Annotated in this window: 37 protein-coding genes; 24 read left to right on the forward strand and 13 right to left on the reverse strand. The window is 69.3% G+C overall.

Features of this window, described 5'->3' with window-relative positions:
• Positions 1–40: 40 nt before the first annotated feature.
• Both VLK61_RS07190 and VLK61_RS07195 read left to right on the forward strand, forming a co-directional pair.
• Complete coding sequence (locus tag VLK61_RS07190) at positions 41–1021, forward strand: ABC transporter ATP-binding protein (RefSeq protein ID WP_325419650.1); 981 nt, start codon at positions 41–43, stop codon at positions 1019–1021.
• Positions 1018–1992 carry an ABC transporter ATP-binding protein gene (locus tag VLK61_RS07195; protein ID WP_325419651.1) on the forward strand — a complete coding sequence of 325 codons (975 nt, stop codon included), beginning with the start codon at positions 1018–1020 and terminating at the stop codon, positions 1990–1992. The genes VLK61_RS07190 and VLK61_RS07195 overlap by 4 nt, the downstream gene beginning before the upstream one ends.
• Here the strand turns inward: VLK61_RS07195 and VLK61_RS07200 are convergent, their stop codons facing one another.
• Genes VLK61_RS07200 through VLK61_RS07215 form a run of 4 tightly spaced genes read right to left on the reverse strand, consistent with a single transcriptional unit; the run spans position 1993 to position 7026 of the window.
• A complete protein-coding gene (locus tag VLK61_RS07200) occupies positions 1993–2955 on the reverse strand; it encodes a Bug family tripartite tricarboxylate transporter substrate binding protein (protein WP_325419653.1) in 963 nt (320 codons plus the stop codon). It lies immediately after the preceding gene.
• A gap of 44 nt (positions 2956–2999) precedes the next feature.
• Entirely contained in the window at positions 3000–4238 is a 1239-nt protein-coding gene (locus VLK61_RS07205; RefSeq protein WP_325419655.1) for a CaiB/BaiF CoA transferase family protein, read from the reverse strand.
• Between the two features lie 58 nt (positions 4239–4296).
• Positions 4297–5436 (reverse strand): FAS1-like dehydratase domain-containing protein, encoded by a 1140-nt coding sequence (locus VLK61_RS07210; RefSeq protein WP_325419657.1) that lies wholly within the window; start codon positions 5434–5436, stop codon positions 4297–4299.
• Between the two features lie 18 nt (positions 5437–5454).
• On the reverse strand, positions 5455–7026 hold the full coding sequence (locus VLK61_RS07215; RefSeq protein WP_325419659.1) for an acyl-CoA synthetase: 1572 nt from the start codon (positions 7024–7026) through the stop codon (positions 5455–5457).
• A gap of 177 nt (positions 7027–7203) precedes the next feature.
• On the opposite strand from VLK61_RS07215, the gene VLK61_RS07220 reads away from it, so the two are divergent.
• The gene (locus tag VLK61_RS07220; protein WP_325419661.1) at positions 7204–8004 is read left to right on the forward strand and encodes an IclR family transcriptional regulator; all 801 of its coding nucleotides are present in this window, start codon (positions 7204–7206) and stop codon (positions 8002–8004) included.
• Between the two features lie 5 nt (positions 8005–8009).
• On the forward strand, positions 8010–8447 hold the full coding sequence (locus tag VLK61_RS07225) for a PaaI family thioesterase (protein ID WP_325419663.1): 438 nt from the start codon (positions 8010–8012) through the stop codon (positions 8445–8447).
• A 13-nt stretch (positions 8448–8460) separates the two neighbouring features.
• On the opposite strand, the gene VLK61_RS07230 is transcribed toward VLK61_RS07225, so the two are convergent.
• The 5 genes from VLK61_RS07230 to VLK61_RS07250 form a co-directional block, all read right to left on the reverse strand.
• Positions 8461–9294: a protein-L-isoaspartate O-methyltransferase family protein gene (locus VLK61_RS07230; protein WP_325419665.1), complete on the reverse strand. Its 834-nt coding sequence runs from the start codon at positions 9292–9294 to the stop codon at positions 8461–8463.
• A 15-nt stretch (positions 9295–9309) separates the two neighbouring features.
• A complete protein-coding gene (locus tag VLK61_RS07235) occupies positions 9310–10428 on the reverse strand; it encodes a succinylglutamate desuccinylase/aspartoacylase family protein (RefSeq protein ID WP_325419667.1) in 1119 nt (372 codons plus the stop codon).
• 55 nt (positions 10429–10483) lie between these two features.
• Entirely contained in the window at positions 10484–11212 is a 729-nt protein-coding gene (locus VLK61_RS07240) for a hypothetical protein (protein WP_325419669.1), read from the reverse strand.
• Positions 11213–11239: 27 nt separating this feature from the next.
• Positions 11240–12532: an HD-GYP domain-containing protein gene (locus tag VLK61_RS07245; RefSeq protein ID WP_325419671.1), complete on the reverse strand. Its 1293-nt coding sequence runs from the start codon at positions 12530–12532 to the stop codon at positions 11240–11242.
• A gap of 150 nt (positions 12533–12682) precedes the next feature.
• Positions 12683–15058: a TonB-dependent receptor gene (locus tag VLK61_RS07250; RefSeq protein WP_325419673.1), complete on the reverse strand. Its 2376-nt coding sequence runs from the start codon at positions 15056–15058 to the stop codon at positions 12683–12685.
• Positions 15059–15385: 327 nt separating this feature from the next.
• On the opposite strand from VLK61_RS07250, the gene VLK61_RS07255 reads away from it, so the two are divergent.
• The 15 genes from VLK61_RS07255 (at position 15386) to VLK61_RS07325 (ending at position 30638) form a co-directional block, all read left to right on the forward strand.
• Positions 15386–16618 carry an MFS transporter gene (locus VLK61_RS07255; RefSeq protein ID WP_325419675.1) on the forward strand — a complete coding sequence of 411 codons (1233 nt, stop codon included), beginning with the start codon at positions 15386–15388 and terminating at the stop codon, positions 16616–16618.
• 11 nt (positions 16619–16629) lie between these two features.
• Positions 16630–17073: a VOC family protein gene (locus VLK61_RS07260; protein WP_325419677.1), complete on the forward strand. Its 444-nt coding sequence runs from the start codon at positions 16630–16632 to the stop codon at positions 17071–17073.
• The gene (hisD, locus tag VLK61_RS07265; RefSeq protein ID WP_325419679.1) at positions 17070–18344 is read left to right on the forward strand and encodes a histidinol dehydrogenase; all 1275 of its coding nucleotides are present in this window, start codon (positions 17070–17072) and stop codon (positions 18342–18344) included. The genes VLK61_RS07260 and hisD overlap by 4 nt, the downstream gene beginning before the upstream one ends.
• Positions 18345–18450: 106 nt before the next feature.
• Entirely contained in the window at positions 18451–19431 is a 981-nt protein-coding gene (locus VLK61_RS07270) for a fumarylacetoacetate hydrolase family protein (protein ID WP_325419680.1), read from the forward strand.
• Positions 19428–21287 carry a phytoene desaturase family protein gene (locus tag VLK61_RS07275; RefSeq protein WP_325419682.1) on the forward strand — a complete coding sequence of 620 codons (1860 nt, stop codon included), beginning with the start codon at positions 19428–19430 and terminating at the stop codon, positions 21285–21287. Before VLK61_RS07270 ends, VLK61_RS07275 begins: the two co-directional genes overlap by 4 nt.
• A complete protein-coding gene (locus VLK61_RS07280) occupies positions 21284–22240 on the forward strand; it encodes an NAD-dependent epimerase/dehydratase family protein (protein ID WP_325419684.1) in 957 nt (318 codons plus the stop codon). The genes VLK61_RS07275 and VLK61_RS07280 overlap by 4 nt, the downstream gene beginning before the upstream one ends.
• Positions 22237–23169 (forward strand): VOC family protein, encoded by a 933-nt coding sequence (locus VLK61_RS07285; RefSeq protein WP_325419686.1) that lies wholly within the window; start codon positions 22237–22239, stop codon positions 23167–23169. Before VLK61_RS07280 ends, VLK61_RS07285 begins: the two co-directional genes overlap by 4 nt.
• Positions 23170–23179: 10 nt before the next feature.
• Positions 23180–23542, forward strand: coding sequence for a Rieske (2Fe-2S) protein (locus VLK61_RS07290; RefSeq protein ID WP_325419688.1), 363 nt, complete (start codon positions 23180–23182; stop codon positions 23540–23542).
• Positions 23543–23551: 9 nt separating this feature from the next.
• Positions 23552–24709 carry a prolyl oligopeptidase family serine peptidase gene (locus tag VLK61_RS07295; RefSeq protein WP_325419690.1) on the forward strand — a complete coding sequence of 386 codons (1158 nt, stop codon included), beginning with the start codon at positions 23552–23554 and terminating at the stop codon, positions 24707–24709.
• Between the two features lie 24 nt (positions 24710–24733).
• Positions 24734–25867 carry an FAD-dependent oxidoreductase gene (locus VLK61_RS07300; protein ID WP_325419692.1) on the forward strand — a complete coding sequence of 378 codons (1134 nt, stop codon included), beginning with the start codon at positions 24734–24736 and terminating at the stop codon, positions 25865–25867.
• Positions 25868–25921: 54 nt separating this feature from the next.
• Positions 25922–26887, forward strand: a complete 966-nt coding sequence (locus VLK61_RS07305) for a tripartite tricarboxylate transporter substrate-binding protein (RefSeq protein WP_325419694.1) — start codon at positions 25922–25924, stop codon at positions 26885–26887.
• Between the two features lie 17 nt (positions 26888–26904).
• The gene (locus VLK61_RS07310; RefSeq protein ID WP_325419696.1) at positions 26905–27642 is read left to right on the forward strand and encodes an SDR family NAD(P)-dependent oxidoreductase; all 738 of its coding nucleotides are present in this window, start codon (positions 26905–26907) and stop codon (positions 27640–27642) included.
• A 19-nt stretch (positions 27643–27661) separates the two neighbouring features.
• Positions 27662–28474, forward strand: a complete 813-nt coding sequence (locus VLK61_RS07315) for an SDR family NAD(P)-dependent oxidoreductase (protein ID WP_325419698.1) — start codon at positions 27662–27664, stop codon at positions 28472–28474.
• A 98-nt stretch (positions 28475–28572) separates the two neighbouring features.
• Positions 28573–29370: an intradiol ring-cleavage dioxygenase gene (locus VLK61_RS07320; RefSeq protein ID WP_325419700.1), complete on the forward strand. Its 798-nt coding sequence runs from the start codon at positions 28573–28575 to the stop codon at positions 29368–29370.
• A gap of 77 nt (positions 29371–29447) precedes the next feature.
• Positions 29448–30638, forward strand: a complete 1191-nt coding sequence (locus tag VLK61_RS07325) for an acyltransferase family protein (RefSeq protein WP_325419702.1) — start codon at positions 29448–29450, stop codon at positions 30636–30638.
• A 37-nt stretch (positions 30639–30675) separates the two neighbouring features.
• Here VLK61_RS07325 and VLK61_RS07330 read toward each other — a convergent pair whose 3' ends face one another.
• Entirely contained in the window at positions 30676–33567 is a 2892-nt protein-coding gene (locus VLK61_RS07330) for a diguanylate cyclase (RefSeq protein ID WP_325419703.1), read from the reverse strand.
• Between the two features lie 27 nt (positions 33568–33594).
• Complete coding sequence (locus tag VLK61_RS07335) at positions 33595–34512, reverse strand: LysR family transcriptional regulator (RefSeq protein ID WP_325419705.1); 918 nt, start codon at positions 34510–34512, stop codon at positions 33595–33597.
• Between the two features lie 106 nt (positions 34513–34618).
• Between VLK61_RS07335 and VLK61_RS07340 the strand changes: the two genes are divergently transcribed.
• Genes VLK61_RS07340 through VLK61_RS07350 form a run of 3 tightly spaced genes read left to right on the forward strand, consistent with a single transcriptional unit; the run spans position 34619 to position 36781 of the window.
• Complete coding sequence (locus VLK61_RS07340; protein ID WP_325419707.1) at positions 34619–35656, forward strand: SMP-30/gluconolactonase/LRE family protein; 1038 nt, start codon at positions 34619–34621, stop codon at positions 35654–35656.
• 13 nt (positions 35657–35669) lie between these two features.
• The gene (locus VLK61_RS07345) at positions 35670–36005 is read left to right on the forward strand and encodes an antibiotic biosynthesis monooxygenase family protein (protein WP_325419708.1); all 336 of its coding nucleotides are present in this window, start codon (positions 35670–35672) and stop codon (positions 36003–36005) included.
• Between the two features lie 17 nt (positions 36006–36022).
• Positions 36023–36781 (forward strand): SDR family NAD(P)-dependent oxidoreductase, encoded by a 759-nt coding sequence (locus VLK61_RS07350; RefSeq protein ID WP_325419709.1) that lies wholly within the window; start codon positions 36023–36025, stop codon positions 36779–36781.
• A 30-nt stretch (positions 36782–36811) separates the two neighbouring features.
• Here VLK61_RS07350 and VLK61_RS07355 read toward each other — a convergent pair whose 3' ends face one another.
• A complete protein-coding gene (locus tag VLK61_RS07355) occupies positions 36812–37573 on the reverse strand; it encodes an ABC transporter permease (RefSeq protein WP_325419710.1) in 762 nt (253 codons plus the stop codon).
• Positions 37570–38499 carry an ABC transporter ATP-binding protein gene (locus VLK61_RS07360; RefSeq protein WP_325419716.1) on the reverse strand — a complete coding sequence of 310 codons (930 nt, stop codon included), beginning with the start codon at positions 38497–38499 and terminating at the stop codon, positions 37570–37572. Before VLK61_RS07360 ends, VLK61_RS07355 begins: the two co-directional genes overlap by 4 nt.
• A 155-nt stretch (positions 38500–38654) precedes the next feature.
• Between VLK61_RS07360 and VLK61_RS07365 the strand changes: the two genes are divergently transcribed.
• Both VLK61_RS07365 and VLK61_RS07370 read left to right on the forward strand, forming a co-directional pair.
• Positions 38655–38855 (forward strand): hypothetical protein, encoded by a 201-nt coding sequence (locus VLK61_RS07365; protein WP_325419712.1) that lies wholly within the window; start codon positions 38655–38657, stop codon positions 38853–38855.
• 1 nt (position 38856) lies between these two features.
• Positions 38857–41357, forward strand: a 2501-nt coding sequence (locus VLK61_RS07370) for a cation-translocating P-type ATPase (RefSeq protein WP_325419714.1), incomplete at its 3' end; no start/stop codon positions are given.

Raw genomic sequence — 41357 nt, forward strand, 5'->3', positions numbered from 1 at the left:
ACGGGCTGCGTGACGCGCTCGACCCCAGGCGCGTGCTCTGATGGCCCTGCTCGACATCCAGGGTCTGAAGACCCATTTCAAGACCGACGACGGCTGGTTGCATGCGGTCGACGGCGTCGACATCTCGGTGAATGCCGGCGAAACGGTGTGCGTGGTCGGCGAATCGGGCTGCGGCAAGTCGGTCACCGCGATGTCGGTGCTGAAGCTGCTGCCAATGCCACCCGGCCGCATCGTCGAGGGCAAGGTGCTGTGGCAGGGCCGCGACCTGGTGCCCTTGTCGGCCGAGGAGATGCGCCGCATCCGCATGAAGGAAATCGCCATCGTCTTCCAGGAGCCGATGACCTCGCTGAACCCGGTCTACACGGTGGGTGAGCAGATCGGCGAAGGCCTGCGCCTGCATGAAAACCTGAGCAAGAAGGACGCGAAGGAGCGCGCCGTGCAGATGCTGCGCAAGGTGCACATTCCAACACCGGAGCGGCGCGTCAACGACTACCCGCACCAGTTCTCCGGCGGCATGCGCCAGCGCGTGATGATCGCGATGGCGCTGTCCTGCTCGCCGAAGCTGCTGATCGCCGATGAGCCGACCACGGCGCTGGACGTGACGATCCAGGCGCAGATCCTCGACCTGCTGTCCGAGCTGAAGGCCGAGATGGGCATGGCAGTGATGCTGATCACCCATGCGATGGGCGTGGTCGCCGAAGTGGCACAGCGCGTGGTCGTGATGTATGCCGGCAAGGTGGTCGAAGAAGCGCCGGTGCGGGAGCTGTTCGCGCACCCGCGCCATCCGTATTCGCAGGGGCTGATCCGCTCGATCCCGCGCATCGACCTCGGCGCCACCTTGAAGCCGCGGCTGGAAGCGATTCCGGGCAGCGTGCCGAAACTGATCGCGCCGAAACCCGGCTGCCGCTTTGCCGGTCGCTGCAAATACGTGCAAGCCAAGTGCCGGGATGCCGATCCGCCCTTGCGCGAGGTTGCGCCGGGTCACAAGGTCGCCTGCATTCTGGATGTGGTGCCCGCATGAGCGAACCCTTGCTGAAGGTCGAGAACCTGGTCAAGCATTTCGCGCTGCCGGGCGGCTTCCTGAAGAAGTCCACCGAGCGCCTGCGCGCGGTGGACGGCGTCAGCTTCACGGTCAGCGCCGGCGAAACCCTGGGCGTGGTCGGCGAGTCCGGCTGCGGCAAGAGCACCACCGGCCGCTGCATCCTGCGGCTGATCGAGCCCACCTCGGGCCAGGTGTGGTTCGAAGGCCGCGACGTCACGGCCCTCGGCAAGGAAGATCTGCGCGCACTGGCCCGCGACATGCAGATCATCTTCCAGGACCCGTTCGCCTCGCTGAACCCGCGCATGACGGTGGGTGCCATCGTCGGCGAAGGCCTGGTGATCCACAAGCTGGCCAAAGGCAATGCCGACATCGAAGCGCGGGTTGCCCAGCTGCTGGAGACGGTAGGACTCAACGCCGATCACATGCGACGTTATCCGCATGAATTCTCCGGCGGCCAGCGCCAGCGCATCGGCATCGCGCGGGCGCTGGCGGTGAGCCCCAAGCTGCTGGTCTGCGACGAGGCGGTGTCAGCGCTGGACGTGTCGATCCAGGCCCAGGTCATCAACCTGCTGCAAGACTTGCAGGCGCAGTTCGGCCTGACCTACATCTTCATCGCGCACGACCTGTCGGTGGTCGAGCACATCGCCAATCGCGTCGCGGTGATGTACCTCGGCCGCATCGTCGAGCTGGCCAGCGCGCACGACCTCTACACCACGCCGCGCCACCCCTACACCGAAGCGCTGCTGTCAGCGGTGCCCATCCCCGACCCGACGCTCAAGCGCCAGCGCATCCGCCTGGTCGGCGACGTGCCCAGCCCCATCCGCCCGCCACCCGGCTGCCACTTCCACACCCGCTGCCCGATCGCGCAGAAGGGCCTGTGCGATGTGCAGCGGCCGGAGTTGAAGCAGACCACCGAGGGGCATTGGGTGTCCTGCCATCTCAGGAGTTGATCAGTCAGCCTTGATGCCGGCCTTCTGGATCAGCGGGCCCCACTTCTGGCGCTCGCTCCTGGCGAACTCGGCGAGCTTCGCCGGTGACCCACTCGCCGGCTCATGGCCGAGTTCCAGCAGGCGCTGCTTGACCTCCGGCTGCGCCAGGATCTTCGCCAGCTCGGCGTTGAGCTTGCGCACGACTGCAGCCGGGGTACCGCGCGGCGCATAGAGCCCGTTCCAGGCCACGACCTGGAAGCCGGCGACGCCCTGGGCCGACACGGGCTTGACGCCGGGCAGCAGGTCGGTCGCCTCGAGCGAGGTCACGCCCAGCGCCTTCAGCTTGCCGCTGGCGATGAACGGGCGGGAGGCACTCACCGTGTCGATGGTCACCGGCACCTGGCCGCCGATGACTTCCGTCATCGACGAGGCGGAGCCCTTGTAGCGGATGCCGAGCATGGTGGTCCCCGTCTGTTGCTTCAGCAGCTCGAGCACCAGCAGGGCCGTCGTGCTGGGCAGCGCGACGTCGACCGCATCGGGCTTCGCCTTGGCCGCGGCCAGCAGGTCCGCCAGGCTGTTGAACGGCGATGAGGGGTTGGCCAGCAGCACCATCGGAAAGCTGCTCACCAGCATGACCGGCTCGAAGTCCTTCTCCGGCTCGAAAGGCATCGTGGGGTAGAGGAACTGGTTCAGCACATGGGTGCCGTTGGTGCCCATGAGCAGCGTGTAGCCGTCGGCGGCTGCACGCGCGGCTTCCGCCGTGCCGATGTTCCCGCCCGCGCCGGCCTTGTTCTCGACGACGAAGGTCTGCCCCATGGCCTTGGCCAGGTGTTCAGCGAGGTAGCGGGTGGCGACGTCGGTGCCCTGCCCCGGTTGATAGGGCACGATGATGCGCACCGGCTTGCTGGGGTAGGCCTGTGCCGCCGCGGGCTGCGCGATGAGGAGGGCCGCGGCGAAGGCCGCGACCAGGGTCAGAATCTTCATGCATGTCTCCTGCTTGTTTTGGGGAAAGGGTGGCGTGTCGGCGCCTAGGTGACAGGCTTGCGGGGCAGCACGCCGGACTCGCGCAAGGCCGCGATGCGTTGTTCGCTCAGGCCGGCTTCCAGGAGCACCTCGTCCGTGTGTTGCCCGAAGGTGGGCGGTGAGCCGGCGGCTTGTCCCGGCGTGCGCGACAGCTTCGTCGGCACGCCCACGCCCTGGTAGCCCTGCCGTTCGACATGCATGCGGCGGTGCGCCACATGCGGCTGCGCAAAGGCCTGCGGCACCGTGTTCACCGGCCCCGCGGGAACGCCCTGGCGCATCAACGCGTGGCACACCTCGTGCCGCAGCAGCGGGGCCAGCGCAGCCTCGATCTCGGCACGCAGCAGGTCGCGGTGCTGCAGCCTGCGGCTGTTCGTCGCAAAGCGCTCATCGGCCAGCAGCCCAGCCAGGCCGATGTGCTCGCAGAAGCGCCGGAACTGCCGGTCGTTGACGATGCCCAGGAAGATCATGCCGTCGCGACAGGCGAACTTGTCGTACGGCGCGATGTTGGGGTGGGCGCTGCCCAGCAGCTCAGGTGTGCGGCCCGAATGCATCCAGTTCGCCGCCTGCGGGACCAGCAGGCTCAGCGCGGTATCGAACAAGGTGGCTTCGACGCGTTGACCCAGGCCCGTGCGTTCACGGTCGAACAAGGCCAGCAGGATGCCGCTGAGCGCGGTATAGCCCGTGAGGTGATCGACCACCGGCACGCCGATGCGGGTGGGCCCCGAGTCCGTATCGCCATTGATGCTCATCAGGCCGCTCATGGCCTGCACGATGGCGTCGTAGCCCGGCAGGCCGCCCAAGGGGCCGTCAGAGCCGAAACCCGAGATCGAACAGCAGACGAGCCGCGGGAACCTGCGCTTGAGCACCGTGTCGTAGTCGAGCCCCCAGCGCGCCATCGTGCCGGGGATGAAGTTCTCCACCAGCACATCGGCGTTCTCCAGCAGCGCCAGCAGCGTCGCTTGACCGTCGAGATGGGACAGGTCGAGCGCGATGGCCCGCTTGCCCCGGTTGACGGCGGTGTAATACGCCGCGTCGCCGGCGTCGTTGAAGGGCGGTCCGAGGGTGCGGGTCTCGTCGCCGCCCGGCGGCTCGACCTTGATCACGTCGGCCCCCTGGTCGGCCAGCATCTGCGTGCACAGGGGTCCCGCCAGCACCCGGGACAGGTCGATCACCCGGACGCCCACCAGGGCACCCCGGGCCGCTACTTTCGCCGCGGGTGCTGCCGCGTGGCATGGGTCAGACATCGTCACGCTGAGTCACTCCGCAAGAAGACGCTGCGATCCATCATCGGGCGGCCGCCACTCAGGCCCGCGACGGCAGTTCCACCACGCCCGTGCCCAGCACCGACAGTTCGTCGTCCTGGTTGCGCGCTTCCTGTTCGATCTCGACCAGGTACTGCCCGTTCTCGACGAACTTGCGCTTGACCAGGCCCTTGATGAATAGCATGTCGCCTTCCGGGTTGTGGCGGCGGATCTTGCAACTGGCCTTGCGCAGGAAGCCGTCGTCACCCATCCAGTTGGTCAGGTGATGCGTGAGCCATGAAGTGCGTTCGGGACCGTAGTCGTAGGCGCCCGGTGCGCCGACTTCGAGCGCGAAGTCCTCTTCCCAATGCACGCGCTCGGGACAGTCGGGAATGCCGAAGCGGTTCTTGATGCCGGTGCCGGGATGCTCGTCGTGCAGCTTCCACGCCAGCTTGTTCGCGCGGATGTACAGACCGCCCCAGCCCTGCGCATAGGCGATGAAGCCGGTCACGGTCATCGGGCCTTTGAACATGGTCGGCAGGGCCTCGCCTTCCTTCACGTCCTCCCAGTAGCGCGGCGTGGCGCCGCGGATCGGCTCGTCGCGGTACAGCTGGTAGGCGGACGCGAGCTCCTCGTCGGTGTAGCGGCGCGGCTCGCGGGCACGCACTTCCTTGTACTTCGTGCCTTGCTCGCGGGCATGGTCACGCTCAGTGCGGAAACACCAGCTGTCGGCTTCCGACACCAGGTCGCCCGACTGGTTGTAGAACTTGACGTTGTAGATCTGCTGCACGGCGCGGCCGGCGAAGCGCGTCTGATGCTCGACCAGGTCCTTCAGGTAGGCCTCAGTGGAGATGACGTCGTTTCGCTGGACGGTCTTGTGCCAGGTCCAGTCCGCGCCCGACCACATCGCGTGCACGCCGGGCAGGCCGCCGACATAGCCGGAGACGATGCGGCTGGTCGAGAACAGGAAGCTGGGCAGCGCGATGAGGCCGCCGTGCTTCGTTTTCGCGGCGTACTCGGGGTCGCACCACAGCGGGTTGTCGTCGCCGATGCCGTGGGCGTAGTGGCGGATGTTGTCGCGCGTGGCCTCGTAGCACCAGGGCTCGACGGTCTTGCCGATCTTGACGCCGATGCGCCGGCGCAGATCGTCCAGACCGCTCTCGGTGATCTTGGGGAAGCTTCTTTCAGTGGGGGTCGACATGGGATCTCCTGGGTCCGGTCATGAAGGGACGGCTGCTGCCGCAACGGTGTTGGCGAGTTCCTGCTCTCGCAGTTTTCTTCGGTGGATCTTTCCGGCCGGCGTCTTCGGCAGCTCGGGCACGAAGACCACCTGGCGCGGGTATTCGTGCTGGCTGAGCCGGGTGCGCACGGCGTCCTGGATTTCCTGGACGAAAGCGTCGTCGCCGCTGCGCGGCGAGACGACGAAGGCCTTGACGACCTGGCCGCGCAGCGCGTCGGGCACGCCGATCGCTGCGGCTTCCTTGACGTCGGGGTGCTTGAGGATCGCGTCCTCCACTTCCACGGCGCCGATGGTCCAACCGGCCGAGATGATCACGTCGTCGGCCCGGCCGCCATGCCAGAAGTAGCCGTCCTCATCGATGCGGCCCAGGTCCTTGGTCGGCAGCCATTCGCCGCGGCGCCACAGCTTCAGTTCGCCGGTGACACCGGGTGCGCAGGGCGCGCCGTGGGCGTCCTGCACCTCGACGCGAACGCCCGGGATGGCCTTGCCCAGCGAGCCCGTCTTGACGACGAAGTCGGGCGCGCCGGGGTAGTTCACCAGGCAGACGCCGATCTCGGTGGTGCCGTACATGCTGCACACCGGCCGGCCGAAGGTGGCCTGCACGAACTCGGAGGTTTCGCTGTCGATCGGCTCGCCGGTGAAGGACACCTTCTCCAGCGCATAACGGTAATTCGCAGCGGCCCCGGAATTGCGCATCATCCGGTAGTGCGTGGCCGCTGCCGAGATGTTGGTGAAGCGGTGGTCCTGCAGCGCCTTGAGCAGGCGTTCGGCATTGAACTTGCCGGCGTAGGCACCGATCGTCACGCCCAGCGCCAGCGGTGCCAGGGTGCCGTGCCACAGGCCATGCCCCCAGGCCGGCGATGAGGGGCACATGAAGCGGTCGCCCGGCCGCACGCCGGTGCCGTAAAGCGCGGCCAGCATCAGCGTGACGATAGCGCGATGGGTGTGCTTGACGGCATCGGGCAGTTCACGCGTGGTGCCCGAGGTGTACTGGAAGATCGCGAAGTCGTCGCCCCGCGTGCTGGGCACGAACTCGGACGGGAACCGGGCCAGCGAATGCATGAAGGCGCCGTCGGCCACCAGCAGCTGCAGCTCGGGCGAGTTGGCCACCATCGACGCCTTTTCGGCATTGGTGACCACGACGCGCGGCTGGCAGTCTTGCACACGCAGGCGGATGCCGTCGGGCCCGAACAGCGTGAACAGCGGCACCGCGATGGCGCCCATCTTCATCGCGCCGAACATCGCGACATAGAACTCGCGCGAGGGCTCCAGCATCACCGCCACCCGGTCGCCTGGCCGGATGCCTTGGGCCAGCAGGTAGTGCGCAAAGCGGGCCGACGCTTCCGAGATCTCGCGGAAGCCGAGCAACTCGTCTTCGCCGCCGGCGCGCACCAGGATGATGGCCGTGCGGTCCCCTTCGGCATGCCGGTCGATGCATTCGTGCGCGATGTTCATCTGCTCGCGATCGCCATCGAACAGCGCCCACAGCTTCTCGGGTGAGCAGTGGGCCTGTGCGTCTGCGTAGGAGGAGTAGTCGGTCAGTGAAGTCATGGTGGGGGCGTGATGTCGTCGGCAGCCAGTGGATGCAACTTTGCGCGCCGACCCGACAATTGTCAATAGCGTTCATTGATTGTCTATAGACAATTTCAATCCAGACCGATCCCGACGCTCGCGCACGCCGCGGACGAGCCCTTATGCTTGCCGCCATCCCCGTGCAAAGATCGAGTGATGAGCGCATCCCCTACCGACAGCCCGACGGCCGCCACCGGCCCGCGTGTGCGGCCCGTGCCCGCCGTGACGCGGGCCATCGCCGTGCTTCGCCTGCTGGGCCGCAGCCCGTCGCCGCTGACGCTGAAATCGATCTCGCAGGAACTCGGCATGGTCACCAGCACCTGTCTGCACATCCTGCGGGTCCTGGTCGAAGAAGGCCTGGTCAAGGTGGACGCTGACACCAAACGTTATGGACTGGGCGTGGGCATGCTGGCGCTGGCCCGCAGCGTCATCGAGAGCAGCCCCTTTCCCGCGCTGGTGCAGCCCGTGCTCGATCGGCTGTCGGGCACCTGGAACGTCACCGCCATCGGTGTCGAGGTGAGCGGCGTCGAGCACATGGTGGTGCTGGCGCTGTCACGCTCGCAGGCGCCGTTCCGCCTGCACGTGGATGTCGGCAGCCGCTTTCCCGCTTTGATCAGCGCCACCGGCAGGCTGGTGGCTGCGTTCACCGAGCTGACGGACGCCGCACTCGAACGCAAGTTCAAGGCCCTGCGCTGGGAGCAGCCGCCGGACATCGACGCCTGGCGCAAGGAGGTGGAGGCGGTGCGCAAGAAGGGCTACAGCGTCGACCGCGGCAACTACATCAGCGGCGTGGCGGTGATCGCGGTGCCGGTGTTCGACGCCCGGGGCCGGATGACGCATTCACTGGTCGCCGCCGGCGTCGCCGATCAGCTGGGCGGCGCCAAGAGCCAGGCGCTGGCCAAGGACCTGCAAACCGAGGCGCAGACGCTGTCGCAGTTGTTGGCAAGCCGGAGCTGATCTCGATGGATGCACCGCAAACGCACGACGCATTGACCGCGCAGGGCTGGAAGCAACGATCGCTTGCCGGATTCGCGGGCCTGATCGGACCGCTCTGGACCCGCCAGGAGGAGATCAGCTGGGCCTATGGCGTGCTGGCGACCGCCGACCACCTCAATCCGGCCGGTCTTGTGCATGGCGGCATGCTGACCACGCTGGCCGACCACGCGCTCAGCGCCATCGCCTGGGAAGCCTTGGGCCGCCGCGCCTGCGTGACGGTGCAGCTGGACACGCACTTCCTGTCGGCCGGCCGTGCAGGGCAGTTCCTCGAGGCCCGTGGCCGCGTCGTTCGAGCCACCTCGTCCCTGGTCTTCATGCAAGGCCAGGTCTCGGCGGACGGCGTCGACCTGGTCAGCGCCAGCGCCATCCTCAAGGTGTTGGCGCTGCCGCCCGCCGGACTGTAGAAAGCCAGGCCGTTCAGCCGGCGTCCGCCGTCGACAACCAGCCGCCCGCCCCCACGTACCAGGCCGTGTCGTCAGGCGGCCCCTCACGCCGCAGCGAGCGCACGATGTGCATGGGCTGGCTGTCGAGCGCCGCGGCAAGGGCCCGCGCGCTGGCCTCGTCGCGCGCGCCGGCGCAGGGGATGAAGGCCACGCGCATCAGCATCGCCGCGTCGTAGCGGGTCTCGCCGCGCCGCGTCACCAGCAGCATGCCGCCATACCCTTCGTTCGGCGTCAGCGGAAAGATCAGCCGGCCGCCCGGCTTCAGCGCATCCAGCCAGCAGGGCACGGGATGGGTGGCACCGGCGTTCACATAGATCACGTCGGCCGCAGGCAAGGCGCCGGCGCAGGCCGACGCGGCGATGACCCGAACGTTCGGCCACCGCACCAGGTTCTCCCGCGCGCGTTCGGCCAGGTCGGGCTCGATCTCGTAGGCCAGCACCGTGCCGGTGGGTCCGACCAGCGCCGCCAGGATCGCCGTGTAGTAGCCGGTGCCAGCGCCGATGTGCAGCGCGGTGTCGCCGTGCGCCGGCGCGCAGGCCTCCAGGCAGCTGCCGTGCAGCGAGGGCTGGCCGTTGTTGATGCCGCGCTCGAGGGCGATGCCGACCAGCACGTCCTGGTAGAGCTCACGCGGGTCCTCGGTCCAGCGGGGGCCGTGGCCGGAGCCGTTGAGCACCGGCCAGGGCGCCGGGCCCAGGAACTGCTCGCGCGGGATCGAGGCGAAGGCCTCGATCAGGCGCCGACTCGATGGCCCGGCGCTGCGCACGATGAGTCGCGCATAGCGTTCACGGTGAGCGGCGATCGAGCTCATCGTGCCCTGCCCGCATCATGCCGACAGCAACAGGCCCTGCCGCAGCGCCTCACGCCCGGCCACCTTGGCCAGCGGCATGCCGGCCACGGCAAAGCGGCGGCGCTCGCGGGCGTACAGCAGGCCGTCCACCGGGCTGACCAGCACCGTCACCTCGCCACTGAACGGGTCGATCAGCTCGACGATCGGCTCGCCCTTCTTCACGCGGTCGCCCGGCTCGCGCAGGAACACCAGCACACCGCCCTGCGGCGCATGGATCGGCATCGAGCCGGCCAGCGGCGTCGCTTCGCAGCGCAGCGGCGGCAGTTCGGCCGGCGTGCCGGCGATCACGCCGCGCAGCTGCAGGAAGTGCTCGATCGCCGCGGCATCCTGCGCGGCCAGCGCATGCGACACATCGCCTTCGCCGCGCAACTCGATGGTCACTGCCGTGCAGGCCGGCGGCAGCGGGTGCGCGGGCCCGACCCTCTCGGCCAGCCGGGTCCAGACCATCGAGCAGGCTTCGTCGAAGGGTTCGTCGCCCGAAGAGGTGGCCAGCAGCACGGCCTGCGCGCCCATGCAGCGGGCCAGCGGTTCGGCCTGCGGCCAGCCGTCAGGCGTGGTGTAGAAGTGCATCACCGCTTCGCCGTCGCAATGCAGGTCCAGCACGATGTCGGCGTCGATGGCCAGGCCGTACAGCGTCTTGCGCAGGCTCTCCAGCGCGCCGCTGGCCGGCAGCGCCGCCACCGCGGCGCGCAGCGCGGCACGCACTGTTTGAACGTTAGCTGCCGCATCGGCGCCCAGCCGGCCCTGCACCGCGGCGGCCACGGTATCGGTCAGGTCGGCGTAATGGCGGTTGAAGTTCTGGCCGCTGGCCAGCTCGAAGCGGCCCTGCTGGTCGCGCAGCAGCCACTGGTGCAGGCCGATCGGGTTGGCCGCAGGCACCAGCACCACCTCGCCGCGCAGCTGGCCAGCGGCTTCCAGGGCTTCGAGGCGGCGACGCAGGTGCTGGGCCACCAGCATGCCGGGCACTTCATCGGCATGCAGCGAGGCCTGGATCGTGACTTTCGGGCCGGCACCGGGCTGGCCGAAATGCAGGCTCACGAGCTCCTGCCGGGTGCCCGGCGTGGCGGCGAGCAAGGGGTGGTGGATCAGCTTCATCGCCGGATCATGCCGCCTGCCAGGTCCAGCTGTGCGCGTGCCCGGTGATGCCGCTTCAGGCGGTGAAGACCTGCACCGGTTTGCCGTCCTTGCCGATGGTCAGCATCACCGACCCGGTGCCCAGGCGCCATTTGGCATGGCTCTCGACGGTCTGGTTGTCCGGGAACAGCGTCTGCAGGTGCAGGCGGCCGGCCATGTTGTCCAGCACCGCGTGGATCGAGGCCAGGTCGGTGGCCTTGACCGACGGGGTGACGACCTTGGGCGTGGTGACCTTGGCCTGGAAGGTGACCGTGTCGCCCTTCTTGTTGACGACGGACTTGGTCACCATCTCGCTCTTCGCCGGGGTCACCAGCCAGTTGCTGTGGTTCATGCCCACCGCACCGAGGCCGCCGAACAGCTTGGCCATCTTCTTCTCGTTCAGGTAGTGCACCTCGACGCGCTGCACACCCGTGTCCAGCGCGCCCATGGCCTCCTGGCCGACATCGGAGTTGAGCAGCTCGCACAGCAGCAACGACATATCGCCCTTGCCCAGCCAGCCGGAATTGGCGGTGCCCGGGCTCTCCTTGAAGCGGTCGCGGAAGTCGTCCTTGGAGACGCCCACGCTGTTCATCTGGACGCCGCCCTTGGCCAGGCTCTCGGCCACGCCGTACAGCACGGCGCCGGGCGAGCCCTTCATCAGGTGCTCGGCAATCGCGTGGGCCGCCTTGCCGGTGCTGCCCAGCCTGCCTTCCGATTGGTTGACCATCTTGATCGTGTCGGACGGGAAGTACTCGCGACGAAACATGGTTTCTCTCCGGTGGATGCCACGATCCTAGCTGTTGCCGCGGTACCAGCTCATCTTGCGCCGCGGCAGCAGGTAGTCCAGTTCGTCCTCGCTGCGCTCCTGCATGCGCACCGCCTTCAGCACCTTCAGCTGCTGCGCGGTTTCGGGGTCGGCCAGGTCCAGGATCAGCGCCTCGCGGCGCGGCGTGTCGGGGTCGTAGATCAGCACCTGCGGGCACAGCCGCGCGCTGGGCGGCGCGGTGGCCACGACCACGCCGCTGCGGCCGTCGGACAGCTGCACCAGCGTGCCCGGCGGATAGATGCCCATGGTGCGGATGAAGGTCTGCAGCAGCACTTCTTCGAAGGCCGTTTTCTCGCGCGCCCACATCACGCCCAGCGCCTCGAAGGGCGAGACCGCCGTGCGCGGATCGACCGGGTTGGCCAGGTTGTCGAAGCGGTTGGCGATGCCGACGATGCGCGCCAGCCGCGGAATGGCCGCGCCCTTCAGGCCCGACGGGAAGCCCTTGCCGTCGTCGCGCTCGTGGTGGTGCAGCGCGGCTTCGGCCACGCCCTGCGGCACCGCCGCACCCACGGCCGCCAACTGGTCGAAGCCCAGGCGGGCATGGGTCTGGAACACCGCTTCTTCATGCCGGTTGCGCGCCGGGTTGCGCAGGATCGACGGGTTGACGCCGCTGTGCCCGATGTCGTGCATCAAGGCCGCCATGCCAACCAGCTGGATCTCGGCCTCGGGCAGCTGCAGCTGCTTGGCCAGCAGCAGCGACAGCGTCATCACCGACAGCGCATGCGCCACTTCACCCTGGCTCTTGGCCTTGTCGGCGATCAGGATGATCGCGGAGTCGGGGTCGGCGAGCAGCGAGCGTGCGGACTCGGCGGCCACCTCGCGCATCACGCCCACGCACTCGGCCGGCCGCGCGCCCATCAGCTTGAAGGCATTCGCGGTCTGCTCGGCGGCCGACATGTACTGCTTCTGCACCACGTCCAGCTTGGCGCGCATGTCGGCCATCACCTTCACCCGCACCGCCTTGGCCTGGCGCTGCGCTTCCTGGCGCTGGCGCACCAGCGTCAGCTCCAGCTCATGCGCCGGATCCACTGCGGCGGCGCTGGCCAGCGGCGCCGGCATCACCTTGGACCGCTTGGGATCGCAATAGACCTCGACGCCCAGCGCCAGGATCTCGCGCACCTGGTCTTCGGTGGTGACCAGGAAGCTGGAGCTGAGGAACGGGTGGTCCAGCCAGGACAGCGGCAGGCGCACATGCAGGCCCACACGGACCTGCGAGGCCTGGATCGGCAGTTCGCCGGGTTTGCGCGTTGGCACGCTCACGGGGGCTCCTTGGTCGGGTGTTTCATCGCTCGGCACCGAACGATAAGGCATTGCCGTACCGCCGATGCCACCGACCCTGACCGATGCGCAGCCTCTCTGCGCAGGTTCACCGCCCGATCAAGCGCTGCAGCGCAGAGCGCTCCGTGGAAATCAGTCGAAAAACACGCTGAAGCGCAGGCCGACGTAGCGCTTGGCATCCCGCGCCGGCTGGCCGATCACCGCGTTGGCGGCGCCCGGCGGGTTGCCCGGAATCGAGTACAGGCCCGAGAAGAAGTCTTCGGCATTGACCAGGTAGAACTTGTTCAGCGCGTTGTTGACGAAGGCGCTGACCTGGTACTTGCCGGACTCCGGTGTCGCCGTGACGCCCAGGTTCAGGATGCCGAAGCCGGGCTGCCGCGTGGCCGGGTTCTGGTTGCCCTGCAGCAGCGCGCTGGTGCGGTAGGCGTATTGCGCGTTGAAGTTCAAGCGCAGCGGCCAGCCGGCGGGCGCCACCTCGTGGTCGGCGGCCAGCGTGAGCTTGAATTTCGGCGCATCCGGCATCGGCTTGCCCGAGAGGTCCTGCGCGAACACCGGCGCGCCATGCGAATCGAAGCCGGTCAGCACGGCGCCCTGCGCCTCCGTCTGGCCGGGGTAGGCCGGGCCGGCCTTGAAGCTGAGGAACTTGGCATCGATGTAGGCGGCGCCGAAGCTCAGCTTGGTGGCGCTGCTGGCCGCCCAGCTGGCGTCGAGCTCCAGCCCGCGGGTGCGCGCCTTGGCCGCGTTGGCCAGTTCCAGCGACGGGATGATCTGGCCCGGTGGGTACAGCTGCACCTGGAAGTTCTTGTAGGTGGTGTTGAAGGCCGCCAGGTTCAGCGCCAGCGCGCCGCCCATCAGGCTGCTCTTGGCGCCCAACTCGAGGTGGTCGATGTCCTCCTGGTCCACCGGCTGCAGCGCCGCGTTGGAGCTCAGCGTCGCGGCGGTGTTGAAGGCCCGCGGCTTGTAGCCCCGCGCGTAGGTGCCGTAGACCATGTGGTCCTTGCCGAGCTTGCGGCGCAGCGTCAGGTCGCCCACGGTGGTGCGCGAGCTGTCGGCATTGGCCGACGAGAACTGGGTGCTGCGGTCCTCGATGCTGTAGGCCACCTTGTCGCGGTTGTGGCGCAGGCCGGTCAACAGGCTGGTGTCGGCGCCTAGCTTCCAGGTGGCGCGGCCATAGAGGCCCAGCGTCTGCGTGCTGGAGGTGACGTAGTCGATCTTCGGGTTGACGAACATCATGCGGAAGTGGTCCTGCGTCACGTCCACATCGGAATAGAACAGCCCCGCGACGAAGCTCACATCCTGGTCGATCGGCGAGGCGATCTTGAATTCCTGCGAAGTCGACTTCGGCTTGATCTTGATCGTCTGCGTGTTGTCGAACAACGGCGGGCCGATCGGCGGGTCGGGAATGAAGCCCTGGCGCAGCACGTCGAGGAACAGCGTGGCCTGTGCAGTGACATCCTGCACCGCGCTGATCTTCTCCTTCTGCTGCGCGGTGATCGAGCTGAAGGTGTAGTCGCCAAAGCGCTTTTCCACCGTCAGCGAGACATCGTTGTCGCGCACCTGGTTGCGCATGCGCACCGGCGACGCATAGTCGGTGTTGCCGTAGCGGATGCTGATGCCCGGGAAGGCCGCCGCCTGCGAGATGCCGGCCGGCGCAAACGGAAAGTTCGGGAACAGCGCTGCACCGGGGGTCAGGTATTGGTAGGTGAAGGTGCCGCCGGTGGAATCGGATTCGGCGGTGCGCGCCATCAGCGTGATGTCCAGCGTCTTGTCCACCGCCAGGCCCAGCTTCATGCGCGCGCCGCTGGCCTCGGTGTGCGACTTTTCGCCGAGCATCAGGTTCTTGATCGGGTAGTCGCGCTGGTTCGAATACGCTGCAACGCTGAGGCCCAGCGCACTGCTGAGCGGGCCGGACACGCGCGCATTGACGCGGTATTCCTTGTCGTTGGTGACGGTGCCGCCGACCTCGCCGTTCCAGGTCTTGCTGGGCACGCCGGTGACCAGGTTGATGACGCCGGACGACGCAGTGCGGCCACCCAGTGTCGACTGCGGACCCTTCAGCACCTCGACGCGGCGGATGTCCTGCAGCTCGTTGGCGGCCATTGAATCCGAGGGCACCGGCACGCCGTCGATCATGATCGACACGCCCGAGGTCAGGCCGATCGCCGCTTCGTTGGCATTGGTCGAGATGCCGCGCATGGCCAGCGGCACGCGGCCGTTGAAGCTGCCTTTCAACTGCACCGAGGGCACCAGCCGGTTGATGTCCGAGATGTCGGTGGCATTGGCCTTGGCCAGCGCATCGTCGGCCACCACGCTGGCGGCCACCGGCGTGTCCTTCAGGCGTTCGGTGCGCTTCTGCGCGGTGATCACGATTTCGGTGACCTGCGGTGTCTCCTGGGCCTGTGCGGCCGCGCCGAGGAACAGGCCGCTGCAGAGGGTGGCGGCACGGGTTGCTGAACTCAGGGCAGCCGGGATCGGCCGCAAACGGTGGGGGCGGGCATGGCGGGTCATCGTGTCTCCGGGTTCTGGGCCGGTCTGTGCCATGGCCATGGCAGCCGGCGGGTTGTGTTCGAAAGATGCTAGGCAGCCGTGCCGCCGCGCTGAAATCGAATCTGGCGATGACGCACATCGCCGGCGCGAATGGCCTGGCGCCGTGCCTGCGAGCGCGCGCTGCACCCGCAACAACCCGCACAGGGTTTCCCCGTGTGATCGCGCCGCGCCATTTCTCCGGCGGATGGGCCGCATCGCCAAACACGATTTCCGGAAAGCCGCGGCGCCTGCCTACCATCGCTGCGCTGTGCCGCCGTGGCGCGCCACGCCAAACCAGGACATCCGCCGATGAGCTCCGCCCCCTTCGCAGCGCCAGGCAAGACACCGACGCCCACGCTGTTCCATGCGCTGATCCTGCTGTTCTGCGTCTGCTTCGCGGTGCTGGCCTCGGCCATCCTGGGCCCGGTGCTGCCGGCGATGGAACAGCACTTCGCGAGCGTGCCGGACATCAAGACGCTGGTGCCCATCATCGTCACGGTGCCGATGCTGGCGCTGGCGGTGTGCGGCATGTTCGCCGGCGGCGCTTCCGACAAACTCGGCCGCAAGCGCCTGCTGCTGGGTTCGCTGGCGCTGTATGGCGTGGCCGGCACGGCGCCGACCTACCTCGATTCGATCAATGCGATCATCGTCAGCCGCATCGGCGTGGGCGTGGCCGAGGCCGGCATCATGGCCTGCAGCACCGGGCTGATCGGCGACTACTTCAGCGGCGCCCGGCGCGACCGCTACATGTCGCTGCAGACCACCGTGGCTTCGCTGTCGGCCTTCTGCTTCAACGCCCTCGGCGGCGTGCTCGGCCAGCAGGGCTGGCGCGTGCCCTTCGGCGTCTACGCGCTGGCCTTCGTGATGTTTGCGCTGGTAGCCATCTTTATCTGGGACACGCGTGGCAATGCGCAGGCCCATGCCCGCGCCTTGGCCGGCGATGCGCCGGGAGTCAGCTTCCGCCCGGCCTTGCTGGCCTGGATCTGTTTCGTCGCCTTCGTCGTCGGCGCCATCTTCATGATGGTGCCGGTGCACCTGGCCTACATGCTGGTCGACGTGGGCACCACCGCGCCGCCGAAGATCGGCCTGGCCTATGCGCTCAACAGCATCGGCGTGGCTGCCGGCACCGTGGTCTTCGGCTGGTTCATCGTCAGCCGCTTCAGGGTGGCCGCGCAGATGGCCATCGCCGGCGCGATCCTCGGCATCGGCTTCCTGCTGATGGCGGCTGCCAAGGACTACAACGCCATGCTGCTGGGCGGCCTGGTCAACGGCTTCGGCTGCGGCATCGCGCTGCCGATGGTGGTGACCTGGAACGTGCGCGAACTGCCCTATGCCCGTCGCGGCTTCGGCCTCGGCGCCTTCTTCTCGCTGAACTTCCTGGGCAACTTCATCAACCCGCTGGTGGTGATGCCGATGGTCGGCGTGCTGGGCAGCCGTGCCGCCGCGGTGCAGTACTGGGGTGTTGCGGCGCTGCTGGCCGCGGCGGCGGCAATGGCCTATTGCTGGGTGCGGGCGCGGCCGCTGCCGGCAGCGGCCGCATGAAGGCGATCGCCATGGCGGATATCGATGCCAACGCCGGCGTGGTCGGGCCGCTGCGCGCCCATCACCACGGCATCAGTGTGCCTGACCTGGACGCTGCAATCACGTGGTACCACATGATGCTCGGCTTCCAGCTGGAAAAGCGTTTGTCGATTGCGGCCATCCCGGCCGAAGTGGCCTTCGTGCGGCGCGGCGACTTCCGCATCGAGATCTTCGAAGTCGCTGGCGCCGCGCCGCTGCCCGAAGACCGCCGCGTGCCCAACCGCGACCTGAAGACCCATGGCAACAAGCACCTGTGCTTCGAAGTGCCCGATGTGCCCACCGCCGTTGCCGCGCTGCGCCGCGCCGGCGCCGACATCGCCTTCGAACTCTGCGTCGAGGGCAACCCCACGGCCTTCGTGCGCGACTGCGCCGGCAACCTGATCGAGTTTCTGCAACCCTTTCCGGACACCCCATGATCCAGCATCTGAAGAAGGGCGCCAGCGCCCAGAGCAAGGCCGACAACAACGCGCAGGTGCGCGCCACCGTCGAGGCCATCCTGGCCGACATCGAGACACGTGGCGACGCCGCGGTGCGCGAGTACAGCGCCAAGTTCGACACCTGGTCGCCGGCGCAGTTCCGCCTCAGCGCCGAGCAGATCGCCGCCTGCATCGCCGAACTCAGCCCGCAGACGCTGGAAGACATCCGCTTCGCCCAGGCGCAGATCCGCCGCTTTGCGCAGATCCAGAAGAGCTCGATGCACGACGTCGAGATCGAGACCCTGCCCGGCGTGGTGCTCGGCCACCGCAACATCCCGATGAACTCGGTGGGCTGCTACATCCCGGGCGGCAAATACCCGCTGATCGCCTCGGCCCACATGAGCGTGCTGACGGCCAAAGTGGCTGGCGTCAAGCGCGTGATCGCCTGCGCCCCGCCCTTCGACGGCCGGCCCTGCCCGGAGATCGTCGCCGCGATGCACCTGGCCGGCGCCGACGAGATCTACTGCCTGGGCGGCGTGCAGGCCGTCGCGGCGATGGCCATCGGCACCGACAGCATCGCCGCGGTGGACATGATCGTCGGCCCCGGCAACGCCTACGTGGCCGAGGCCAAGCGCCAGCTGTTCGGCCGCGTCGGCATCGACCTGTTCGCCGGTCCCACCGAGACCCTGGTGATCTGCGACGACACGGTGGACGCCGAGCTCGTGGCGGTGGACCTGCTGGGCCAGGCCGAGCACGGGCCCACCTCGCCGGCCTGGTGCATCACCACCAGCAAGACCATCGCCGCCGCGCTGCCGGCCGCCATCGAGCGGGTGCTGGCACGGCTGGACACCGCACCGGTGGCCAGCGTGTCCTGGCGCGACCACGGCGAGATCATCCTCTGCGACAGCGACGAAGAGGCCCTGCAGGAAGCGGAGCGCCTGTGCTCCGAGCATGTGCAGGTGATGACGCGCGACCCCGACTGGTTCCTGCAGCGCATGACACGCTACGGCGCGCTGTTCCTCGGCCACCGCACCAACGTCAGCTACGGCGACAAGGTGATCGGCACCAACCACACGCTGCCGACGCAGGGCGCCGGCCGCTACACCGGCGGGCTGTGGGTCGGCAAGTTCATCAAGACCCACACCTACCAGCGCGTGCTGACCGACGAGGCCTCGGTGGCGGTGGGCGAATACTGCTCGCGCCTGTGCGGCTACGAGCACATGTCCGGCCACAAGGAACAGGCCGACATTCGCGTCAGACGTTGGAAGTGACCCCCCCGAAGCGCCTTCGGCGCCTCCCCCCAGGGGGCGGCGCCAGCGGCCCGGCAGAGCCGGATCCGCGGCCCCCGCTTGACGCGTTCCAACGCAGAGAACTCCCATGAAACTTGCCACGCTGAAGAACCACACCCGCGACGGCCGCCTGGTCGTCGTCTCGCGCGACCTGGCCCAGGCGGTCGATGCCTCGGCCTTTGCGCCGACGATGCAGTTCGCCATCGAGCACTGGGCCCAGGCCGCGCCGCAGCTGCAGGCGCTGTATGAACGCCTCAACGCCGGCAGCGCGAGCGGGGCCTTCGACTTCGACGCCACGCAAGCCCTCTCGCCGCTGCCGCGCACGCACCAGTTCGTCGACGCCTCGGCCTTCCTGAACCACGGCAACATCATGGAGCAGGCCTACCAGCTGACGGTGAAGAAGACCGCGGGCATCCCGATCCTCGTGCAGCGGCAGAGCGACGACTTCTGGGGCCCCTGCGATGACTACCCCTTCCCCACCGAGGCCGACAACGGCGACTTCGAGGGCGAGTTCGCGGTGCTGGTCGACGACATCGCGATGGGCAGCAGCGCCGATGTCTGCACGTCTCGCATCCGGCTGCTGATGACCCTGAACGACGTCAGCATGCGCACGCACCTGTTCCGCGAGCTGCAAATGGGTTTCGGCTTCATCAACGCCAAGCCGGCCACGGTGTTCGGCCCGGTGGCGGTCACGCCCGATGAGCTGGGCGACGCATGGTCCGGCGGCCGCGTGCACCTGGACATGCGGGTCAGCCGCAACGGCCAGTGGTTCGGCCACCCCAACGGCCGCGAGATGGACTGGAGCTTCGGCGAACTGCTGGCCCACCTGGCCTACAACCGCAACCTGCGCGCCGGCACGATCCTGGGCTCGGGCACGGTCTCGAACCAGGATGCACGCAGCGTCGGTTCGGCCTGCCTGGCCGAGAAACGCGCGCTCGAGAAGATCGATCGGGGTGACTCGAGCACGCCCTTCCTGAAGTTCGGCGACCGCCTGCGCTTCGAGGTGCTGGATGCCGCCGGCCAGTCGGTCTTCGGCGCCATCGACCACCGCTTCGTGCCCAGCCGATGAGCGCCGGCTACGACATCGTCGCGATGGGTGCCGGCCACAACGGCCTGGTCGCCGCGGCCTACCTGGCCAAGGCCGGCAAGAAGGTGCTGGTGCTGGAGCGCAAACCCTACCCCGGCGGCGGCGTGTCCACCCGGCAGCTCAACACCCCCGGCTACTGGCACGACGAGCACAGCAGCGTGCACATCATGATCCAGGGCAACCCAATGCTGCGCCAGGACGAGCTGGGCCTGCTCTCGCAACATGGGCTGAAGTACCACTACTCGCCGGTGCCGCACGCGACGATCTTTCCCGACCAGTCGGTGCTGTTCACCTACAAGGATCTCGACAAGACCTGCGAATCCTTCGCCCGGGTCTCGGCCAAGGACGCCGAAACCTACCGCGGCTTCGTCAAGACCAGCCAGCAGATCCTGCAGATGTTCATGCCCGGCCTGTATGCGCCGCCGCCGCCGCTGGGCGAGCTGGTGGCGATGCTGGACCGCAGCGACGAAGGCCGGCTGATGCTGGACTACATGAACCGCGATTGCCTGGACCTGGTGAACCGGCTCTACGAGAGCGACAAGGTCAAGATCCACCTGCTGCGCCTGGTCAGCGAGAACCTGCAATGCCCCAACGAGCTGGGCACCGGCATGGGCGTGCTGCTGATGCCCGGCATCATCCACACCTACGGCGTTTCGCAGCCCATCGGCGGCAGCGGCAAACTCACCGAGGCGCTGGTGCGCTGCATCGAAAGCCATGGCGGCGAAGTGCGCTGCAGTGCCGAAGTGGCGCAGATCCTGACCAGCGCTGGCCGCGCCACCGGTGTGTTACTGGCGGACGGCGAGCGCATCGCCGCGAAGGACGCGGTGATCGGCGCGATCCACCCGCACGTGATCCGCAGGTTCGTGCAAGGCGTGCCGGAGCCGGTGATGCAGCGCGCCGAGCGCGCCACGCTGGCGCCGTTCTCGATCATGGTCAGCCACTACGACCTGAAGCGCAACGTCCAGTACCACGCCGGCGACGAAGTGGGCCACGCGACGATGCTGGAGTTCATGGCCACCGACCGCCTCGACGAGATGGTGGCCGACTTCGACGACCTGAAACGCGGCCTGATCACCGAGCGCCGGCTGTGCGCCGGCGGAGACGAGAGCATCGGCGACAAGACCCGCGTGCCGCCCGGTGCCGGCATGTTCCACGGCATCACGTTTGCGCCCTACAGCGTGAAGGACCCGCGCTGGGCCGGGCGGGGCTGGGATGAGATCAAGGAAGAGATCGGCGACCTGTCGCTGGCGCACTACCGCCGATTCATCAGCAACCTCACGGCCGACAACATCATCGCACGCAGCATCGTCAGCCCGCTGGACCTGGAGCGCAGCAGCCCCAACAGCATGATGCGCGGCGACCTGCATGGCGTGGCGCCCTACTTCTACCAAAGCGCCGGCCACCGGCCGACCCCCGACCTCGGCCAGTACACGGTGCCCGGCATCGAGCGGCTGTACCTGGCCGGGCCCTTTCAGCACCCCGGCGGCGGGGTTTACGGCGCGGGCCGCGCGACGGCGATCAAGATGTTCGAGCACTTGGGCATGGACTTCTCCACCGTCAGCGGCGGCGCGCGCCAGGACAGCGGCGTGCCGGCCACGCTGGCGGCCGCGAAAAAACCAGGCATGGTGCTGCGCGGCGCCGCCGACGAGGAACTGATGCACGTCGAGGCCATGGACCGCGTCGGCGACGAGCTGGTCATCAAGGGCAAGAGCTTCGGCACGATGCCGATGGAAGCGCGGCTCGATGCGGCATCGGCCCGCGCCGGCTTGAAGATGCTGGGGCTGTCCAAGCTGGCCTTCCTGGCTTCGCTGCCGTTCCGCAAGGGAGGGCCCAAATGAACCACGTCATCGTCACCGGCGCCGAAGGCTTCGTCGGTCGCGTGCTGGTGCAGCGGCTGCTGCAGCAAGGCCTGGCCGGCCGCCCGGTCACGCGCCTGAGCCTGATGGACGTGGGCTTCGCCCGGCCTCCGGCGGATGCACGCGTACTGCAGCTCGCCGGCAGCATTGCCGACGCAGAGCTTCGCCGAGCCGCCTACGCCCATCCGGTGGACGCCGTGTTCCACCTGGCGAGCATTCCCGGCGGCGCAGCCGAAAAGAACTACGAACTCGGCCGCAGCATCAACCTCGACGCCACGCTGGGCCTGCTGGAAGACCTGCGCGGCCAGGCCCGGCCACCGCGCTTCATCTTCGCCAGCACCATCGGGGTCTACGGCGAACAGCTGCCGCCGGTGGTCGACGAACAGACGCTGCCGAACCCGGGCCTGAGCTACGGCGCGCACAAGCTGGCCGGTGAATACCTGGTGGCCGACGCCACGCGCAAAGGCTGGGTGCAGGGCTGTTCGCTGCGCCTGCCCGGCGTGGTGGCGCGGCCCGGCGACGGCGCCGGCATGATGAGCGCCTTCATGAGCCAGCTGTTCTGGTGCCTGCGCGACGGCCGGCCGCTGACCGTGCCGGTGTCGGCCGCGGGCGTCGCCTGGTGGATCTCGGTGGACCGCTGTGTGGACAACCTGGTGCACGCCGCCGGCATCGACGCAGCCCTGCTGGACGCCCGCCGCAGCTACCAGATGCCCGTGCTGCGCCTCAGCGTGGCCGAGGTGGTGGAGGCACTCGCCGACCGCTTCGGCGCCGACCGGCGCGCCCTCGTCAGCTACGCGCCCGACCCCCTCATCGAACGGCTGTTTGCCGCCTACCCACCCTTGTCCACGCCCCGCGCCGAAGCCCTGGGCTTTGCCAGCGACGGCAGCGTGGCCGAGCTGATCACCCGTGCCCTGGGGGAGATAACTGCAACATGAACATCACCGGACTTGAATCACTGGTCTTCGGCGTCGACGACATGGCGGGTTGCCGCCGCTACCTGCTGGACTACGGTTTGGACGAAGTGGACTTCGACCCCGCCGTCGGCGGCAGCTACGCCGCGCTGGACGGCAGCAGCATCGTCATGCGCCACAGCGGCGATCCGGCGCTGCCGCCGCTGCCGCCCGGCGCCCATTCGCCCTGCCTGCGCGAGACCGTCTACGGCGTGGCCGATGCCGCCACGCTCGAGGCCGTGCGCCTGAACTTGGCCGCCGACCGGCCGGTGGAAGCAGACAGCGACGGGCGCCTGCACGCCATCGACGATGCTGGCTTTGCCATCGCCTTCCAGCTGTCGCGCAAGCGGCCCTACACCGCGCGCCACCTGGGCTTCAATGTCCCCGGCCAGCCGCCCGGCCGTGCGCCGAACGACTGCGCCGCCAACCCGGACGAAGTCATCAAGCCGCGCTCGCTGTCGCACGTCGTCTACTTCGTGCCCGACGCGGTCCAGGCCGAAGCCTTCTACGCGCGGCTGGGCTTTGTCACCACCGACCGCTTCAACCACCTGGGCCCCTTCATGCGCCCGGCGGGCCTGCAGGAGCACCACACGCTGTTCATGCTGCAACGCATGAACGAGCACATGGTGGGCTGCAACCACTTCACCTTCCACCTCGGGTCGGCGGCCGAGGTGCTGCAACACGGCTGGAACTTCGTCAAGAAGGGCTACCAGAGCTTCTGGGGCCCGGGCCGCCACGTGCTGGGCAGCAACTTCTTCTGGTACTTCAACAGCCCCTTCGGCGCCGTGATGGAGTTCGACGCCGACATGGACATCCACGACGACAGCTGGGTGCCGCGTGTCGTCGACCCGGGCGCCGACAACTCGCAGATCTTCCTGTTCAATGCGCGCGACAAATGGGCCCCAGGCGGCTGAGCACACGATCGTGGACGAACAACTGCTCTGCCGCCTGGAAGACCTGCCCGACGGCGGCTCGCGCGGACTGCTGCCCGACGGCTTCGACGACCGGCTGCTGGCCGTGCGCCAGGGCGGCGAGGTCTTCGTCTGGCTCAACGACTGCCCGCACGAGCACCGGCCGCTGGGCTGGAAGCGGCATGAATTCCTGTCCGGCGATGCCAGCCACATCGTCTGTTATGCGCACTCGGCGCACTTCGACATCCGCAGCGGCCGCTGCTTTGCCGGCCCCTGCACCGGCGAGCACCTGCGGCCCGTGCCCACCACCGTGCACGACGGCGCGGTCTGGCTCAGCGGCCCCTTGCCCAAGCCGTTCGACCAAGCTTTCGACTGAGGCCCCCCGATGTTCCAGTACTTTCCCAGCAACTATGTGTGGAGCCTGTCGACGATGATCGCGCTGACGCACGGCGGCAACATCGGCGAGGTGGATGCCATGTGCGCGCCGCTGCGCGAAGCCGCGCGCGCGGGCGACGACCCCGGCACGCTGGCCTTCTACCAGGCCTGGAAGGGCGGCAGCGACAGTCTCGTCGCGCTGGCCGAGGCCGACCTGGCCCAGGGACACCGCCTGTCCGCCGGCGAGAAGCTGGGCCGCGCCGCGCTGTACCTGGCGATCGCCGAGCGCATGCAGGCCCATGGCTTCGAGGACCGGCTGGCGATGTACCGGCGCTCGCTCGAGCTCTTTGCGCAGGGGCGCAGGCTGGCGCGCGAGAACTGCGAACGGGTGGAGATCCCGTTTGCGCCGGCGCCGCTCAGCGGCCTGCTGGTGCGCGCCGAGGGCGCCCCGGCGCGGGCCCCGATCGTGGTCATCATGAACGGCCTGGACAGCACCAAGGAGATGCTGCAGAAAAGCGTGATGGGCACGATGTTCGCGCGGCGCGGCGTGGCCGCACTCTTCGTCGACCAGCCCGGCACCGGCGAGGCGCTGCGCCTGCACGGCCTGCCGGCGGTGCACGACAGCGAAGTCTGGGCCTCGAAGGTCGTCGACTGGCTGCAGAGCCGGCCGGATGTCGATCCGGCGCGCATCGGCGCGCTCGGCGTCTCGCTCGGCGGCTACTACTGCCCACGCGCCGTCGCCTTCGAGCCGCGTTTTGCCTGCGGCGCCGTCTGGGGCGCCAACCACGACTGGCGCGCGGTGCAGCAGGCGCGGCTCAAGCGCGAGGGCGAGAACCCGGTGCCGCACTACTGGAAGCACGTGCAATGGGTCTTCGGTGCGGCGGACATGGCCGACTTCCTGGCCAAGGCCGAGGCCATGCACCTGGACGGCGTGCTCGACCGCATCCGCGTGCCCTTCCTCGTCACGCATGGCGAAAACGACCGCCAGATCCCGCTGAAGTACGCGCAGCAGACCTACGAGCAGCTGGTCAACAGCCCGAAGCGCGAGCTGATGGTCTTCACCGAACGCGAAGGCGGCGTCGAACACAGCTCGCTGGACAACCCCTTCAATGCCGGCCACCGCATTGCCGACTGGCTGGCCGGACAGCTCGGCGGCCGCCTGGACTGAGACGGACTCAAACGGAGACAGACGATGGCCCTGGTCAACAAAGTACTCGTCATCGGCGGCGGCATCGGTGGCATGTGCACCGCCATCCAGCTGCGCAAGCTGGGCATCGCGGTCGATCTGGTGGAGATCGACGCCGCCTGGGCCCCCGACGGGGCGGGCATCACGATCAGCGGCCCGACCTTGCGTGCGCTGCGCAGCGTGGGCGTGGTCGACGAGGTGCTGCAGCGCGGCGGCCACTGGACGCACATCGACATCTGCGCGGCCGACGGCAGCGTGCTGAACACCGCGCCGCTGGCCCCGGCCGTCGGCGCCGAAGACCTGCCCTCGGCCGCCGGCATCATGCGGCCGGTGCTGGCCGGGATCCTGGCCGAGGCCACGCGCAGCGCTGGCGCGACGGTGCGGTTGGGCCTGAGCTTCGCGTCGATCACGCAGGATGCGCATGGCGTCGACGTGAGCTTCACCGACGGCGGCCAAGGCCGCTACGATCTGGTGATAGGCGCGGATGGCGTGAACTCGGCGCTGCGCAAGCTGGTGCGGCCCGAGTTCCCGGGTCCGGCCTTCACCGGCCAGGGCTCCTGGCGCGCCGTGGTGCCGCGCACACGGCGCAACTCGACCATCTTCATGGGCCAGACCACCAAGGCCGGCCTGAACCCGGTGAGCGAGACCGAGAGCTATCTGTTCACGCTGGACCGGCGCCCGGGCCTGGACTTCATCCCGCCGGTGCAATGGCCCAGCCTGCTGGCCGAACTGCTGGAAGAGTTCGGCGGTGCGGTGGCCGACATCCGCCACGGCCTGCGCGACGGCGCGCTGACGCAGCACCACATCCTCTACCGCCCGCTGGTCGGCCACATCATGGACGCGCCCTGGCACCGCGGCCGCCTGGTGCTGCTGGGCGACGCGGTGCACGCCACCACGCCGCACCTGGCCTCGGGCGCCGGCATCGCCATCGAAGGCGCGCTGGTCCTGGCCGACGAACTGGCCCGCCGCCACAGCCTCGAAGGCGCGCTGACCGCCTATGCCGGCCGCCACTACGACCGCGCGCGATTGGTCGTCAGCGCCTCGGGCCGGCTGGGCCAGATCGAGCAGTGCGGCGGCTCGAAGGAAGAGCACCTGCGCGTGATGGTCCATGCGATGGAAGCCTTGCGCGCCCCGATCTGAACCCGCGCCGACCGCCGCCGGTTCTTGACCCTTTTTTTTCTCTCGAGGATGCGAATGCAACGACGACATCTGCTGCACGCTGCTGCCGCCACCGCGCTGGGCGCGGCGCAAGCCGCACGCGCGCAAGCCAAGCCGCTGACGCTGCTGGTCGGCTACAACCCGGGCGGACCGGTGGACATCGTGGCGCGCCAGCTGGCCGAGCACCTGCGCGAACCGCTATCGCGCCAAGTGCTCGTGGACTACAAGCCCGGCGCCGGCGGCCAGTTTGCACTGACGGCGCTGAAGCAGGCCCCGGCCGATGGCGCCCTGATCGCCTTGTCGCCGCCCAGCCCGCTGACGATCTTCCCCAGCACCTTCAGCAAGCTGGCCTACGACCCGTTCAAGGACTTCGTGCCGATCGGCACGGCCTGCAGCTTCGACTTCGCCTTCACCGTCGGCGCCACGCACCCGGCGCGCACGCTGGCCGAGTTCGTCGCCTGGTGCAAACAGAACCCCAAGCTGGCCAGCGTGGGCGTCGCGGGCCTGGGCACCACGCCGCACTTCCTGGGCTGGACCTTTGCGCGCAAGGCCGGCATCGAGCTGGAAGCCGTGCCCTACAAGGGCACACCGCAGATGGCGCAGGAAGTGGCCGCAGGCCAGCTGGCCTGCGCCATCAGTCCGCAGGCCAACTTTGCCGAGCTGGTCAAGGGCGGGCGGCTGCGCCTGCTGGGCACCACCGGCGCAGCACGCAGCAGCGTGTTCCCGCAGGTACCCACCTTCACCGAGCAGGCCTACGCCGAGCTGCAGAGCGAAGAATGGTTCGCGCTGTTCGCCCGCAGCGGCACGCCGCAGGCGCTGCTGGACGGCCTGAGCGACGCGCTGCGCAAAGTGGTGGCGCGCGACGATGTGCGCAAGGCGCTGCTGGACATGGGCTTCACCCCCGAGGTGCGCGGCGCCGCGCGGCTGACGCAGGACATGCGCGCCGATTTCGAACGCTGGGCCGAGGTGGTGCGCCGCACCGGTTTCAAGGCCGATTCCTGAGTCCTCGAAAGCCCCCGATGAACCCACCCCGCATCGCCCTGGTCACCGGCGCCGCCGGCGGCCTGGGCCAGGCCTTTGCGCTGCGCCTGGCCGAACGCGGCCATACCTTGGTGCTGACCGACCGCACGCCCTGCACCGAGCTGCTGCAAGGCCTGCGCGCGGCCGGTGCATCGGCACACGACATGCCGTGCGACCTGGCCGACAGCGACGACGTGCAGCGCTTCGCGGCCGAGGTGCTGGCCTTGACCGGCCGCGTCGACGTGCTGGTCAACAACGCCGCCTTCATGCCGATGGCGGCCCTGCCCGAGATCAGCGCAGCGCTGTGGCGCCGGATCATGGCCGTCAATGTCGACGCGCCCTTCCTGCTGGCGCAGGCCTTCAGCCAGGGCATGGCCGAGCGCGGCTGGGGCCGCATCGTCAACCTGGCCTCCAGCACCGTGTGGGGGCCGCCGCCGGGCATGGCCGCCTATGCCAGCAGCAAGATGGCGGTGATCGGCCTGACGCGTGCGCTAGCGGCTGAACTGGGCGGCCATGGCGTTACCGTCAACGCCATCTCGCCGGGCCTGACCCGCCACGCAGGCAGTGCCGCCAACATCCCGCCGCAGGCCTTCGACGCGGTGCGTACGCGCCAGTTCATCCCCCGCACCGAAGAGCCGCAGGACCTGGTGGGCGCGCTGTCCTTCCTGGCCGGCGACGACGCCGCGTTCATCACCGGCCAGGTGATCAATGTCGACGGCGGCGGATTCGGTTTCTGAGCCACCACAGGATGAACGCATGACAGAACCCCAGGGCTGCAAGCCCGCGCTGCCGGGCCGGCCCGGCGACCGCCTGGCCGGCAAGGTGGCACTGGTCACCGGCATCGGCGCGGGCATCGGCCGTGGCATTGCGCTGATGTTCGCGCAGCAAGGTGCGCGCGTGCTCGGCTGCGACATCGACGGTGCCAGCGCGCAAGCCACGGTCGACACCGCCGCCGCGGCGGGCCTGGCGCTGCACAGCCTGCACCCGCTGGACCTGACGCAGCCGGCCGCCGTGGCCGGCCTGGTGGAGCAGGCCGTGGCGCTGCACGGCGGCATCGACATCCTGGTCAATGCCGCGGCCTTCGGTGCTTTCGAGTGGCTGGAAGCAATGGACTACCAGAGCCAGTGGCGCAAGACCCTGGTCGGCGAGGTGGACATCGTGTTCCTGGCCTGCCAGGCCGCATGGCCGCATTTGCGCGCACGCGGCGGCGGCTCGGTGATCAATTTCGCTTCGGCCAATGCCCACATGGCGCTGCCGCTGTCGCCGGCGCTGGCGCACTGCGCCGGCAAGGGCGCGGTGCTGGCAATGAGCCGGCAGCTGGCGATGGAGGGCGGGCCCTTCGGCATCCGCGTCAACACCATCTCGCCGGCGCTGGTGGAAACGGCCGCCACGCGCACGCCGCTGGACACGATGCCGGGCTTCAAGGACCAGGTGCTGGGCAAGTTCATGCTCAAGCGCCTGGGCCAGCCCGAGGACATCGGCTGGCTCGCCATCTACCTGGCGTCGGATGAGTCCAGCTGGGTCACCGCGGCGGACTTCGCGATCGATGCCGGCGCCACGGCCTGGTGAATCCCGGTGCTCAACGCGGCAATGAACAGGCCATGTGCGCGTGGTGCAATCATGCGGCAACGGCCGTGCCCGCGGCCACCCGTTCACGAAGGCATTCCATGCATGACTTTGACCACGGCCTGGCCGCCGACCTCGCCACGCTGCGCACCCAGGCGCGGCGACGCCAGCTGTTGCTGGGCCTGCTGGGCGGCGCGGCCGGCATCGGCACCGCCCAAGCCCAGCCCCGCGCCACGACCGGCAACGCAGCCTGCCGCGTGCTGCCCAGCGAAACCGCCGGCCCGTTTCCCGGCAACGGCACGAACCGCGTCAACGGCGCGCTGGCCAGCGCGCTGGCGCTGAGCGGCATCGAGCGCAGCGACATCCGCGCCAGCATTGCCGGCGCCGCCGGCATCGCGGCAGGCGTGCCGCTGACGCTGACGCTTCAGCTGCTCAACGCCGGCGGCGGCTGCTCACCACTCGCCGACCATGCCATCTACCTCTGGCAATGCGACCGCGAAGGCCGCTACTCGATGTATTCACCCGGCGCACAGGACCAGAACTACCTGCGCGGCGTGCAGCGCACGGCCGCTGACGGCAGTGCCAGCTTCACCACCATCGTGCCCGGCTGTTATCCGGGCCGCGTGCCGCACCTGCACTTCGAGGTCTATCGCCGCATCGGCGCGGCCAGCGCTGCTGCGCTACGCCTCAAGACCTCGCAGATCGCGCTGCCGCTGGCGCAGTGCGAGCAGGTCTACCGGCAGGCCGACGGTTATGCCGACAGCCTGCCGCACCTGGCCGGTCTGAGCTTCGCATCGGACGGCGTGTTCAGCGACAGTGTGGCGGCACAGCTGGCCACGCTGTCTGGCAGCCCGGCGGCCGGCTACACGGCCCGCCTGACCGTGGGCCTGGCCGGGTAGGTGTCAGAACGATCGAGGTAACGTGCAGGCGGCCTCGCCTACAGTGCGGCCTCCCCCACACGCCTGAGCTTCCCGTCGTGACCGTCGCCGCTTCGCCCAGCCTCGCTGTCACCGCCGCCCACACCGATGCGCAGACCGCCCATCACGAACGTTTGCCGGGCCTGGACCTGCTGCGTGCGGTCGCTGTCGTGTGGACGATGCTGTTCCATTCCTTCCTGGTCGGCGGACTGGGCGAGCAGTGGTCGTGGCTGTCGCGCTACGGCTGGATGGGCGTCGACTTGTTCTTCGTGCTGAGCGGTTTCCTGATCGGCGCGCAAGTGCTCGCGCCGCTGGCGCGCGGCGCGCGTTTCGACGCCGCCGATTTCTACCTGCGCCGCGCGTTCCGCATCCTGCCGGCGTTCTGGGCGGTGCTGGCGCTGTACCTGCTGTGGCCCGATTTCCGCGAAGCAGCGGGCATGGAGCCCTGGTGGAAGTTCGCCGGGTTCTTCGTGAACTTGTCGATCGACTACGGCGCGCATACCGCGTTCTCGCACGCTTGGTCGCTGTGCGTGGAGGAGCATTTCTACCTGGTGTTCCCGCTGCTGGCGTGCTTGATGCTGCGTTGGCGTTCGGGGCCCGCCTTCGGCGCGCTGTGCATCGCGGTGGTGCTCGCCGGGATCGGCTTGCGCGCCGGGGTCTGGCTGCACGACGACGCACTGCAACCGGCGCGCAACTGGTTCGTCGAAGACATCTACTACCCCACCTGGCAGCGGCTGGACGGCCTGCTGGCGGGCGTGATCCTCGCGGCGTGCAAGACCTTCCGGCCCGCTTCGTGGGCGCGGCTGGGCGAGCGCGCGAACCTGGTCTTGCTGGCCGGCGCGCTCGGCATGGGCTTGAGTTTCTGGCTGTTCCGCGAACGCACCGGCCTGCTTGCGAACAGCATCGGCTGGCCGGTGTTGTCGGTCGCGCTGGCATTGCTGGTGGTGGCCGGCGCGCAGCGCGGCGGCCTGCTCGGTGGCCGCGCGCTGCCCGGCGCTGGCGCACTGGCGGCGGTGTCCTACAGCCTTTACCTGATCCACAAGCCGGTCTACGGCCTGGTGCACACGCATCTCGGCGCTGCGCTGCAGGGTCGCGGCACCCTCGCGTTCGTGGTCTACGGCGCCGCGTCGCTGCTCGCGGCAGTGGTGCTGCATCGTCTGGTCGAGCGGCCGGGCCTGCGGCTGCGTGGCCGCTTGCTGGCCTGGCGCGCGACCGCGGCACGGTCCCGGCCAGGCTCCGGCAGCCGCTGACGCGGGTGCTGAGCCTGTCGGGCAGCCCGGAGGCCGCCTAGGCGGAAGTCGACTCGGCAGCGATGTCGACGCGGTCGCGGCCCTGGCGCTTGGCCCGGTACAAGGCCTGGTCGGCGGCTTCGATCAGCGCGCCGACGGCAACCGGCCGCGCGCCATCGTGCCCGGCCGCGCCGAACGAACAGGTCACGGTGCCGACCGCCATCGGCGCCGCGGCAATCACCGCATGGATCGCGATCAGGCGCGCGCGGTCCTCGGCGCGCGCGAGGTCCAGGCCGGGCAGGATCAGCATGAACTCCTCGCCGCCATAGCGGCCGACGGCGTCGCAGGGCCGCAGGCCTGACGCGAGGCGGACCGCGAACTCGCGCAGCACCGCGTCGCCGACCGAATGGCCGTGCCGGTCGTTGACCTGCTTGAAGTGGTCGATATCGGCGAGCACGAGCGCCAGCGGCTGGCGCTCGCGCTGGCAGCGCGCGAGATCGCGTTCGAGGATCTCCATCAGCGCGCGCCGGTTCCAGATGCCGGTGAGCACGTCCTTCGTTGCCTGTTCGCGCAGCTGCTCGCGGGAGGCCTCGAGTTCGCGTGTGCGTTCCTGCACCAGCGCGTGCAGCCGCTGCTCCTGCTGCGTCAGCGCGCGCACGCGCCAGCGGTAGGCGGCATAGGCCAGCAACAGCGTCAAGCCCGCGAAGCCCGCGCGTGCCCACAGCGTCCCCCACCACGGCGGCGCAATGCTGAAGCCGAAGCTGGCCGGCGCCGACACGATGCCGAGCTCGCGGTCGACGACGCGGGCGTCGAAGCGGTAGCTCCCCGGTGGCAAGCCGGTAAGCCGGATGTCGGGGTGCGGCGAAGCAGTCCAGCGTTCGTCGAAGCCGGCGAGCCGGTATTCGACGCCCTGCGCCGCGCGGTCGCGGTACGACGGCAGCGCGAGCACGGTCTCCAGCGCGTCGCGTGACCAGGGCAGGTCGATCGCACCGTCAGGCGGCAGCGCCTGGCCGCCGCGGCGGAGCACGCGCACGATCGGCGCGCGCATCGCGGCATCGAACAGCGAGGCCGGCGCGACGACATGCGACGCGCCGCGGCTGGTGCCGATCCAGATCGAGGCATCCTCGTCCTCGAACAAGGCGTAGGCCGAGGTGTCGTCCCAGACCAGCCCTTGGCCACTGCCGAGCAGCCGCCAGTGGCGGCCATTCCAGACCGCGACGCCGGCATCGGTGGCCGCCCACAGCCAGCCACGGCTGTCGCCCAGCAGCGCCAACATCGTGCGGCCGCGCAGGGCTGGCGGCGTGATGTCCTCGGCGCGCAGCGCCGCACCGGGCTTCTCGCGCAGCGCCGGCCCGGCCGCATGCAACCGGTACAGGCCGCCGCGCGCGCCCGCTACAACGACGCTGCCGTCGCGCAGGCAGGCCACCAGCTCGGGCGCGATGTCCAGACGCTGCGGCGCGCCCCAGTGTTCGCCGGCCAGCCGCACGACGCCGGCGGCGCCGCTGAACCACAGCGCGCCGTCGCCCGCTTCGCAGACGTCGCTGAACGGACTGCCGCCGGGCTGCACCGCCTGCGGCATGAACGAGCCCGCACCCGGATCCCAGCGCCGCAGGCCCGCGCCGTCGAGCACCCAGAGGCGACCGGCGCGGTCGGCGAACAGGCGGTACAGCTTGGGAGACCCCGGCAGCGTCGCGATCGCGCCCCCGCCGCCCGGCAGACGCAGCAGCGCGCCGGTGCGCGTGCCGACCCACAGCGCGCCGTCGGCCGCGCGCGAGAGCGCGACTGCTTCCTTGCCGGCCGTGCCCTCGACGGGGCGGAAGCGCTGCGTCGCCGGGTCCAGCGCGACGACGCCGGCGCCGGTGGCGGCCAGCAGCCGCGCCGGCTTGCCGGCGCGCGCGAACGACCAGACGACGTGGTGCGGCAGCCCGCCGGCGACGGTCCAGTTCTCCCAGCGCCCGTAGCCGCGCCACTGCTGCAAGCCGGCGCCGAGCTTGCCGAACCACAGGCCGCCTTCGTGGTCGGTCAGCACAGCCATCACGCGGCCGGCGATCGGCAGGCCGGGCGCCGTGTCGAAGCGGTCCCAGCTGCGGCCGTTCCAGCGCATCAGCCCGCCGCGTGAGGCGCTGATGATGCGGTGCTGGGCGTCTTCGGCCAGCGGATACCGGTCGAACCGATCGTCTTCGTCGCGCTTCTCGCTGCGGTCGGCGAATGCACTGGCGCCCGCCTCCAGCTGCAGCACGCGCCGCGCGCTGCGCGCCCACAGCGCGCCGTCAGCGGCGAGCAGCAGCGAGCGCCAGGGGCCGCCCTGCACGCCGCGTTCCGCCCCCCAGGCCACGACCCCGCGTTCATCGAGACGGCAGATCGCCGGGCCGCAACCCAGCCACAGCGCACCGTGCGCGGCGCGTACGACGCTGGTGATGTGCTGTTGCATTTTCGGCAGTGTCGCCAGCGCGGCCGCGATGCCGTCCTGGCGCTGCCAGCCGGCGCCGCTGCGCACGATCTGGAACAGGCGTCCGCCGCTGGCAACCCAAGCGCGCGTGCCGTCCACCGGCAGGATCGCCTGCGGGTCGTCGATGGCCAGCGGCTCCCCCGGCGGCTGCACGGGCTGCAGCCCGCCGTCCTGCCACAGCCAGACACCGTCCGACGTGCCGACCCACAGCCGGTCGCCATCGGCCACCAGCGCCATCACGTAGCCGATCTCGGCGGTGCCGATGCGTTCGAAGCGCGCGCCATCGAAGCGGTAGACGCCGTTCTGCGTGCCGACCCAGATGAAACCGGCGCCGTCGCGGGCGAGCGTGGTCACGGCCAGGTTGGCCAGGCCCTCGGCCTGGCCGTACGCGCGCAGCGAGGCCTGCTCGGCGCGCAGCGGCAGCGCCTGCAGCAAGACCAGCGCGCAGAGCCAGGCCCAGCGATGCCATCGATTGCGGACAAAAGCCCCGAGCGCCAGCACTCCCGTCAGTTCCTCCTCGCGCGCGAATCAGGCGCCCGGCAAGGCCGGCAGCGCCTGCGCGAACTGCAGGATGCGTTCGCGCAGCCACTGGCTGGCCGGGTCGTGATCGCGGTAGCGGTGCCACTGCAGCGTTTCGACGAACTTCGGTGTCTCGAAGTCCAGCCGCACCAGGCGCACCGGCAGGGTTTCGCAGGCCTGCATCGCCAGCCGGGTGTGCAAGGTGGCCACGCGCTGCGTGCGGACCACCAGCCGCGGCAGCAGCATGAAGCTGTTGGCCAGCACCTCGATGCGGCGGCCGTCGCCATGCGTGCGCTCGAACCAGGCGTCGTAGAACGGCCGGCCGTTGGCTTGGAAGATCACGTGGCGCTGTTGCAGGTACTGCGCCAGCGAGATCGAATCGCCGATGGCGGTGTTGTCGCGGTCGACCACCGCGTGGTAGCTGTCCTCGAACAGCACGCAGCTCGATTGCGTCGGCACCGAATACGACTCGGGGTTGATGACGAAATCCACCTCGCCGGCTTCCAGTTCCTGGTAGGCCAAGGTGCTGGGCTGGCGGAATTCGATGGTCAGGCCCGGCACCTCGTGGTGCACCGCGCGCAGCACATCGAGCAGCAGCACGCTGGTGACATAGTCGGACGCGACGATCGTGAAATGCCGGCGTGAACGCGCGGGGTCGAAATCGGGCTTGGTGCCCAGGGTCGCATCGACCATCAGCAGCACGTCGTTGACCTTCTTCACCAGGCTCTCGGCCAGCGGCGTCAACTCCATGCGCCGGCCCACCGGCACGATCAGCGGATCGTCGAAATAGTCGCGCAGCCGCGCCAGGATGCCGCTCATCGCGCTCTGGCTCACGTGCAGCGCCTCGCCGGCGCGGGTGACGTTCTTCTCGGTCAGCAGCGCGCGCAAGGCGGTCAGCAGGTTGAGGTCGAGCCGTTGGTAGCGCATGCCGGATTCTAGGGACGCGCGGCGCCGCAGCCATGGCGTCGGCGAATGCGGGGCATCGCAAGAATCGATTTCTGCGGCCGGGGCCCGCTCACTAGCATGACTTCACATGACAGCGAACCCCAACCCGCTGGTCGGCTGGCAAGTCGACCGGGCCACCATCCGCCACGTCGGGCACGAGCTGCAGCGCCCCGAATGCATCCTGGCCGAGCCCGACGGCACGCTGTGGACTGCCGACGCGCGCGGCGGCGTGATGCGCATTGCCCCCGATGGCCAGCAGACGCTGATCGCGCAGACCCAGCGCAGCACCACCCCGGCCGGCGAGCGCAGCGCCGAACAGCTGATCCTCGGCGGCACCTTGCCCAACGGCCTGGCCTTCGACCGCGACGGCAACATCGTGATCGCCAACTTCGGCACCGACGCGATCGAGCTGATGACGCGCGACGGCCGCTCACGCACGCTGCACGACCGCATCGACGGCCAGCCGCTGGGCAAGACCAACTTCGTGCTCAGCGATTCGCGCGGCCGCATCTGGTTCACGGTCACGACGCGGCTGCGGCCGTGGACGCGCTCGATCAACGAGAAGGCGCCCGATGGCTACGTCGGCCTGATCGACGAGCACGGCATCCGCATCGTCGCCGATGGCTTCGTCGGCACCAACGAGATCCGGCTCGATGCGAAGGAAGAGTGGCTGTACGTGGTGGAGTCCAACGCACGCCGCATCTCGCGGCTGCGCGTGCGGCCCGACGGCAGCCTGCACGCGCGCGAGGTCTTCGGCCCCGCCAAGCTCGGCGGCATTCCCGACGGTTTTGCCTTCGACAGCCACGGCAACCTGTGGATCACGCTGATCATGGCCGAACGCCTGGTGGCGCTGACGCCGCAAGGCGACTTGTTGACCTTGCTGGACGACGGCAACCCGGCGGCCATCGAGAACTTCGACCGCCACTTCTGGGCCGGCACGATGACGCCCGAGATCATGGCCAGCTGCAAGGGCACGCTGGCGCCGTGGATGGCCAGCCTCACCTTCGGCGGGCCGGACCTGAAGACGGTGTACCTGGGCAGCCTGATGGGCCATACGCTGCCCTGCTTCCGCTCGCCGGTGGCCGGTCTGCCGATGGCGCATTGGTCGTCATCGTCGTCACGATGAGGCGGGCGCGGCGATGATCCTCGAAGGCGCCGTCTTTCACATCCCGGTCGCGCAGCAGGCGGCTTTCGAAGCCGCGTTCGAACAGGCCCAGCGCGTGCTGGCGCGCGCCCGCGGCTACCTGGCGCACGAACTGCAGCAATGCCTGGAGCAGCCCCAGCGCTACCTGCTGCTGGTCGAGTGGGAGAGCCTGGAACACCATGAAACCGGCTTCCGGCAGTCGGCCGACTTCCAGCACTGGCGCGCGCTGATCGGCCCGTTCTTCGCCGAGCCGCCGCAGGTGGCGCACTACCAGCTGGTGGCCGGCCGCGGCTTCAATGCCGCGACACGGCGCCCGCACTTCCAAGACTGACGCAGGACTGATCTTCGATGAGCACAGCGAACACGCCGCCGGTGGCGGTGGTCACCGGCGGCGCCGGCGGCATTGGCGTGGCGATCTGCGAGGCCCTGGCCGCCGCGGGCTTCACGGTGGTCGTCGGCTACCACCGGTCCGTGGAGGCAGCCAGTGCGCTGGCCGCACGGCTGCCGGGCGCTGGCCACGTGGCGCTGCCGGCCCCGGTCACCGACAGCGCCGCGCTGCAGGCGCTGGCGCAGCAATTGCGCGAGCGCTTCGGCCGCGCCGACGTGCTGGTCAACTGCGCCGGCACCACGCGCTTCGTGCCGCATGCCGACCTGGACCAGCTGGACGATGCACTGGCCGACCAGATCCTGGCGACCAATGTACGCGGCCCCTTCGCCGCCACGCGCGCGCTGCTGCCGCTGCTGAAAACCAGCACGCTGCCCGGCGGCGGCGTGGTGCTCAACATCTCGTCGATCGCCGCGCACACGGCCATGGGCAGCAACGTGCTCTATTGCGCGTCCAAGGCCGCGCTGGACAACATGACGCGTTCGCTGGCCCGCGCGCTGGCGCCGGCGGTGCGCGTGCTGTCGGTGTCGCCGGGGCTGGTCGACACCGACTTCGTGAAGTCCATGGACCCGCGCTGGCGCGAAGAACAAGCGGCGCGCACGCCGCTGGGTCGCCTGGCCGCGCCGGCCGAGGTCGGCCGTGCGGTGGTGGTCGCCGTGCGCGACATGACGTTTTCCACCGGCACGGTGCTGGCCGTCGACGGCGGGCGGCCGCTGGCCTGATGCTCGAAGGCCCGCGGCCTGCTTGCGCCGTCAGGCCTTCAGACGATACCCGGTCTTGAAGATCCAGCCGATCAGCGCCAGGGCCATCACCAGGAAGGCCAGCGTCACCAGCAGGCTCAGGCCTACGCCGACATCCGACAGGCCGTAGAAGCTCCAGCGAAAACCGCTGACCAGGTAGACCACCGGATTGAACAGCGCCACGGTCTGCCAGAACGGCGGCAGCATGTCGATCGAATAGAAACTGCCACCCAGGAAAGTGAGCGGCGTGACGATCAGCAGCGGCACCACTTGCAGCTTCTCGAAGCCATCGGCCCAGATGCCGATGATGAAGCCGACCAGGCTGAAGGTCACTGCGGTGAGCACCAGGAACAGCAGCATCCACAGCGGATGTTCGATGCGCAGCGGCACGAACAGCGCCGCGGTGGCCAGGATGATCAGCCCCAGGATGATGGACTTGGTGGCCGCGGCGCCGACATAGCTGAGCACGATCTCGAGGTAGGACACCGGTGCCGACATCAGCTCGAAGATGGTGCCGGTGAACTTCGGGAAATAGATGCCGAAGGACGCGTTGGAGATGCTCTGCGTCAGCAGCGACAGCATCACCAGCCCCGGCACGATGAAGGCGCCGTAGCTGACCCCGCCGACCTCCGGAATGCGCGAGCCGATGGCCGCGCCGAAGACGACGAAGTACAGCGAGGTGGAGATGACCGGCGAGATGATGCTCTGCATCAGCGTGCGCCAGGTGCGCATCATCTCGAAGCGGTAGATGGCCTTGACGGCATGGAGGTTCATGGTTGCTCGCTCCGCACCAGGCTGACGAAGATGTCTTCGAGGGAACTCTGCGTCGTGCTCAGGTCTTTCACCTGCACGCCGGCTTCGTCCAGGCTCTTCAGCAAGGCCGCGATGCCCGGCTGCTCGGCCTGCGAGTCGTAGGTGTAGACGAGCTCGTGGCCCTCGGCGCCCAGCACCAGCGGGTAGCTCGCCAGCGCGTCCGGCACTGCGCGCAAGGGCTGCTGCAGCTGCAGCGTGAGCTGCTTCTTGCCGAGCTTGTGCATCAGCGCTGCCTTGTCCTCGACCAGGATGATCTCGCCCTTGCTGATGACACCGATTCGGTCGGCCATGTCCTCGGCCTCCTCGATGTAGTGCGTGGTCAGGATGATGGTCACGCCGGTGTCGCGCAGCGAGCGCACCAGCGTCCACATGTCGCGCCGCAGCTCGACGTCGACACCGGCGGTGGGCTCGTCGAGGAACAGCACACGCGGCTCGTGCGACAGCGCCTTGGCGATCAGCAGCCGGCGCTTCATGCCGCCGGACAGCGTGATGATCTTGTTGTCCTTCTTGTCCCACAAGGACAGCGACTTCAGCACTTTCTCGATGTGCGCCGGGTCGGGTGGTTTGCCGAACAGGCCGCGGCTGAACGACACGGTGGCCCACACGGTTTCGAAGGCGTCGGTGGTCAGCTCCTGCGGCACCAGGCCGATCAGCGCACGGGCGGCACGGTAGTCGCGCACCGTGTCGTGGCCATCAACCACCACGCTGCCGCTGCTGGCCCGCACGATGCCGCAGATGATGCTGATCAGCGTGGTCTTGCCGGCGCCATTGGGGCCCAGCAGCGCGAAGATCTCGCCGCGGCGGATGTCCAGGTTCACGGCCTTCAGCGCCTGGAAGCCGGAGGCATAGGTCTTGGAGACGTTGGAGACGGACAGGATGGTCTGCATGGCGGCAACGATAACCGCGGCGCCGGCATCGGGCCGGCCGGCCGCCGAATCGCCTTCGGCGGCGCGGGCCCGACGCGGGTCATCACGCGCGGATGCGATGATCGAGCCCACCGGTGCGGCACGGGGCGGCACCGGCACCCCTCGAAAGGCCGCCGATGCAGACCCTCGACGACATGCAGCACCGCCACCTGCTGACGCCTGAACAGCATGCCGAGATCGGCGCGTGGGTGGCGCGCGGCAAGACCCCGGAGGCCATCATGGCGATGCCGCCGCACCTGTGGCGGGCACTGGCGCTGGCCAGCGTGCTGATGAACGTCGATGCCGAGCTGACGCAGCCGCCGATGCTCGGCCCCTGAGGTGATCGAAGCGCCCGCACCGGCCATCGGCCCGGCCGATGCGCATGTGCATGCCAGCACCGATCTGGCGCGGCAGCTGGGCGTGCAGGTCGATGCAGGGCTGGCCGCCGACGAGGTGAGCGCGCGGCTGCAGCAGCACGGCCCGAACCGCCTGCCCGAAGCGCCACCGCGCCCGCTGTGGCGGCGCGTGCTGGACCAGTTCCGCGACTTCATGATCGGCGTGCTGCTGGCCGCGGCGGTGCTGTCTGGCGTGATCGGCGACGTGGCGGACACGGTGGTGATCCTGGTCATCGTGCTGCTCAACGCGGCCATCGGCTTCTGGCAGGAATGGCGCGCCGACCAGGCACTGCAGGCCTTGCAGCAAATGGCCGCGCCGCACGCCACCGTGCTGCGCGAAGGCGGCCAGCGGCAGGTGGTCGAGACCCAGCATCTGGTGCCCGGTGACGTGGTGCTGCTGGAGGCCGGCAACCTGGTGCCGGCCGACCTGCGGCTGCACCACGTGGCGCAGCTGCGCGTCGATGAATCGGCGCTGACCGGTGAATCGGTCACCGTCGAGAAGATGCACGGCCACCTGCCCGCCGGCGAGCGGCCGCTGGGCGACCGCTTGAACATGGCCTTCAAGGGCACGCTGGTCACCCACGGCCGCGGCACCGGCCTGGTGGTGGCCACCGGCGCGAAGACCGAGCTCGGCCAGGTGGCCACGCTGCTGGGCAGCGCCGAAGTGCGCGCCACGCCCTTGCAGCAGCGGCTGGCGGCCTTCGGCAAGCGCCTGTCCATCGTCGTGCTGGCGATCTGCGCGCTGATCTTCACGATCGGCGTGCTGCGCGGCGAGCCGGTGCTGCTGATGGCCCTCACCGCGATCAGCCTGGCCGTGGCGGCGATCCCCGAGGCGCTACCCGCCGTCGTCACCGTGCTGCTGGCGCTGGGCGCGCGGCGGCTGGTCACCGTCAACGCGCTGGTGCGCCGGCTGCCGAGCGTGGAGACGCTGGGCTCGGTCAGCGTGATCTGCTCGGACAAGACCGGCACGCTGACGCTCAACCGCATGCGGCACCGCGAGCACCGTGCCTGGGGCGGAGACGATGCGGCGCTGTGGACCGCGCTGGTGCTGTGCAACGACGCGGTGCCGGCCAGCGGCAGCGATGCCGAGGCCTGGCTCGGCGACCCCACCGAAACCGCGCTGCTGCAGGCCGCGCAAGAGGCCGGCCTCGACGTCGCGGCGCTGAAGGCCGCGCAGCCGCGTCGCCACGAATGGCCCTTCGATGCCGAGCGCAAGCGCATGAGCACACTGCACGGCCAGGGCGAAGGCTGGCGCGCCTATGTCAAGGGCGCGCCGGAATCGCTGCTGCCGCGCTGCAGCGGCAGCGAGATCGCCGAGGCGCTGGCCACCGCACAGGCCTGGGCCGCGTTGGGCATGCGCGTGCTGGCGGTGGCGCAGCGCGACGGCGATAGCGATGTCGTGGCCGTGTCGGCCGATGCCTTCGAGCAAGGCCTCAGGCTGATCGGCCTGGTCGGGCTGATCGATCCGCCGCGGCCCGAGGCACGCGCGGCGGTGGCCGAATGCCTGGCCGCCGGCATCCGGCCGGTGATGATCACCGGCGACCACCCGGCCACCGCATCGGCCATCGCGCGCGACCTGGGCATCGTCGGCGCCGGCGACAGCCCCGCGCTGACCGGCGCCGAACTGGCACGGCTGGACGACGCGGCGCTGGCCGCCGCGGTGCAGCGCGTCTCGGTCTATGCGCGCATGGACCCGGCGCAGAAGATCCGCATCGTGCAGGCGCTGCAGGCACAAGGCCAGTTCGTCGCGATGACCGGCGACGGCGTCAACGACGCGCCGGCGCTGCGCAGCGCCGACATCGGCGTGGCCATGGGCCGCGGCGGCACCGATGTGGCACGCGAGGCCTCCAGCCTGGTGCTGCTGGACGACAACTTCGCCACCATCGTCGGTGCCGTGCGCGAGGGCCGGCGCATCTTCGACAACATCCGCAAGTTCATCCGCTACGCGCTGACCGGCAACTCCGGCGAGATCTGGGTGCTGTTCCTGGCGCCGCTGGCCGGCCTGCCGATCCCGCTGCTGCCGATCCACATCCTGTGGGTCAACCTGGTCACCGACGGCTTGCCAGGCCTGGCGCTGGCCGCCGAGCCGGCCGAGCGCGGCGTGATGCAGCGCCCGCCGCGGCCGCCGCAGGAGAGCGTGTTCGCGCAGGGGCTGTGGCAGCACGCGCTGTGGGTCGGGCTGATGATCGGCGGGCTGTGCCTGGGTGTGCAGGCCTGGGCACTGGCAGGCGCCAATGGCGTGGCCAACGCACACGGCCAGACCCTGGTCTTCACCGTGCTCACGCTGGCGCAGATGGCGCACCTGCTGGCCATCCGCTCCGAGCGCGAATCCCTCTTCAGCCAGGGCCTGCTGAGCAACCGGCCGCTGCTGGCCGCGGTGGCGCTGACGCTGGCACTGCAGATGGCCACGATCTACGTGCCCTGGCTGCAGCCGATCTTCCGCAC

It is taken from the genome of Aquabacterium sp. (assembly GCF_035476535.1).
Classification (GTDB): Bacteria; Pseudomonadota; Gammaproteobacteria; order Burkholderiales; family Burkholderiaceae_C; genus Pseudaquabacterium.

Coding starts and splice junctions, on each gene's coding strand:
- VLK61_RS07190 (WP_325419650.1), top strand. CDS start 41: ATGGCCCTGCTCGACATCCAGGGTCTGAAGACCCATTTCAAGACCGAC.
- VLK61_RS07195 (WP_325419651.1), top strand. CDS start 1,018: ATGAGCGAACCCTTGCTGAAGGTCGAGAACCTGGTCAAGCATTTCGCG.
- VLK61_RS07200 (WP_325419653.1), bottom strand. CDS start 2,955: ATGAAGATTCTGACCCTGGTCGCGGCCTTCGCCGCGGCCCTCCTCATC.
- VLK61_RS07205 (WP_325419655.1), bottom strand. CDS start 4,238: ATGTCTGACCCATGCCACGCGGCAGCACCCGCGGCGAAAGTAGCGGCC.
- VLK61_RS07210 (WP_325419657.1), bottom strand. CDS start 5,436: ATGTCGACCCCCACTGAAAGAAGCTTCCCCAAGATCACCGAGAGCGGT.
- VLK61_RS07215 (WP_325419659.1), bottom strand. CDS start 7,026: ATGACTTCACTGACCGACTACTCCTCCTACGCAGACGCACAGGCCCAC.
- VLK61_RS07220 (WP_325419661.1), top strand. CDS start 7,204: ATGAGCGCATCCCCTACCGACAGCCCGACGGCCGCCACCGGCCCGCGT.
- VLK61_RS07225 (WP_325419663.1), top strand. CDS start 8,010: ATGGATGCACCGCAAACGCACGACGCATTGACCGCGCAGGGCTGGAAG.
- VLK61_RS07230 (WP_325419665.1), bottom strand. CDS start 9,294: ATGAGCTCGATCGCCGCTCACCGTGAACGCTATGCGCGACTCATCGTG.
- VLK61_RS07235 (WP_325419667.1), bottom strand. CDS start 10,428: ATGAAGCTGATCCACCACCCCTTGCTCGCCGCCACGCCGGGCACCCGG.
- VLK61_RS07240 (WP_325419669.1), bottom strand. CDS start 11,212: ATGTTTCGTCGCGAGTACTTCCCGTCCGACACGATCAAGATGGTCAAC.
- VLK61_RS07250 (WP_325419673.1), bottom strand. CDS start 15,058: ATGACCCGCCATGCCCGCCCCCACCGTTTGCGGCCGATCCCGGCTGCC.
- VLK61_RS07255 (WP_325419675.1), top strand. CDS start 15,386: ATGAGCTCCGCCCCCTTCGCAGCGCCAGGCAAGACACCGACGCCCACG.
- VLK61_RS07260 (WP_325419677.1), top strand. CDS start 16,630: ATGGCGGATATCGATGCCAACGCCGGCGTGGTCGGGCCGCTGCGCGCC.
- hisD (WP_325419679.1), top strand. CDS start 17,070: ATGATCCAGCATCTGAAGAAGGGCGCCAGCGCCCAGAGCAAGGCCGAC.
- VLK61_RS07270 (WP_325419680.1), top strand. CDS start 18,451: ATGAAACTTGCCACGCTGAAGAACCACACCCGCGACGGCCGCCTGGTC.
- VLK61_RS07275 (WP_325419682.1), top strand. CDS start 19,428: ATGAGCGCCGGCTACGACATCGTCGCGATGGGTGCCGGCCACAACGGC.
- VLK61_RS07280 (WP_325419684.1), top strand. CDS start 21,284: ATGAACCACGTCATCGTCACCGGCGCCGAAGGCTTCGTCGGTCGCGTG.
- VLK61_RS07285 (WP_325419686.1), top strand. CDS start 22,237: ATGAACATCACCGGACTTGAATCACTGGTCTTCGGCGTCGACGACATG.
- VLK61_RS07295 (WP_325419690.1), top strand. CDS start 23,552: ATGTTCCAGTACTTTCCCAGCAACTATGTGTGGAGCCTGTCGACGATG.
- VLK61_RS07300 (WP_325419692.1), top strand. CDS start 24,734: ATGGCCCTGGTCAACAAAGTACTCGTCATCGGCGGCGGCATCGGTGGC.
- VLK61_RS07305 (WP_325419694.1), top strand. CDS start 25,922: ATGCAACGACGACATCTGCTGCACGCTGCTGCCGCCACCGCGCTGGGC.
- VLK61_RS07310 (WP_325419696.1), top strand. CDS start 26,905: ATGAACCCACCCCGCATCGCCCTGGTCACCGGCGCCGCCGGCGGCCTG.
- VLK61_RS07315 (WP_325419698.1), top strand. CDS start 27,662: ATGACAGAACCCCAGGGCTGCAAGCCCGCGCTGCCGGGCCGGCCCGGC.
- VLK61_RS07320 (WP_325419700.1), top strand. CDS start 28,573: ATGCATGACTTTGACCACGGCCTGGCCGCCGACCTCGCCACGCTGCGC.
- VLK61_RS07335 (WP_325419705.1), bottom strand. CDS start 34,512: ATGCGCTACCAACGGCTCGACCTCAACCTGCTGACCGCCTTGCGCGCG.
- VLK61_RS07340 (WP_325419707.1), top strand. CDS start 34,619: ATGACAGCGAACCCCAACCCGCTGGTCGGCTGGCAAGTCGACCGGGCC.
- VLK61_RS07345 (WP_325419708.1), top strand. CDS start 35,670: ATGATCCTCGAAGGCGCCGTCTTTCACATCCCGGTCGCGCAGCAGGCG.
- VLK61_RS07350 (WP_325419709.1), top strand. CDS start 36,023: ATGAGCACAGCGAACACGCCGCCGGTGGCGGTGGTCACCGGCGGCGCC.
- VLK61_RS07355 (WP_325419710.1), bottom strand. CDS start 37,573: ATGAACCTCCATGCCGTCAAGGCCATCTACCGCTTCGAGATGATGCGC.
- VLK61_RS07360 (WP_325419716.1), bottom strand. CDS start 38,499: ATGCAGACCATCCTGTCCGTCTCCAACGTCTCCAAGACCTATGCCTCC.
- VLK61_RS07365 (WP_325419712.1), top strand. CDS start 38,655: ATGCAGACCCTCGACGACATGCAGCACCGCCACCTGCTGACGCCTGAA.